This window comes from Pseudomonas sp. 1176_21, from assembly GCF_052850635.1.
Genome location: NZ_VXCV01000003.1, coordinates 401,173 through 457,093, shown reverse-complemented (window position 1 = coordinate 457,093; position 55,921 = coordinate 401,173). Strand labels below are relative to the sequence as shown.

General features: G+C 64.8%; 54 protein-coding genes (2 of these 54 running past the window's edge). 26 read left to right on the top strand and 28 right to left on the bottom strand.

Annotated features, from left to right (window positions below; translation table 11 throughout):
* From FW760_RS10230 to FW760_RS10215, 4 genes are all read right to left on the bottom strand, one after another.
* Positions 1-1,177 carry the 5' portion of a hypothetical protein gene (locus FW760_RS10230; protein ID WP_434547945.1) on the bottom strand. Its footprint begins 20 nt before the window's first position, so 1,177 of the gene's 1,197 nt are visible here — the first part of the coding sequence; its start codon is at positions 1,175-1,177; its stop codon lies off the left edge, out of view.
* A 9-nt stretch (positions 1,178-1,186) separates the two neighbouring features.
* On the bottom strand, positions 1,187-2,083 hold the full coding sequence (locus tag FW760_RS10225; RefSeq protein ID WP_054914714.1) for a nitrilase family protein: 897 nt from the start codon (positions 2,081-2,083) through the stop codon (positions 1,187-1,189).
* 127 nt (positions 2,084-2,210) lie between these two features.
* Positions 2,211-4,160, bottom strand: coding sequence for a flavin monoamine oxidase family protein (locus FW760_RS10220; RefSeq protein ID WP_116052142.1), 1,950 nt, complete (start codon positions 4,158-4,160; stop codon positions 2,211-2,213).
* 81 nt (positions 4,161-4,241) lie between these two features.
* Positions 4,242-5,435 carry a hypothetical protein gene (locus FW760_RS10215; RefSeq protein ID WP_147303841.1) on the bottom strand — a complete coding sequence of 398 codons (1,194 nt, stop codon included), beginning with the start codon at positions 5,433-5,435 and terminating at the stop codon, positions 4,242-4,244.
* Positions 5,436-5,551: 116 nt separating this feature from the next.
* Here FW760_RS10215 and FW760_RS10210 point away from each other — a divergent pair, with 116 nt between their 5' ends.
* Positions 5,552-6,454, top strand: coding sequence for a formate/nitrite transporter family protein (locus tag FW760_RS10210; RefSeq protein WP_043862589.1), 903 nt, complete (start codon positions 5,552-5,554; stop codon positions 6,452-6,454).
* Here FW760_RS10210 and FW760_RS10205 read toward each other — a convergent pair.
* A complete protein-coding gene (locus tag FW760_RS10205) occupies positions 6,451-7,518 on the bottom strand; it encodes an MBL fold metallo-hydrolase (protein WP_116052144.1) in 1,068 nt (355 codons plus the stop codon). The two genes, FW760_RS10210 and FW760_RS10205, sit on opposite strands and share 4 nt — an antisense overlap.
* A 154-nt stretch (positions 7,519-7,672) precedes the next feature.
* On the opposite strand from FW760_RS10205, the gene FW760_RS10200 reads away from it, so the two are divergent.
* Entirely contained in the window at positions 7,673-8,749 is a 1,077-nt protein-coding gene (locus tag FW760_RS10200) for a diguanylate cyclase (RefSeq protein WP_116052145.1), read from the top strand.
* A 71-nt stretch (positions 8,750-8,820) separates the two neighbouring features.
* Here FW760_RS10200 and FW760_RS10195 read toward each other — a convergent pair whose 3' ends face one another.
* Entirely contained in the window at positions 8,821-9,144 is a 324-nt protein-coding gene (locus FW760_RS10195) for a DUF2025 family protein (RefSeq protein WP_043862592.1), read from the bottom strand.
* 192 nt (positions 9,145-9,336) lie between these two features.
* Here FW760_RS10195 and FW760_RS10190 point away from each other — a divergent pair, with 192 nt between their 5' ends.
* Complete coding sequence (locus FW760_RS10190; protein ID WP_043862593.1) at positions 9,337-10,551, top strand: GAF domain-containing sensor histidine kinase; 1,215 nt, start codon at positions 9,337-9,339, stop codon at positions 10,549-10,551.
* Here FW760_RS10190 and FW760_RS10185 read toward each other — a convergent pair.
* Positions 10,490-11,407, bottom strand: a complete 918-nt coding sequence (locus FW760_RS10185) for a LysR family transcriptional regulator (RefSeq protein ID WP_116052146.1) — start codon at positions 11,405-11,407, stop codon at positions 10,490-10,492. The two genes, FW760_RS10190 and FW760_RS10185, sit on opposite strands and share 62 nt — an antisense overlap.
* Before the next feature lie 115 nt (positions 11,408-11,522).
* Between FW760_RS10185 and FW760_RS10180 the strand changes: the two genes are divergently transcribed.
* Positions 11,523-12,281 carry an SDR family NAD(P)-dependent oxidoreductase gene (locus FW760_RS10180; protein ID WP_078480543.1) on the top strand — a complete coding sequence of 253 codons (759 nt, stop codon included), beginning with the start codon at positions 11,523-11,525 and terminating at the stop codon, positions 12,279-12,281.
* Between the two features lie 4 nt (positions 12,282-12,285).
* Here the strand turns inward: FW760_RS10180 and FW760_RS10175 are convergent, their stop codons facing one another.
* The 7 genes from FW760_RS10175 to FW760_RS10145 all read right to left on the bottom strand — a co-directional run bounded on the left by FW760_RS10175 (position 12,286) and on the right by FW760_RS10145 (position 16,862).
* Complete coding sequence (locus tag FW760_RS10175; RefSeq protein ID WP_116052147.1) at positions 12,286-12,705, bottom strand: DMP19 family protein; 420 nt, start codon at positions 12,703-12,705, stop codon at positions 12,286-12,288.
* 53 nt (positions 12,706-12,758) lie between these two features.
* Entirely contained in the window at positions 12,759-13,616 is an 858-nt protein-coding gene (locus FW760_RS10170; protein ID WP_054914719.1) for an efflux RND transporter periplasmic adaptor subunit, read from the bottom strand.
* Between the two features lie 11 nt (positions 13,617-13,627).
* Positions 13,628-13,834, bottom strand: coding sequence for a DUF1656 domain-containing protein (locus tag FW760_RS10165; RefSeq protein ID WP_043862598.1), 207 nt, complete (start codon positions 13,832-13,834; stop codon positions 13,628-13,630).
* Entirely contained in the window at positions 13,821-15,809 is a 1,989-nt protein-coding gene (locus tag FW760_RS10160) for an FUSC family protein (RefSeq protein ID WP_043862599.1), read from the bottom strand. Before FW760_RS10160 ends, FW760_RS10165 begins: the two co-directional genes overlap by 14 nt.
* 241 nt (positions 15,810-16,050) lie before the next feature.
* The gene (gene ccoM / locus FW760_RS10155; protein ID WP_043862641.1) at positions 16,051-16,167 is read right to left on the bottom strand and encodes a cytochrome c oxidase subunit CcoM; all 117 of its coding nucleotides are present in this window, start codon (positions 16,165-16,167) and stop codon (positions 16,051-16,053) included.
* Between the two features lie 133 nt (positions 16,168-16,300).
* Positions 16,301-16,462, bottom strand: coding sequence for a hypothetical protein (locus FW760_RS10150; protein WP_088513942.1), 162 nt, complete (start codon positions 16,460-16,462; stop codon positions 16,301-16,303).
* A gap of 70 nt (positions 16,463-16,532) precedes the next feature.
* On the bottom strand, positions 16,533-16,862 hold the full coding sequence (locus FW760_RS10145; protein ID WP_043862600.1) for a hypothetical protein: 330 nt from the start codon (positions 16,860-16,862) through the stop codon (positions 16,533-16,535).
* Positions 16,863-17,013: 151 nt separating this feature from the next.
* Between FW760_RS10145 and FW760_RS10140 the strand changes: the two genes are divergently transcribed.
* Positions 17,014-17,628: a decarboxylase gene (locus FW760_RS10140; protein WP_116052148.1), complete on the top strand. Its 615-nt coding sequence runs from the start codon at positions 17,014-17,016 to the stop codon at positions 17,626-17,628.
* A gap of 6 nt (positions 17,629-17,634) precedes the next feature.
* On the opposite strand, the gene FW760_RS10135 is transcribed toward FW760_RS10140, so the two are convergent.
* On the bottom strand, positions 17,635-18,333 hold the full coding sequence (locus FW760_RS10135; protein ID WP_278930083.1) for a M949_RS01915 family surface polysaccharide biosynthesis protein: 699 nt from the start codon (positions 18,331-18,333) through the stop codon (positions 17,635-17,637).
* A gap of 116 nt (positions 18,334-18,449) precedes the next feature.
* Here FW760_RS10135 and rapA point away from each other — a divergent pair, with 116 nt between their 5' ends.
* Complete coding sequence (gene rapA, locus FW760_RS10130) at positions 18,450-21,296, top strand: RNA polymerase-associated protein RapA (RefSeq protein ID WP_054914722.1); 2,847 nt, start codon at positions 18,450-18,452, stop codon at positions 21,294-21,296.
* Between the two features lie 215 nt (positions 21,297-21,511).
* Positions 21,512-23,764: a putative bifunctional diguanylate cyclase/phosphodiesterase gene (locus tag FW760_RS10125; RefSeq protein WP_116052149.1), complete on the top strand. Its 2,253-nt coding sequence runs from the start codon at positions 21,512-21,514 to the stop codon at positions 23,762-23,764.
* Here the strand turns inward: FW760_RS10125 and FW760_RS10120 are convergent.
* Positions 23,664-24,551: an NAD(P)-dependent oxidoreductase gene (locus tag FW760_RS10120; RefSeq protein WP_043862605.1), complete on the bottom strand. Its 888-nt coding sequence runs from the start codon at positions 24,549-24,551 to the stop codon at positions 23,664-23,666. The genes FW760_RS10125 and FW760_RS10120 overlap by 101 nt on opposite strands.
* A 198-nt stretch (positions 24,552-24,749) precedes the next feature.
* Here FW760_RS10120 and FW760_RS10115 point away from each other — a divergent pair, with 198 nt between their 5' ends.
* Positions 24,750-26,936 (top strand): hypothetical protein, encoded by a 2,187-nt coding sequence (locus FW760_RS10115; RefSeq protein ID WP_054914724.1) that lies wholly within the window; start codon positions 24,750-24,752, stop codon positions 26,934-26,936.
* 203 nt (positions 26,937-27,139) lie between these two features.
* On the opposite strand, the gene FW760_RS10110 is transcribed toward FW760_RS10115, so the two are convergent.
* The gene (locus tag FW760_RS10110) at positions 27,140-27,445 is read right to left on the bottom strand and encodes a DUF2288 domain-containing protein (RefSeq protein ID WP_116052151.1); all 306 of its coding nucleotides are present in this window, start codon (positions 27,443-27,445) and stop codon (positions 27,140-27,142) included.
* Between the two features lie 355 nt (positions 27,446-27,800).
* Here FW760_RS10110 and FW760_RS10105 point away from each other — a divergent pair, with 355 nt between their 5' ends.
* The 5 genes from FW760_RS10105 to FW760_RS10085 all read left to right on the top strand — a co-directional run bounded on the left by FW760_RS10105 (position 27,801) and on the right by FW760_RS10085 (position 32,785).
* Entirely contained in the window at positions 27,801-28,919 is a 1,119-nt protein-coding gene (locus FW760_RS10105) for a branched-chain amino acid ABC transporter substrate-binding protein (protein ID WP_043862608.1), read from the top strand.
* A gap of 223 nt (positions 28,920-29,142) precedes the next feature.
* Positions 29,143-30,066: a high-affinity branched-chain amino acid ABC transporter permease LivH gene (gene livH, locus FW760_RS10100; protein ID WP_043862609.1), complete on the top strand. Its 924-nt coding sequence runs from the start codon at positions 29,143-29,145 to the stop codon at positions 30,064-30,066.
* Entirely contained in the window at positions 30,063-31,319 is a 1,257-nt protein-coding gene (locus tag FW760_RS10095) for a high-affinity branched-chain amino acid ABC transporter permease LivM (RefSeq protein WP_043862610.1), read from the top strand. Before livH ends, FW760_RS10095 begins: the two co-directional genes overlap by 4 nt.
* On the top strand, positions 31,316-32,083 hold the full coding sequence (gene livG / locus FW760_RS10090; RefSeq protein WP_054914726.1) for a high-affinity branched-chain amino acid ABC transporter ATP-binding protein LivG: 768 nt from the start codon (positions 31,316-31,318) through the stop codon (positions 32,081-32,083). The genes FW760_RS10095 and livG overlap by 4 nt, the downstream gene beginning before the upstream one ends.
* Positions 32,084-32,785, top strand: a complete 702-nt coding sequence (locus FW760_RS10085) for an ABC transporter ATP-binding protein (RefSeq protein WP_043862612.1) — start codon at positions 32,084-32,086, stop codon at positions 32,783-32,785.
* 33 nt (positions 32,786-32,818) lie between these two features.
* Here the strand turns inward: FW760_RS10085 and FW760_RS10080 are convergent, their stop codons facing one another.
* A complete protein-coding gene (locus FW760_RS10080; RefSeq protein WP_043862613.1) occupies positions 32,819-33,769 on the bottom strand; it encodes a LysR family transcriptional regulator in 951 nt (316 codons plus the stop codon).
* 103 nt (positions 33,770-33,872) lie between these two features.
* On the opposite strand from FW760_RS10080, the gene FW760_RS10075 reads away from it, so the two are divergent.
* From FW760_RS10075 to nhaA, 4 genes are all read left to right on the top strand, one after another.
* Positions 33,873-34,472, top strand: a complete 600-nt coding sequence (locus tag FW760_RS10075; RefSeq protein ID WP_043862614.1) for a short chain dehydrogenase — start codon at positions 33,873-33,875, stop codon at positions 34,470-34,472.
* 70 nt (positions 34,473-34,542) lie between these two features.
* Positions 34,543-35,217 (top strand): COG3650 family protein, encoded by a 675-nt coding sequence (locus tag FW760_RS10070; RefSeq protein WP_043862615.1) that lies wholly within the window; start codon positions 34,543-34,545, stop codon positions 35,215-35,217.
* A 105-nt stretch (positions 35,218-35,322) separates the two neighbouring features.
* On the top strand, positions 35,323-36,942 hold the full coding sequence (locus FW760_RS10065; protein WP_116052152.1) for an NAD(P)/FAD-dependent oxidoreductase: 1,620 nt from the start codon (positions 35,323-35,325) through the stop codon (positions 36,940-36,942).
* 169 nt (positions 36,943-37,111) lie between these two features.
* Positions 37,112-38,293, top strand: coding sequence for a Na+/H+ antiporter NhaA (gene nhaA, locus FW760_RS10060; RefSeq protein WP_078480555.1), 1,182 nt, complete (start codon positions 37,112-37,114; stop codon positions 38,291-38,293).
* Between the two features lie 91 nt (positions 38,294-38,384).
* Here the strand turns inward: nhaA and FW760_RS10055 are convergent, their stop codons facing one another.
* Entirely contained in the window at positions 38,385-38,849 is a 465-nt protein-coding gene (locus FW760_RS10055; protein ID WP_043862618.1) for a glycine zipper 2TM domain-containing protein, read from the bottom strand.
* A 147-nt stretch (positions 38,850-38,996) separates the two neighbouring features.
* Here FW760_RS10055 and FW760_RS10050 point away from each other — a divergent pair, with 147 nt between their 5' ends.
* Positions 38,997-39,233 (top strand): hypothetical protein, encoded by a 237-nt coding sequence (locus FW760_RS10050; RefSeq protein WP_043862619.1) that lies wholly within the window; start codon positions 38,997-38,999, stop codon positions 39,231-39,233.
* On the opposite strand, the gene pdxH is transcribed toward FW760_RS10050, so the two are convergent.
* The 5 genes from pdxH to dinG form a co-directional block, all read right to left on the bottom strand.
* Positions 39,230-39,877 carry a pyridoxamine 5'-phosphate oxidase gene (gene pdxH / locus FW760_RS10045; RefSeq protein ID WP_116052153.1) on the bottom strand — a complete coding sequence of 216 codons (648 nt, stop codon included), beginning with the start codon at positions 39,875-39,877 and terminating at the stop codon, positions 39,230-39,232. The genes FW760_RS10050 and pdxH overlap by 4 nt on opposite strands.
* Positions 39,878-39,895: 18 nt before the next feature.
* The gene (locus FW760_RS10040; protein ID WP_446443769.1) at positions 39,896-40,873 is read right to left on the bottom strand and encodes an OmpA family protein; all 978 of its coding nucleotides are present in this window, start codon (positions 40,871-40,873) and stop codon (positions 39,896-39,898) included.
* A 98-nt stretch (positions 40,874-40,971) separates the two neighbouring features.
* Positions 40,972-42,117 (bottom strand): serine hydrolase domain-containing protein, encoded by a 1,146-nt coding sequence (locus tag FW760_RS10035; RefSeq protein WP_446443768.1) that lies wholly within the window; start codon positions 42,115-42,117, stop codon positions 40,972-40,974.
* 108 nt (positions 42,118-42,225) lie between these two features.
* Positions 42,226-44,412, bottom strand: coding sequence for a beta-galactosidase (locus FW760_RS10030; RefSeq protein ID WP_446443767.1), 2,187 nt, complete (start codon positions 44,410-44,412; stop codon positions 42,226-42,228).
* Positions 44,413-44,493: 81 nt separating this feature from the next.
* The gene (gene dinG, locus FW760_RS10025; protein WP_043862624.1) at positions 44,494-46,638 is read right to left on the bottom strand and encodes an ATP-dependent DNA helicase DinG; all 2,145 of its coding nucleotides are present in this window, start codon (positions 46,636-46,638) and stop codon (positions 44,494-44,496) included.
* A 97-nt stretch (positions 46,639-46,735) separates the two neighbouring features.
* Between dinG and FW760_RS10020 the strand changes: the two genes are divergently transcribed.
* The gene (locus tag FW760_RS10020) at positions 46,736-47,200 is read left to right on the top strand and encodes a CopD family protein (protein WP_043862625.1); all 465 of its coding nucleotides are present in this window, start codon (positions 46,736-46,738) and stop codon (positions 47,198-47,200) included.
* 87 nt (positions 47,201-47,287) lie between these two features.
* Here FW760_RS10020 and FW760_RS10015 read toward each other — a convergent pair whose 3' ends face one another.
* The 4 genes from FW760_RS10015 to FW760_RS10000 form a co-directional block, all read right to left on the bottom strand.
* Positions 47,288-48,046 (bottom strand): hypothetical protein, encoded by a 759-nt coding sequence (locus tag FW760_RS10015; RefSeq protein ID WP_043862626.1) that lies wholly within the window; start codon positions 48,044-48,046, stop codon positions 47,288-47,290.
* Positions 48,039-48,314, bottom strand: coding sequence for a DUF1145 domain-containing protein (locus tag FW760_RS10010; RefSeq protein WP_116052156.1), 276 nt, complete (start codon positions 48,312-48,314; stop codon positions 48,039-48,041). The genes FW760_RS10015 and FW760_RS10010 overlap by 8 nt, the downstream gene beginning before the upstream one ends.
* A 111-nt stretch (positions 48,315-48,425) precedes the next feature.
* On the bottom strand, positions 48,426-49,139 hold the full coding sequence (locus tag FW760_RS10005; RefSeq protein ID WP_054914734.1) for an OmpA family protein: 714 nt from the start codon (positions 49,137-49,139) through the stop codon (positions 48,426-48,428).
* A 90-nt stretch (positions 49,140-49,229) separates the two neighbouring features.
* Entirely contained in the window at positions 49,230-49,922 is a 693-nt protein-coding gene (locus tag FW760_RS10000) for an OmpA family protein (RefSeq protein ID WP_043862629.1), read from the bottom strand.
* 159 nt (positions 49,923-50,081) lie between these two features.
* On the opposite strand from FW760_RS10000, the gene FW760_RS09995 reads away from it, so the two are divergent.
* The 7 genes from FW760_RS09995 to FW760_RS09965 form a co-directional block, all read left to right on the top strand.
* Positions 50,082-50,576, top strand: a complete 495-nt coding sequence (locus FW760_RS09995; RefSeq protein ID WP_043862630.1) for a DUF6231 family protein — start codon at positions 50,082-50,084, stop codon at positions 50,574-50,576.
* A 4-nt stretch (positions 50,577-50,580) separates the two neighbouring features.
* Entirely contained in the window at positions 50,581-51,057 is a 477-nt protein-coding gene (locus FW760_RS09990) for a YchJ family protein (protein ID WP_043862631.1), read from the top strand.
* Between the two features lie 2 nt (positions 51,058-51,059).
* On the top strand, positions 51,060-51,539 hold the full coding sequence (locus FW760_RS09985) for an LEA type 2 family protein (protein ID WP_043862632.1): 480 nt from the start codon (positions 51,060-51,062) through the stop codon (positions 51,537-51,539).
* Between the two features lie 6 nt (positions 51,540-51,545).
* A complete protein-coding gene (locus FW760_RS09980) occupies positions 51,546-51,752 on the top strand; it encodes an SEC-C metal-binding domain-containing protein (protein ID WP_078480560.1) in 207 nt (68 codons plus the stop codon).
* Positions 51,753-51,850: 98 nt separating this feature from the next.
* Positions 51,851-52,492, top strand: a complete 642-nt coding sequence (locus FW760_RS09975; protein ID WP_043862633.1) for a glutathione binding-like protein — start codon at positions 51,851-51,853, stop codon at positions 52,490-52,492.
* Between the two features lie 116 nt (positions 52,493-52,608).
* Positions 52,609-55,047 carry a penicillin acylase family protein gene (locus FW760_RS09970; protein ID WP_446443766.1) on the top strand — a complete coding sequence of 813 codons (2,439 nt, stop codon included), beginning with the start codon at positions 52,609-52,611 and terminating at the stop codon, positions 55,045-55,047.
* Between the two features lie 176 nt (positions 55,048-55,223).
* Positions 55,224-55,921: the beginning of a c-type cytochrome gene (locus FW760_RS09965; RefSeq protein ID WP_446443765.1), read on the top strand. 1,330 nt of this gene lie beyond the right edge of the window; only the first 698 of its 2,028 coding nucleotides appear in the window; its start codon is at positions 55,224-55,226; its stop codon lies off the right edge, out of view.

Below are 55,921 nucleotides of genomic sequence, written 5' to 3'. Positions count from 1 at the left end.
ACCCCACAAATGGCAGGATCATCAGCGTGCAGGCAGCCATCGACAGCACATTGCCAATGTACCCATGCAGATGGCTGGGCAGGCGCTGGCTGATTGCGACCGCCAATGGCGGTGCCATCACCGCGCCCAGGCCGGCGCTGAGCACCACCACCTCCCACGTGCCACCCAATGTCAGCACCGCCGCCGGCACCACGGACACGATCGGGATGTAGGTCGGGTACCACCCCCTCTGCATCCATTGCCTGCGCCACAACAGCACGCCGATCAGCGACGCCAGCGCCTGCCCGCCCACCATCTCCAGCACCAGCTGGGAGCCGTAGGCCGGCCCGGCCGGCGACAGCAGGTAGGCCGCCAGCACGCCGAGCAACAAGCCCAGGCTGGCCAGCTCATTGCCGAAGAACGGCGCCTCGCTGAAGTCGGCCAGCACCCGTCGCAGCGTCCAGCCAACGCCGTGGTGCGGTGTCGCTCTCTCGACGACCGGTGCCGGTGGCGGCGCATCGACAGGCGGCGTCGAGCGCACCAGGCCTGCAAACCGCCGGCACAGCATGAACGCCAGCACACTCGCCACGGCCATGCCGCCAACATTGCCGATCACCACCGGCAAGCCCAGTGGGTAGCACAGGTAATTGACCAGCAGCAGGCTTGCTGGCGTCACCAGCAGTGCCCCCAGCAACGCGCCATTGATCGCGACCTTCCAGCCGCCGCCGAACAGCAGCACCATCGCCGCCGGCAGCGAGACGAACGCGACGAAGGTGGGTTGCCAGGTGCTGGCGTTGAGCGTCCAGCCCCACAGCACATGGCTGAACACCAGCCCCAGCAGCGAACTGGTCACCAGCCAGGGCCACAACCCGGTGCCATAGCAGATCGCAAAGCCCTGCCATGCCCGGCCCGTGCGGTGCGCCCAATGGGCCAGCGCGGCGCCCAGCAGCAACCCGATCGCCGGCAGCTCATGCTTGTAGAACGCTACCTCGCTGATATCGCCGACGATCCAGCGCAACCGCGCCAGCGGCTCGTGCAGGTTGGCGACCATGTGCGCGTAGTCGGGCCATACCCCGACCCAGGATGCCGCACGCCCGCTGATGACCTCGATGAACACCCCGGTGCCCAGCGACACGCACACGCACATCAGCAGCAAAGGCAGAAAGCCCGCCTCCACCTTGTCGATTGACTTGTCCATGGCGACTCCTCAGCGCGGCAGCGCTGGATGCTGGTCATAACCCAGCATCGCGCCATAGCAATCGGTGCGACGGTCCCGTGGCAGGTCATTCAGGCTGTTCCAGACCGGCGCGCTGCGTGCAGTGCTGAGGTCGACATCGGCATACAGGATGCACTCGTCCTCGGCGCCCCCCACCTTGCCCAACGGCCAGCCATTGGTGCCCGCGATCAGCGAACACCCCAGAAAACGCCCGCCACGCTCGCTGCCGATGCGGTTGGCGGCGGCAATGTAGACATTGTTGACGTGGGCCGCAGTGATGGTGAGGTACGAGGCCATGCACCTGCCGCTGGCATCGAACAGCGGGGGCGGTGTCCACACCCAGTTGTTCAGGCTGCAGATGATGTCTGCACCCTGCAACGCAAGCAGGCGTGGCACCTCGGGAAACCATACGTCCCAGCAGATCATCAGGCCGATCCGGCCGATCGGGGTTTCAAACACCGGAAAGCCCAGATCACCGGGGCTGAACCAGAGCTTTTCCTGGTTCCACAGGTGTGCCTTGCGGTAATGCCCCAGCAGGCCGTCGGGGCCGAACAGCACCGCGCTGTCATACAGCTTGAGGCCATCGCGCTCGGCAAATCCTGCCACCAGGTACACCTGATGCTCCCGGGCGAAGGCGCGCCAGGTCTTGATGCTGGGACCTTCATCGAGGGTTTCGGCATGCGCATAGGCTTCTGCTCGGGTCTCGAAGGTGTAGCCGGTGTTGGCAAGCTCGGGCAGCACGATCAGGTTGGCGCCGTCATGCACCGCCTCTTCGGCGAGCTGCAGACCTTTGCACAAGTTGTTGTCGCACTGGTCCAGCCCGACCTGAGGGTCGAACTGGATCACGGCAATACGCACGGGGCTGACCGGGACAGAGGGTGCAGGCATGGGAGTGTCCTTTTTGTTGTTCGAGTTGTCGTTTGGAGGCTTTCCAGTGGACAAAACAACCCTCAAGAGGGACAAGTCGGCCCCTTCCGACAATGCTGCAAGGCCGCTCTGCGCCTGTAGGAAAGGCCTACCGGGACGCCTGGGGCTGAATGCGATAGTGCGGATAGACCGCCATGCTGAAACCGCCGTTGAACAGCGCCCCGGTGTCGTTGCACAGGTTGATCACGGCATCGATCGCGGTACGCAGGCAGGGCTCGGTCCAGCCTGCATCCACCGAGAACGACTCGCCTGCCAGGTACAACCCGCTGTGACGGGCATGCTCACGGCTGTATCGCATCAGGCTCAACGCATCGTAGTAGGTGCCGGCCCGGTAGAGCCTGGCGCAGCCCAGAGCATTGCGGTCGGTGACCCAACGCTGCACCCGCGCATTGCGGGTATCGACATACGGCGATAGCGGTGCCTGCACATTGCTGCACCGCAACAGGATCCGGTCCAGCTCCTGCACGCACTTTTCCACCAGTTGCTCATCGCTGAACGCGGCCAGCTTGGTCGCGTCGTCCTCCCAGGTGTAGCTGAGCAGGATGCAGTCGCTGGCATAGCGGTCGTTGTAGCGATAGGCATAAACATCGTGGATAAAGCTGTCAGTAACGAGAATTTGCGGGATGGCCTGATTACGTTGCAAAAAACTTTTCTGCAATGGCGCATACACCTTGCAGCTGGTTTCCCAGTGCGCCGTCTTGTATGCATCGATGATCTGCTGAGGCAGCATTGCCGCAGTGAAGCCTTCAAGACGCACCGATGTCTCGATCAGCCAGGAAGGCAAGGTGACGATCACTGCGTCGAAGTCCTCGCTCTGCAACGTGCTCGATTGTAGGTCGCTGGCATGCCACTGGTACTGCACGCGAATCTGCTGGTTCGCCAGCTTGCGCAGGCCAGTAACCGGGCTGTCGGTAAGCAGCCCGTTGGGCAGGGCACTGAGGTGCTGGTAGGGAGATGCACCGGTTGGCGCCACCGGCATGAACAACAGGCATTCATCCAGAGCGGCCAGCCCCAGGTAGGTAGGTGACGCGAACGGCAGACCTCTGCTGTCGTATACAGGCTGATTGGCAACCAGCGGCGCGTCCAGCGGGTTACCCTGCTCGTCCACGCGGCCATGCACCAGCTGCAGGTGGCTGCTGAAGCCGAAGATCGCCGTTCGCAGCGGATAAAGGCTGCAGACATCATAGAAAGCCCCCCAGCTGCCGTCGCCGATACCGATGGCATAGAACAACGCGGACTCTGCCGCGCTCATGCCCAGACCGCCGAAGTCGCCGGGCGTTTCGGGGTTCCACACATCAATTGCCGGCAACCTGACCAGGTCCCGAAACGACATTGCCTGATAGCGTTCAACAATGGCGGCCCACAGGTCTTCCCACTGCTCGCCGCCATAGGCTTGCGCCACGGTTTCGGTCATCCGGTCGGCAAACACCCGCCACTTTTCATGTACCTGTTGCAAGGTGGCCGTAGGTGGCGGTGTCCGGCCGTCAGCGTTGTCCCAGATCAACAGCGTCGGCTCGCCCTCGCCGTCCAGCAGGCCTTCACGCAGGTAGATGCCTGTCGAGCGTACGGCAGGCGTACCCGGGTTGGGAAAATCGGACAAGCGCAGATCGAACTGACTGGCGTAGTACGCCATCAACGAGCGCCCCTCTTTCGGCGCTTCGCCACTGCGATTGAACAACGGCATGCGCATGGCGCCCATTTCGAACGGCGTCGAAGGCTCCCTGTCGCCTGGGCCAGGGTCGACGATGGTCATGTGCCGACCGCCGATCCGTTGCGACTTTTCGATCAGGGTGATGTGCTGGAAGCCGCAACGCAGCAGCTCGCGGGCGGCAGTCAAACCGGTAACGCCGGCACCGATGATGCAAATGCGGTGCTCGGCGCGACGGGCTTGGGCGATACCACCGACCTGCTCGAGCAACCTGCGGTAGTCGAAACACAGATCGGGCGGGTTGGGGAACCGCGCCGACCAGCCTTCGGCATTACCCGCCAAGGGGGTCGCAACATCAGCGGGATGGTTGTAGGTGGAACCGATAGTCATGGGCTGCTCTCTGCTTGAAGTGGCGGAGCAGAGAGCTTGAAGTCGCTGCCGGCTGCAGCGGTGCTACATAGTTGAACGCCCTCACTCCGGCAGTTCGAGCGCCACTCCACCTGCATGCTGCCTCACTATCCGATACGGCAGCACCGCCCAGCCCACCCCACGACAATGGCGCTGCACGCTGTCGAACACCGGGTCGAACTGGATGCCTTCGGGGGTAAAGCGCCATGTGGGCATCTGCCACACCTGCGCCTGTGCGTAATCGCAGCCGTCCTCGCCCACCTCGCCCAACATGTGCTGCGGATAAAGCTGCTTGAGCTGCTCCAGCAACCACGGCGCAAAGGTGCGCGAGCGGTAGTCCACATAGGCACCGAAACTCACGGTGGCGAACTGCTCGGGGTTGGGGCCAGGCTGGTACTCGTAGTGAAACGGCTTGCCCTCGCCCACCCACAGCACATCGTCCAGGGTCAGCTCCTTGCCCGACTCCACCGCCAGGTTGAGCGGCGCATCGGTGGGCAGCATCGGCGTGCCGTCGCAGCTGTAGTCCTGCACGATGCTGACACTGAGCAGCGCATTGCTCATGAACCGCGGCGTCACCGTCTGCCGGTAGTACCCGCCAGGGCGCCCCAGCAGCATGCACTGGTGGTAGGCCACCACATCACTGGACAGGCGCGCGCGCAGCAACTGGTTGAGGCGTGTGAGCTGCTGCGCAGGGTAACCGTCCTCGATCACGAACAGGCTTATCCCCGAGGACGGCTCGCTCAGCCAGCGCAGCGGGTAGCCTTGAAAGTGTTCAAGCTCGCCCGGCTTCAACGGCAGTTGCATCAGCCTCAGGTATTCATAGGGTGAGTCGGTGTACTGGCGGGCCAGGAACGGATCGGCACCCGACGGTACCTGCGGCAGTCGTGCCGGCAGCAGCGTGATCGGCAGGCGTTTGCCCTGGGGGCTTTGCCACTCACCTTGCAGGCCGCCCTGGGCAGCCGGCCACAGCGCGAGTGTTGGCAGCGAGTCGATGCCTGCCTCCGGGGCCGGCTCATGCCCCTCCACCAGTTGAATCCGCGTGCCCTGGATGCTGCCGGTGAGCTGCAGGTCGTGGTGATGCTTCACGTAGAAGTAACGCCCGCTGACATCCTCGGGCACGGCGCGGTCGAGCTCCAGCACGATCGACTGGGTACCCAGGGTACCGGTGAACACGTCGCTGCCCAAGCCCGCCTGGGCGGGCATGGCTGCGGTCAAGGCCTGCGCGGCCAGCAGTGCGACGCAACATCCATGTTTCATGGGAAAAACGTCCGCTATTCAAGAGGGGTGAATTATGCCGACAAAGCCTGCGGCACTAGGCAACTAATTGAACGGCGGCGGATCTTTACTCAGAGCCCCCCACGGAAACCTCCCCCATGAACGAGCAGAAAAGCGGCAAGACCCCGGGCCTGTCAGCGGACGAAGAGCAGGAGGTCAGCCACAACCAGCCGCCACGTGCCGCTGTGCTCCACGAGATCATCCGCGCCCAGGGCGACAAGGAACTGCAGCGCACCATCGCGGCGCTGTGGTGGTCGGCACTGGCGGCCGGCTTGAGCATGGGCCTGTCGCTGATGGCGATGGGGCTGTTCTATTCCCGCCTGCCCGAGGGCGACAGCAGCCAGGTGATCGCCAGCCTGGGCTATTCGGCGGGCTTTCTGGCGGTGATTCTCGCGCGCCAGCAACTGTTTACCGAAAATACCCTGACCGCCGTGCTGCCGGTGATGACCAAACCCACGTTCAACAATGTGGGGCGCCTGTTGCGCCTGTGGGGCGTGGTGCTGTTCGGCAATCTGGTGGGCACCGTGCTGGTGTCATACGTGATGCTGCACCTGCCGATCTTCGACACCAAGACCGATCTCGCCTTTCTTGAAGTGGGGCGCAAGGTCATGGAAAACGAGGTGGGCCAGATGTTTGCCAAGGGCATCATCTCGGGCTGGATGATCGCGACCATGGTGTGGATGATCCCGTCGATGGAGAACGCCAAGATCTGGATCATCCTGCTGATCACCTATCTCATGGCGCTGGGTGACTTCACCCATATCGTGGTTGGCTCGGTCGAGGTGTCGTACCTGGTGTGGGCCGGGGAAGTGAGCTGGCAGCAGTTCTGGCTGCACTTTGCCGCGCCGACCCTGGCGGGCAACATCGTGGGCGGCAGCTTCATCTTCGCGCTGATCAGCCATGCGCAGATTCGCAGCGACGCCGGCCTGCCCGATGAAACCCTGAGCAAGGGCCGCGAGCGCCCCTTGCCCGGCCGGCGCGACCCTAGCGACGCACCTTAGCGCTGCCCGGAGGCCAACACGCCCGCCTGGGCCTGCTGTTGCTCCAGTGGAAGCCACCACGCGGTACCCCGCTGCGGTTGCACCAGGCTGACCCGCTCCCCCATCTGCGGGGTGCTCAGCGCTACCCGCGCGTTGGCCGCCAGGGCCATGATGCGGTCGAAGGGTTCATGCCAGGCGTGGGTGGACAGGTCGAAGGTGCCGTTGTGGATCGGCAGCAACCAGCGCCCGCGCAGGTCCAGGTGCGCCTGCAGGCTCTGCTCGGGCTGCATGTGCACATTGGGCCAGTTGACGTTGTAGGCGCCGGTTTCCATCAGGGTCACGTCGAATGGCCCATAGCGTTCGCCGATCTGCCTGAAGCCCTCGAAATAGCCCGTATCGCCGCTGAAGAACAGGCGCAGGTCCTCATCGAGCACCACCCATGACGCCCACAGGGTGCGGTTGCTGTCGAACAGCCCGCGCCCGGAGAAGTGCTGCGCCGGGGTGGCGACGAACTGGATGCCCGCAACCTCCGTGGCCTGCCACCAGTCGAGCTGGCGCACCTTGGCCGCAGGCACGCCCCAACCGACCAGGGTGTCGCCCACCCCAAGCGGGGCAAGGAACACCTCGGTGCGCTCGGCCAGGGCCAGCACCGCCCGTTCATCCAGATGGTCGTAATGGTCGTGGGACAGTATCACCGCCGTGATCGGCGGCAGTTGCTCCAGCGCCAGCGGCGGCTGGTGAAAGCGCTGCGGGCCGGCCCACTGCACCGGCGAGGCGCGCTCGGCGAACACCGGGTCGGTGATGAAGAAACGATCGCGCAGCTTGAGCAGCACCGTTGAATGGCCCAGGCGCCACAGGCTGCGGTCCGGCGCGGCCAGCACCTGGGCCTGGCTCAGGGGGTGCACCGGTATCGGCAGGGTTGGCCGGGTGTCGGCCGGCTTGCTCAGAAACAGGAACTTGAAACCGATGCGCAGTTTTTTCAGCACCCCGTCGCGGGGCAACTGGGCCTGGTTGCGGTACCGCCCATCCTGCTGCAGCGACGGCTGCGCGGGGGTTTCGGTGGCTTGTGCTGTAAGGGAAGCCATGAATGCAAATACTCCGACTAACCGTTTCAGGTGCATGCCCATTGCCCGTACCAACTGTGAAATGGCCTGCAAGGCCATTCTTGAAAAGCCCGGCTTTGTTCAACAATATTCACGCAAATTATGCGATGAACGGCGTCAGGCAGATCGGCAAATCATGACTCAAATCAGCAACGGCAAGGGACTATCATTTGTCAGAAGAATTTACCTGCCGCGTATCATCGGCTCAGGTATCGGCCTGTTCAGCGTGCTCTCCGGCGTGCTGCCCCTGCAGCTGCCGTACTGGGTCGTAGCGCTGCTGGTGTTCAACGGGCTGGGCTGGCCGCACCTGGCCTACCAGCTCGGCCTGCGCTCGCAAGCCCCCTATCGCGCCGAACAGCGCAACCTGATGGTCGACTCGCTGATGGGCGGCTTCTGGGCCGGCACCGTGCAGTTCAACCCGCTGATCAGCGTCACCATCCTGGCCATGATGGGCATGAACAACGTCGCCGCCGGTGGTCAGCGCCTGTTTGTGCAAGGGCTGCTGGCCATGGGGCTGGGCATGGTGGCGGCGGTGGCGCTGTTCGGGCCGAGCCTGCAACTGGACGTCAGCACCCTGCAGGTGTACGCCTGCCTGCCGATGCTGACCCTCTATCCGCTGGCGCTGGGCTGGGTGTGCTACCGCCTGGCAATCAAGCTGGCCGAGCACAAGCGCAGCCTCAGTGCGCTGAGCCGCACCGACAGCCTCACCGGCCTGTTCAACCACGGCTCATGGAAAGACCTGCTGCAACTGCGCTTTCAGCTGTGCCAGCAGGCCCCGGCCCAGGCCGTGATCGCGATCATCGACATCGACCACTTCAAGACCATCAACGATGTGTATGGCCATGTGGTGGGTGACTGCGTGCTGCGCCAGCTGAGCGTCGAGCTCAAGCGCAACCTGCGCGAGGACGACGTGCCGGGGCGCTACGGCGGGGATGAATTCGGCGTGATCCTGCCCGGGTGCAGCCTGGAGCATGCCAGCCAGGTCATGGAGCGCCTGCGCCAGCGGGTCAACGAGTACCGCAACGAGCAGCTCCCGCAATTGCGCATCAGCCTGAGCATCGGCCTGGCCAGCTTCCAGCCAGGCTTCGCAGACTCCATGGTGTGGCTGAACGAGGCGGACAAGGCGCTGTATGCGGCCAAGCAGAGTGGCCGCAACAAGGTCAATGTGGCCCGCAGCGAGGTGGTGCCGCTGCGCCTGGCCTACCCGGACTGAAATGCAGGCACCACGTTCCGGTGCCTTCGTCGGCATGGCCGGCTCCTGCAGCTAGGGCTTGCGGCCCTGTGTCACGCCCGCAAGCGGCGCTGGGCCGCGATCTCCGGCAGGTCGTTGCGACGCAGGTACACCCGCAACGGCTCGGTGATGTTCAACCGCTCGTCGACATTCTGCGCCAGCAGCACCTCGATCAGTTCGCGGCGCAAGGTCATCACCTCGCCGCCGCTCGCCTGCCACACGAATTCATGGCTGGGGATGATGCTGTCGTCGGCCACGTCCATGCCGAACGAGTCTTCGCTGAAGCGCACGATATGCCGGCCCAGCTTGTGGTTGAAGCCTACGAAGCCCTTGAGCTGGTCGGCCGCGGCGCAGATATCCTGGGAAGTGATGTGCATGTCAAACCTCACTGAAGCATCGTCGAAGATGCGGGGTGAATGGAATTGGCACGCGGGGCGGGTCGTCTGCGGCCCTCTCTGACGGAGAAGCTCGACAGGCAGAGGTTACTAAAAACCCGCCTGCGCCTGACACCCTTTTTTTCGCTAAACTGCCAGACATCCTCACCTTGCCGCCAGCCACGTGGACGTTCCATGAGTACTGCCATCACCGCCGACCTTGCCACGATTGCGCGGATCAACGCCGTGCCGGCCATCCTCCAGGTGATCTGCGAAACCACCGGCATGCGCTTTGCGGCCGTGGCCCGTGTCACCGAGAACAACTGGACCGCCTGCGCCGTGCTCGACAACCTGGGCTTTGGCCTGGGAGTGGGCGGCGAGCTGGACGTGGCCACCACGCTATGCCACGAGATTCGCGGCAGCCACCAGACCATCGTGATCGACAAGGCCAGCGAGGACGCCCGCTACTGCCACCACCCCACCCCGCGCCTGTACCGCTTCGAAAGCTATATCTCGGTGCCGGTGTTCCGTACCAACGGCAGCTTTTTCGGCACCATCTGCGCGCTCGATCCGGCCCCGGCCGCCCTCACCGGCAGTGCCATCCAGCCGATGATGGAGTCCTTCGCGCGGCTGTTGACGATCCAGATCGAGAGCGAGGAAGCCGCCCAGCAGACCGAGGCGGCGCTGAAGAAGGAGCTGGCCATCGCCGAGCTGCGCGAACAGTTCATCGCGGTGCTCGGCCACGACCTGCGCAACCCGCTGTTCGCCATCACCGCCGGCGCCGAGCTGCTGGTCAAGCGCCTGGGCGATGCACGCTCGCGAACCATCGCCGAGCACATCCTCGCCTCCGGACGCCGTGCCACCGAACTGGTGCGCGATGTGCTGGACTTCGCCCGCGGGCGCCTGGGCAACGGCATCATGGTGAACATCCAGCCCTGCCCCGACCTGGACACCGCCCTGCGTCAGGTGGCCTCCGAGCTGCAACGGGTCTACCCGCAGCGGGTGATACGCCTGCATATCGATGACCTCAGCGGCATGTGCTGCGACCGCGAGCGGATCACCCAGCTGCTCTCCAACCTGCTGGCCAACGCCCTGAACCATGGCGACGCCAACAGCCCGGTAGATGTATCGGCGCGTATCGAGCAGCAGGTGTTCACCCTGGGCGTGCACAACCAGGGCGCGCCGATTGCCCCGGCGGTGATGGCGCAACTGTTCCAGCCGTTTTCGCGCCCGCTCGACGGCACCCCGCAAAGCGGCCTGGGGCTGGGCCTGTACATCGCCAACCAGATTGCCCTGGCCCATGGCGGGCGCATGGAAGTGGTGTCCAGCCGCGAGGCCGGCACGCTGTTCAGCCTGCGTCTGCCACTGGATCGAGTTGCCCCGCCAGAACCTGCTCCAGCCACCCCATGAACGCCGCCACCCGCAACGGCAGGTGTACCTGCCGAGCGAACAGCAATGACACCGGCATCGGCTCGGGCACCTGCTGGTCCAGCACGCTGACCAGTTGCCCGCTCTCCAGGTACTCGCGCACACCGGCAAAGGGCGCCTGGATGATGCCCAACCCGGCCAGGCAGGCGCTTTCGTAGGCATCGGTATTGTTCACCGTGACTGCACCGCCCATGGCCTGATACCGCGTCGTGGCGCCCTGTCGGTACTCGAACCCCGGGCAGCGCGCCCCCAGGTTCTGTACGTAGTGGATCAACTGGTGGTCGCGCAGGGCCTCCAGCCGTGTCGGCACCCCCATGCGCTGCAGGTAGGCAGGGCTGGCGCAGTTGACCATGCGCAGGCTGCCCAGGGGCCGGGCGACCAGCGCAAGGTCGCTGAGCGCACCAATGCGCAGCACGCAGTCGAAGCCCTCGCGCACCAGGTCGACCTGGCGATCGGTGCAACTGATCTCCAGCGCCAGCCCCGGGTGCTGCTGCATGAACGCCGGCAAGGCCGGCAGAATGATGCGCCGTGCCATCAGCGTCGGCAGGTCGATGCGCAGGCGACCGTGCAACTGGGCCGGGTCTGGCCGAAACAGCCCTTCGAGCTCGTCCATTCGCGACAGCAGGTCTTTGCTACGCTCGTACAGTTGCAGGCCATCCTGGGTGGCCTGTACACGCCGCGTGGTGCGGTTGAGCAGGCGCGTGCCCAGGTGCCTCTCAAGCAGGCGCACCTGTTCCGAGACGGTAGAACGCGGCAGCCCCAGGCTCTCACCGGCCAGGGTGAAGCTCGACAGTTCGGCAACCCGCACAAAGGTGCGCAACAGCTCCAGCGTGTTCATCCAGCCCCCTTCATTGTTCGACCCTGCCGAACAGTATTTCCGAATCCAGCGGATTTATCAGTACCGGAGCGACCAATAGACTGTGCTCGACTTCAGCCACCCCGAGGAACCGACCATGACCCGCAAGATCGCACTGATTACCGGCGCCAGCCGTGGCCTGGGCAGGAATACCGCGTTGCACCTGGCAGCCCAGGGCATCGACATCATTGGCACCTACCACAGCAAGGCCGACGAGGCCCACGCGCTGGTGGCCGAGCTTGAGCAAAAAGGCGTGCGCGCCACCATGTTGCAACTGGACGTGAGCAACAGCGCCAGCTTCGAGGCGTTCGCCGCCACCCTCGATGACACCTTGCAGCGTACCTTCGGCCGTCGGCAGTTCGACTTTCTGGTGAACAACGCCGGCATCGGCATCAACGCAAGCTTCAGCGAAACCACCGAAGCGCAGTTCGATACCCTGCTCAACATCCAGCTCAAGGGCCCGTTCTTTCTCACCCAGCGGCTGCTGCCGCTGCTTGCCGACCAGGGCCGCATCGTCAACATCTCCACCGGGCTGACCCGCTTCGCCCTGCCCGGCTTTGCCGCCTACGCGGCGATGAAGGGGGCGATGGAGGTGCTGACCCGCTACCAGGCCAAGGAGCTCGGTGCGCGTGGCATTCGCGTGAACATCCTGGCCCCCGGTGCCATCGAGACCGACTTTGGTGGCGGTGTGGTACGCGACAATGACCAGGTGAACGGCTTTATCGCCAGCAACACCGCCCTGGGCCGCGTCGGCCTGCCGGATGATATCGGCGCGGCGGTGGCTGTGCTGCTCGGCGACGGTGGCAGCTGGATCAACGGCCAGCGGGTGGAGGTGTCGGGCGGGATGTTCCTCTGAAACCTCAGAGGTGCCTGTACAGCTCGGTGAGGCGGTCCAGTGCGGCCTGCACGAAGTCCTCGGGCAGGTTCTGGATCAATCGCGACGGGGCCTCGAACAGGTCCTCGCCGTGCGCTGCCTCAAGCGCCTCGAGCACCTCCATGCGCGCGTCACGACGCTCGGGGTAGTGCGGGCCGAACAGCGCCAGGGCATCACCGAACGCCTTGGCAGTGACCGGCATGTGCAGGGCATGCAGGCCGCGCAAGGCGATCAGGGCCTGGTCGCCGGCACTGTTCCAGAAATACTGGTCCAGCCGCCCGTTCATGGTTTCGGCCTCCAGCCACCACAGCGCGATGGCTTCCTGCTCCTGCGCCAGCAAGGTGTCGAAACCGTGACCCCAGCGTGCTTCGAGTTGCGCCCAGGTGGGGCTGTTGGTGATGCTCATGTACGTTCCCTCGCCCACGTGCCGAATCGATGGGCGCGATTATAGGCGCCGCCTCAGTCCTCGCGCACCTGCACGCTGGCGGTCATGCCTGCACTGAGGTTGACCCCCGCCGGCACCTCGTCGAGCCGGATGCGCACCGGAATGCGCTGGGCCAGGCGCACCCAGTTGAAGGTCGGCTCCACTTCGGCCAGCAACTGGCTGTCGGGGGTGGCGTTGCGATCGGTGATGCCGCGGCTGATGCTCTGCACATGGCCCTGCATCGGCTCGCCGGCGCTCATCAGCCACACCTTGACCGGCGCACCGACCTTGATGCGCGGCAGCTTGGTTTCTTCGAAATAGGCCTGCACATAGAAGGTCGAGTCGTCCACCAGCGCCATCACCGGCTGCCCGGCATTCACATAATTGCCCTCGGCCAGGCGCAGGTTGGTGATGTGCCCGTCCCGCGGTGCCTTGACCTGGCTGCGCGCCAGGTTGAGCGCGGCCACCTTGACCTCGGCCAGGGCCTGGCGCAGCTCGCCACGGGCCACGGCGGCGTTGATCTGGGCGTTTTCGCGCAGCTCGGCGCTGATCGCCTGCGGGCCCAGTGCAGCGCGGCGCGAGGCCTCGTGTTCGCGCAGGCGCAGTTGCTGCTGGCGGGTCTCGGCCACGGCATTGGCTTTATCCAGCGCGGCCTCGAAGCGGTCCTTGTCGATGGACATCAGCAAGTCCCCCGCCTTGACCTCCTGGTTGTCGTGCACCTTGAGCTCGCGCACCCAGCCCGACACATCCGGGGCGACGATCACCACGTCGGCGCGGATCTTCGCGTCGCGGGTCCAGGGGGTGAGCATGTAGTAGCGCCACAGTTCGAGGCCGGCGAACACCGCCACCACCACCAGGCACAGGGTTACGGCAACACGCACATAGGTACGCATGGTCAAACTCCTTACAGGGGCCCCAGTACGCGGGTGACCAGGGCCAGAATACAAACGAACAGTGCAGTGTCGAACAGGGCTTCATGCCACACCCAGCGCCCCAGCGGGGTCAGACGCAGCAGCAGCCGCACCGCGAAGGTCAGCAGCAGCGCCAGCACCGCATAGATCAGAAACGGGCTGAGCAGTACCCCGCCCATTGCCCACTCACGCAACCCCATGGAGTTCCTCCTGTCGCCGGCACCACTTGGCCCAGCTGTGTCGAAGTTGCAGTACCGCGCCCACGGCAAGACGCAGCGGGTCGCTGTCGGGGCGTTGCTGCAACGCCGCGATGAAGGCTTCGCTGGCAGCATCCAGGCGCTGCCCGCGCCCGGCACCCGGGCCCTGTGCCAGCACGTTTTCCAACTGCTGGAAATACGCGCGCTGCGCCGCGTCCGGTGGCACCTGGGCCACCGCCAGGCACATGCGCAGGTGCAGCAGTTCGTCGCCGATGTCCAGCCCGTGCAGGCCATCGTCCCAGTGGCCGCGCTCCTGCTCGGGCAGCGCGGTGTAATGGCGCGCCAGCTGCAGCAGGCGGTCGGCCATGCGCCCGCCAAACCAGGTTTCGGCGCCGCGCAGGTCGCGCCGGGTCAGGCGTACCAGGTCGTTCTGGGTGGCGGCGCGCAGGCGCCGGCCGTGCCATGCGGGGTTGCGCAACACCAGCAGCTTGAACGCCAGCACCGCTGCGCCCACCCCCAGCAGCATGGCCTGGGCACTGTTGAGAAAGTTGGCCACATCGAACGTCATGGTATTGAGCGGTGCCACCAGCACGATGAAGTGCAGGCAGTACGAAGTGGCTGTGGCGCCGATTTTCGGGTTGGCCATGCCCAGCGCGCCCAGGAACAGCGGCACCCCCATGCCCATGCACAGCAAGGCAAAACCGCTCCACTGCGGCAGCAGGATCTGCCCGACGAAGAACGCCACGGGCACCGCCAGCAGGATGCCGCGCAAAAAACTCATGCCGATCTGCGCGCCGTTCTCGCGACTGGCGAACAGGCTGCACACCACGCAGGTGAGCACCAGGCCGCCGGGCGCCGCCGACCAGGCGGTGGCCAGCCAGAAGCTGGCCATGGCCAGGAACGCCAGCGCACTGCGCGAGCCGAACAGCAGTGCCAGCGGCACGTCGCGGTGCACCGCCAGGCTGTCGGGCAGGTCGGCCGGTGCCTTGCCCTCCTCCACCGCGCGCAGGGCCAGGGTCGCCGCCATGGCGTTATCCAGCAGCAGGGTCAGACGCGCCAGGCAGTAATGCTGCGCGGGGCTGTTGTGCTCGTCATGGGCGGCATCCCAAACGCGCTGGCGCAGCACCAGCAGTGCAGCCTGATCGGGCTCGGCCAGGGCGGCCTGCACCTCGCTCAGCCACGGGGCCATGTGCTGCGCCTGTTCGTCGTCGAGCTGGCGCCACTGACGGCGTACAGAACGGGCGATGCGCAACAGGATCAGCAGCTTCTGGCTGAGCCCGCGAATAGCCCGGGCACGCTGGCGACCCAGGCTGCCTTCGAACCAGGCGTGTTCGCGCTGGGCATCCACCGCGACGATGCGCCCCAGAATCTCCAGAAGGCCCTTGCGCCCCTGCTCCTCGCCGGTCAGGGTCGCACTGGCCGCCTGCAGGCCGCTTTGCCAGGCCTGGCGAGCCTGCCCGCTGAGCTGCTGCTCGACCCGCATCGGCCAGAGCAAGGCGCTGACCAAGGTGGCGCAGATGATGCCCAGGCTGATCTCGGTGCAGCGTGCCACCGCCTGGTCGAACACCAGCAGCGGGTGATTGATGGCCGGCAAGGCGATGATCGCCACGGTGTAGCCGGCCAGCACGAAGGAATACGCCCAGGCGCTGCGCAGCAGGGTCGAGCAGGCCGTGCACAGCGCCAACCACAGGGCCAGCGCCAGCAGAAAAAGCCACGGCGTCTGGGCGAACAGGCCCATGAACACCACTGACATGATCGTGCCGACCAGCGTGCCGAACAGCCGTGCCAGGCCCTTCTGCAGCACCATGCCCGACAGCGGCTGGGCCACGATGAAAGCCGTCATCAACGCCCAGGCCGGTTGCTCCAGCCCCCAACGCAACGCCAGCCACAGCGCCAACCCGCCGCCAAGCAGGGTTTTCACGGCAAATTGCACAGCGAGTCGGTTGGGCGCCAGCAGGGCCTGCAGAGTGATGGGCACGGATCGAACCTTGGGAAGCGATGAAGTAAAGATAGACACAGATACGCGGGAAAGGTCAGATGCGAATTATTAGCTAGCTAACTACTTATAGTCCAGAATTTTTCTCCCTTCCTTCGCCGGCAAGGCCGTGCCTACAGGGCCCATCCCGGCAGGCCCCGGTACTGCCACCCCAAATTCCAGGCAAAAAAATGGGCAACCGAAGTTGCCCTAAATGCCTTGCGTGCTCGTGTATCGGAAAGGATCAGCCCTGCTTGCGCTTGTTCGAGTCCTTCCAGATGAAAATACCCAGGCCTGCGAAAAACAGCAGCATCAGGCCGACTGTCACAACGCCAGCGATAACCACATTATCGAAGAACATATCGGCCTCCATTCGCCTGCACCTGTCTGATGGGGTAACAGTAGCGAATGGGGCGGGAGAGGAAATTGACCGAGGTCAATGGCGCCCATCAACGGACGCGCGAGGCGGGTGCAGGGTTGACCTGCATCAAGAATCAGCGCTTCTTCGGCTTGCCCTTGGGCTTTTTCTTGCCCTTGCCCAGGGGCATTGCCTGCTCGAACGCCTGACGCACTTCGTTCAGGCGCTTTTCCTTGAGGTCGTGCACGCGACGGGCGCGCTCGGCGCCGAAATCGATCAGGTTGTCGTCTTGGCTCATGTTCAGGCTCGTGGAACGGACTGCGGAAGTCGCCATGATGAGGGCTCGCGCCCGCACTGAACAGCCCCGCTCAGACTTCGATGTCCACCAGCAGGCCCTGGCGCGGCTGTTCGCCCATCAGCGGCGCCACCGGCACGGTGTTGTCGGCGTTGACCTCGTCGCCCGGCAGGGCCTGGTACAGCTCTTCGTCCGGGGCCTTGCGGCGTTTGCCCTGGCGGCGGCGCTGCTCGTCACGCAGCAGTACCCCCGACTCCTGCGGGTCGCGCTTCTTGAAATCGATATTGCTGTCGGTGGCGCTGGGCTGGGCCGGCACCACTGGGGCGATGGTCGGCGGCTGCTTGACCGGGTCGTGTTGCGTGGTGACCGGGGCGGCACTGAGGGGAATGATGGGCGGCAGCATGGTTGTTGTTCTCCTGTCGCCAATGTGTCGGCTGCCAAACGGCAGCCTTGAGCGCCGATGGCAAAAGTGTGGCACCCGTCACAGCCAGGGGTGTGCCTGAGTATAGTACGCTGCGCTTCCCGTTTTTCGCCCTATAAGGCAGGAGCCTACGATGCGCATCCCCTATCGCCTCCTGGCGAGTATCGGCCTGGCCACGGCCGGCCTTGCGGCCATGGCCGACCCGGCTCCGGCGCTGTTCGGTGGCTGGCGCAACCTCGCCACGGCGGCCGATGCCGGGTATGTCGAGGAGAACATGGCATTCGCCATGCTGCCGGCAGTGGTTGCCCGCGGCACGCGCATGGCCGTGCTGGACGAGCAGCGCAAGCAGACCGTGTGTTGCCTGGAGGTGGTCAGCGTGCCGCTTGAAGACAGCCTGCTGCGCCACCGTTTCGACCTGCCGGGCGTCTGGGTGAGCGACCTGCGCAATGACTGGAACATCGACCACCGGCCCTACCTGCCCGAGGTGTTCGCCCTGCAACGACGCGACGCCCTGGTCGACTATCACTTCGATGAAAATGGCTACGGCCACCTGGGGGGCCTGCTCGTCCCGGCCGATGCGCGAATCACACCCCAGGGCACGCTGCACACCGGTGGCCAGACGTTCACCGTCGACATCGATACCCAGCCGATGGCCAACGACAACGGCTCGATGAGCCGCTACACCCTGACCGACACACGCAACCCGCAGCACCGCTATACGGTGGAAGTCCCCGTCGCCACCTACTGACGTGCCCTACTGATCGGGGTCGTCATCGTCCGGTTCGGGCGCCGCGTCGCTCCACGGGCGCTTGAGCACGCTGTTCCAGACCTTCTCCAGGTGTTCGCGCAGCACCGGCGGTGCGTCCTTGAGGGTGGGGCCGTCTTCGCGTTCACCACCAAAGGCATCCTCGCCTTCCGGGGCGATCAGCGACTGGCCATTGATCACGTAGCTGGCGGCCCCTTCGCGCAGTTCCACATGCAGGTCCTGCGGGTCGACACCGCCACCGCAAAAGGAATGGCTGGCAACGGTCAGTTCGGCCACACCATCGTTGTTCAGGTCGCTGGCGCCGCTGACGTCGGTATAGAAGCCCACGTCCAGGTCCAGCCCCGGGCAGGTGGTTTCATTCTCGATGGTCCAGCGCGCCTTGTAGGTTTGGGCGTCGTGGCTGCGGCCATACAGGGTGGCGGTGAGCACCACCCGGTCGACCTCCTGCTGGGTTTCCTCGTCGCTGACCTGGTCGTCCAGGCGGCTGAGTACCAGCACCGCCTCGCCGTCGCGGTCGCGAAAGTGCACGTTCTGCACCGGCACCTGCACGCCCAGCGCCGCCAGCGCCGGGGGCTCCAGTGGTGGCAGCAGTTCGAAACCCTGCTGGTCGCAGGCGCCGAGCGAGGCCAGGCTGGCCAGTACGATGCAGTGGCGTAACGGGAGGGACAGCAGAGGGTGTCGGAGCATGGGTCGAGGCCTGTGGTGGCAAAGACGGCTTTCGTCGATGAAATCGCCAGACGCTTTGGTCTGTGCAGCCCTATCCGTTAAGATAGTCGCCTTTTGAATGGCGGGAGTCAGGCAGTATGGCGCAGCAGTATCAACCGGGGCAACGCTGGATCAGCGACAGCGAAGCCGAGCTGGGTCTAGGGACCGTTCTGGCACAGGACGGCCGCTTGTTGACCGTGCTCTACCCGGCCACTGGCGACACCCGCCAGTACTCCCTGCGCAATGCGCCCCTGACCCGCGTGCGTTTCTCGCCGGGCGACCAGATCACCCACTTCGAAGGCTGGAAGCTGACCGTGCGCGAAGTCGAGGTCATCGACGGCCTGATGGTCTACCACGGCCTCGATGCCCAGAACCAGGCTTGCACCCTGCCTGAAACCCAGCTGTCGAACTTCATCCAGTTCCGCCTGGCCAGCGACCGCCTGTTCGCCGGGCAGATCGACCCGCTGGCGTGGTTCTCGCTGCGCTACAACACCCTGGAACACACCAGCCGCCAGTTGCAGTCGTCGCTGTGGGGCCTGGGCGGCACCCGTGCCCAGCCGATCGCCCACCAGTTGCACATTGCCCGCGAAGTGGCCGACCGTATCGCCCCGCGCGTACTGCTGGCCGACGAAGTGGGCCTGGGCAAGACCATCGAAGCCGGCCTGGTGATCCATCGCCAGCTGCTCACGGGTCGCGCCAGCCGCGTGCTGATCCTGGTGCCGGAGAACCTGCAGCACCAGTGGCTGGTGGAAATGCGCCGCCGTTTCAACCTGCAGGTGGCTCTGTTCGACGCCGAGCGCTTCATCGAAAGCGATGCCAGCAACCCGTTCGAGGATGCGCAACTGGCGCTGGTGGCGCTGGAGTGGCTGACCGAGGATGAAAAGGCCCAGGACGCGCTGTTCGCCGCCGGCTGGGACCTGCTGGTGGTCGACGAGGCGCACCACCTGGTGTGGCACGAAGACCAGGTCAGCCCGGAGTACGCGCTGGTCGAGCAACTGGCCGAGGTCATCCCCGGCGTACTGCTGCTGACCGCCACCCCCGAGCAACTGGGCCAGGACAGCCACTTCGCACGCCTGCGCCTGCTCGACCCCAACCGTTTCCACGACCTGGCCGCGTTCCGCGCCGAGAGCGACAACTATCGCCCGGTGGCCGAGGCGGTGCAGGAGCTGCTCGATGAAGGCCGCCTGTCGCCCAAGGCCCACGCCACCATCCAGGGCTTCCTGGGTGCCGAAGGCGAGGCGCTGCTGGCCGCAGTCAACGATGGCGACACCCAGGCCAGCGCACGCCTGATCCGCGAGCTGCTGGACCGCCACGGCACCGGCCGCGTGCTGTTTCGCAACACCCGTGCCGCGGTGCAGGGCTTCCCGCAGCGCCAGCTGCACGCCTACCCGCTGCCGTGCCCCGACGAGTACATGGAACTGCCGGTGGGCGAGCATGCCGACCTGTACCCGGAAGTCAGCTTCCAGGCCCAGGGCGACAGCGACGAAGAGAGCCGCTGGTGGCGCTTCGACCCACGGGTCGAATGGCTGATCGACACCCTCAAGATGCTCAAGCGGGTCAAGGTGCTGGTGATCTGCGCCCACGCCGAAACCGCGATGGACCTGGAAGACGCCCTGCGCGTGCGCTCGGGCATTCCGGCCACGGTGTTCCATGAGGGCATGAGCATCCTGGAGCGCGACCGCGCCGCCGCCTACTTTGCCGACGAAGAGTTCGGCGCGCAGGTGCTGATCTGCTCGGAAATCGGCAGCGAAGGCCGCAACTTCCAGTTCGCCCACCACCTGGTGCTGTTCGACCTGCCGGCCCACCCCGACCTGCTGGAACAGCGCATCGGCCGCCTGGACCGTATCGGCCAGAAGCACACCATCGAGCTGCATGTGCCGCACCTGCAGAACAGCCCGCAGGAGCGCCTGTTCCAGTGGTACCACCAGGCACTCAATGCCTTCCTCAATACCTGCCCTACCGGCAACGCCCTGCAGCACCAGTTCGGCCCGCGCCTGCTGCCGCTGCTGGAAAGCGGCGACGACGGCGAGTGGGAAGCGCTGGTCAACGAAGCCTGCGCCGAGCGCCAGCGCCTGGAGTCGGAGCTGCACAGCGGCCGCGACCGCCTGCTGGAGCTCAACTCCGGTGGTGCCGGCGAAGGCCAGGCGCTGGTGGAGGCGATCCTCGAGCAGGACGACCAGTTCGCGCTGCCGATCTACATGGAAACCCTGTTCGACGCCTTCGGTATCGACAGCGAGGACCACTCGGAAAACGCCCTGATCCTCAAGCCGAGCGAGAAGATGCTCGACGCCAGCTTCCCGCTGGGCGACGACGAAGGCGTGACCATCACCTACGACCGCAACCAGGCGCTGTCGCGCGAGGACATGCAGTTCATCACCTGGGAACACCCCATGGTGCAGGGCGGCATGGACCTGGTGCTCAGCGGCTCGATGGGCAATACCGCGGTGGCGCTGATCAAGAACAAGGCGCTCAAGCCGGGCACCGTGCTGCTCGAACTGCTGTACGTCAGCGAAGTGGTCGCCCCGCGCGCCCTGCAACTGGGCCGCTACCTGCCGCCGGCAGCGCTGCGCTGCCTGCTCGACACCAACGGCAACGACCTGGCGGCGCGGGTGTCGTTCGAGACCCTCAACGACCAGCTCGAAAGCGTGCCCAAGGCCAGCGCCAACAAGTTCATCCAGGCCCAGCGCGATGTCCTGACCCCGCGCATCAATGCCGGCGAGGCCAAGATCATGCCGCGCCACGCCGAGCGTGTGGCCGAGGCGCAGCGCCGCCTGGCAGCCGAAACCGATGAAGAACTGGCGCGCCTGACCGCGTTGCAGGCGGTCAACCCGACCGTGCGCGACACCGAAATCCAGGCCTTGCGTGCGCAACGCGAGCAGGGCCTGGCCATGCTGGAGAAGGCCGCACTGCGCCTTGAGGCAATTCGGGTACTGGTCGCCGGCTGACCCACTGGCCGGCTCCTGCATGATCGATGCAGGAGCCGGCCTTGCCGGCCAAGGGCGCGACCCGGTTTTAGAACCAAACGCTATCGCCCCAATCTCCAATCCATACAAGTCAATCTGCCATTAATCCCGATGGGTTAATGCTCTCTTCCTATACTCAGCCAAAACCGTCTCCACTCCGCTGGAGGCCGCGTGCACACCGGACCAAGAGGCATGCTATGGAGTGGCAGGGGCTGCATGTACTCGCCGAACTTCCCGCAACCGGACAATTGCTCCTCGATTGCCGGCACAACCCTTACCTGGTGGCACTTGCCTACCTGGTCGCCTGCGCGGGTAGTTTCGCCACCTTCGACATCATCGAACGCGTGGGCAATGCCGAGCACAGCGCCGCCCAACGTCAATGGCGCCTGCTCGGCACCTTCTGCCTGGCCTGCAGCGTGTGGGGCATGCACTTCATCGGCATGCTCGCCTTCCAGGCCCCCCTCGAGGTGCACTACGACCTGGCCCTGACGGCCGTATCGCTGCTGCTGATGCTGCTCGCCGCCTGGAGTGCGATGAACCTGCTCGGCACACCCCAGCCGCGCCTGCACCAGCATGTGCTGGCGGCCATCGCCATCGGCCTGGGCATCGGCGCCATGCATTACACCGGCATGGCAGCCATGCGCTCCAACGCCTCGCAGTTCTACCGCGCCGACCTGCTGGCAAGTTCGGTGGTGGTCGCCTTCGGCGTCAGCCTGCTGGCGTTGCTGCTGACCCGCTACCGCCCAGCCCAGAGCAACTGGCCCAGGTACGTCGCCAGCCTGGTGATGGCCACCGGCATCATCGCCACCCATTTCACCGGCATGTGGGCCTTGACCCTAGTGCTGCCCGTGGACGCGCCGCTGCAGTTGCCGATCACCGACAACAGCCTGCACCTGAGCCTGGCCATCGCCTTCGTCGCCCTGCTGATCAGTGCCAGTTGCATCAGCGCCGCCCTGTCGGACAAGAAGCTGCAGAGCAAGGAGCACGACCTGCGCCGGGTCAACATGCTGCTCAGCCAGCTGGACCAGGCACGCGTCTCGCTGCAACAGGCGGCGCACTACGATGCACTGACCAACCTGGTCAACCGTCGCGGTTTCAACCAGCTGTTCGCCGAGCGCCTGGCCGAACAGGCGGCCAGCGGCGGCATGCTGGCGGTGATGTTCCTGGACATCGACCACTTCAAGCGCATCAACGACAGCCTGGGCCATGACGCGGGGGACCAGTTGCTGCAGGTGATCGCCGCGCAGATCAAGAGCGCCACCCGCAGCCACGACGTGGTGGCCCGCTTCGGCGGCGACGAGTTCTGCATTCTGATCGGCCTGCACAACCGCGACGAGGCCCGCCACCTGGCGCAGCGCATCATGCACAAGGTCAAGGAACCGATCGACCTGAGCGGCCGGCGCATGGTGATGACCACCAGCATCGGCATCAGCGTGTTCCCCGACGACGGCGAAAGCTGCGACGAGCTGCTCAAGCACGCGGACCTGGCCCTGTACCAGTCCAAGGGCTGCGGGCGCAACAACCTGAACTTCTTCAGCAGCAACCTGAAAACCCGCGCCACCCTGGAGCTGCAACTGGAGGAGGAGCTGCGCGTGGCCCTGCTCGAAGAACGCGGGCTGCGCATCCACTACCAGCCGATCTTCGACCTGGCCAGCGGCCAGGTGGCCAAGCTCGAAGCGCTGATCCGCTGGCAGCACCCGCAGCACGGCCTGCTCAGCCCCGACCGCTTCATCGGCATTGCCGAAGCGAACGGCCTGATCGGCGAGCTCGACCTGTGGGTGTTGCGCCGCGCCTGCCAGGACCTGGCGCAGTTGAGCCGCCATGGCTTCGACCAACTCAAGGTCACCGTCAACTGCTCGGCGCTGACCCTGGGCCGCGAAGAACTCGTCAGCGAAGTGGAAGATGCGCTGTTCAGCGCGGGGCTGCCGGCCTGGCGCCTGGAAATGGAGGTGACCGAAAACGCGCTGATGGGCAACATCCACAACACCATCGCCCTGCTCAAGCGTATCCGGGCCAAGGGCGTTTCACTCTCGATCGACGACTTCGGCACCGGCTACTCATCGCTGGCCTACCTCAAGCGCCTGCCGCTGGACACGCTGAAGATCGACCGCTCGTTCATCCAGGACATCCCCCACTCCGAGCAGGACATGGACATCGTGCAGGCCATCATCATCATGGCCCACACCCTGCACCTGAAGGTGGTGACCGAGGGAGTGGAAACCGTCGAGCAGTACCAGTTCCTGCGCCAGCAGGGCTGCGACTTTCTGCAGGGCTACCTGTTCAGCCGCCCGGTACCGATGGGCGAGCTGCACGCGGTGCTCGGCAGCCTCAACCAGTGCAGCGACCTGCCTATGGCTTGCGGCGAAACAGCTCGACCAGGGTTGCGGGATCCTTTTCCAGGTAACCCTGGCTGCCGTGCAAGCGCATCAGCTGCGCCGCCAGGCCGCTGATCGGGGTGGCCGAGCCCTGCTCGCGGGAAAACTTGACCGCCGTATCCAGGTCCTTGAGCAAGGTGCGCACGTGCCACTTAACCGGCTCGTAACGCTGCTCGGCCATTTGCGGGGCCAGGATCTGCAGCGGCCTGGAATCGGCGAAACCGCCCGCCAGGGCTTCGGCGATCAGGCTGGCATCCACCCCTGACTGTTCGGCCAGGGCCACCACCTCGGCAATCACCAGTGCGTTGCAGGCCACGATCATCTGGTTGCAGGCCTTGGTCACCTGCCCTGCCCCCACCGCCCCCATGTGCGTGACCCGCTGCCCCAGCACCTGGAGCACCGGGCGCACCCGCTCAAGATCGGCCGCCTCGCCGCCGACCATGATCGCCAGGCTGCCGGCCTCGGCGCCCGGGGTGCCGCCCGACACCGGTGCATCCAGCCAGTGCATGCCGCAGGCCTGCCTCAGCTGTGCGGCCATTTGCCGCGTGGCGCCGGGCTCCAGGCTGGAAAAATCCACCAGCAGCTGCCCGGCCGCGCCGCCTGCGGCGATACCGTCGTCACCGAACACCACCTCGTGCACCACCTGGGTGTCGGCCAGGCACAGCATCACCACGTCCGCCGCCGCGCAGAGCTCTGCCGGGCTGTTCGCCTGGCTCGCCCCGGCGGCCACCAGTGGCGCGCACTTGTCCGATGAACGGTTCCACACGGTCAACGGAAAACCGGCCGCCAGCAGGCGCCGACACATGGGCAATCCCATCAGACCGATACCGGCGAACCCCAGCGAAGGTAGTGCAATGCTCATGACAGCTCCTGGCAAATTAAAGAAGTTGGCGATGCGGACGATTCAGTTCTCAGACGTGACAGGAAAACCCTTAGAGGGTTATAGGGCAGGACCCTATCGCTCACGCCAAAGGCGCACTGATACAGTCGCGAAACTTATCCCGTGATGGCTCGATGATATCGACTTTTACCAGCCGTCCACCCAGGCAAATGGCGCAAAATGACCTCAAAGAATACTTCTGCCACCGCGGTTTCCGAGCTGATGTCATCCTCCACCGCGCTCACCGCCCCGGCGCCTCGAGAATACTACAGCCCGCGCGCGGCTACGCCGCAGCAGTACCTGTATTACACCGAGACCGATATCCAGCGCATCCTGGACAACCTCGACGGCCTGCGCGACCTGGTGTTCCCGCCCAGTGTGCATGTCGAAGATGACACCCAGTTGCGCCTGGACCAGCAGTTCCCTTCGGTGTGCCTGATCGGCCTGGGTCGTTGCGGTTCGAACATTGCCCTGGATGTGGCGGAGCTGGTGTACAACGCCCGCACCTTCTACCTCAACGAATTCAACAACGAAGACCGCCACGCCGGCGAGCAGCCCTACAGCCCGGGCCGCTGGATCCGCAACAACCTGCGCCTGGTGCAGAACAAGGGCGCCAAGCCGGTGTTCCTGGTGGAACCGCTGGTGATGCTGGGCGACCTGGACAAGGACATCGCCGGGCGCATCCGTTTTTCGCGCAAGGGCGAGAAGAGCGGCTTTCTGCGCGACTACAGCAAGATGAAGATCATGGACCTGTCCGAGGTGCATGCGGGCGGCGCCGGCAACGCGCCGATCCTGGGCCAGTACCTGGCCAAGATCATCCTCAACAAGGAAACCCAGCGCTTCTCCAGTGCCGACTGGAAGCTGATCCACTCGTACCTGATCGACTCGTGCGGCATCAAGGCCAACCAGTCGCGCCTGTACTTCTACATCTTCAGCGCCGGTGGCGGTACCGGCTCGGGCATGGCATCGGAGTTCGGCCTGGCCCAGCAGTTCTCGTACATGAACAAGACGTTCGACACCAAGCCGGCCGACGAGAACGACACCAAGAGCGGGCACTCCTTCGTCTTCGAGCCGATCTTCACCAGCGGCATCTGCGTGCTGCCGAACATCTCCGACCACCGCAGCGAGATGTCCGAGGCACTGCACATCAACGCCGGCCGCCTGCTGTGCAAGTACCTGTCGGAGGAATGGGACTTCTCGTACAACTTCGACAACGAGGACAGCAGCGAAGCCAGCGTGATGGGGCGTATCCGTCCGTGGAACGCGATGATGCTGATCTCCAACGACATCATGCGCTATGCCGAGGAGAACGATGACGGCAACATCCAGGACATTGACGTCAATGCCATGGAGAAGCACGCCAACCAGTACATCTCGCAGCAGATCTTCAACATCCTCACCGCCCAGGCGGTGACCACCGACTACGACCAGAACTACTTCCGGCGCGCCGGCATCGACATCGGCGAGACCATCCGCCTGGATGCCAACGACCTGTTCATGAGCCTGGCCGGCCCGGTGGCCATCGCCTACGCCGAATCGGTAGTGCCCGAGCAGCCGACGCCAGGCAACGACAAGTTCAAGGTGTTCGAGAAAGAGAAGCCGCAGCTCAACATCGACGACCTGTTCTTCCGCTCCATCGACCTGCCGCACTTCAACAAGGTGACCCAGGCGATCGAGGGCATCAGCCTGCTGCCGATCGAGTCCAAGCGCTATCGCGCGGCCCTGGAGCAGTACAAGACCTCCGGCTACGACGCCGCGGCGCTGCATGACCTGCACTTCTTCAAGAACTGCTCGTCGGTGGTGTCGATCGTGTCCCTGCCCAAGGACTACAAGCTCTCGTACATGGACCTGAACCGGCTCAAGACCCACCTCAACAGCCTGTTCCCCAACACCACGCTCAAGCGCTACGCGCTGGTGATCGGCGCCTCGGCCAACCTGTCGCTGACCACCCTGATCGCCAAGAGCCCGTGCCTGTCGGACGACTTCCTGACCCTGATCGTGGCGTTCATCAAGCGCTGTTTCGCGCGCACCCCGTACCGTTTCGACGACACGCTGGACAACGCCATCCTCGACTTCATCACCCGTGAGGAATTCGACGAGGACCGTATCGACGACCTGCTCAACGAGTTCGAGAACCCGGCCAAGATCCTCGATACCAACTGGTACGCGATCAAGCCGATGTACGAGAAGAAGTACCGCGAGCTGATCAACGACAAGAGCAAGTTCGTGTCGATCAACGATATCCGCCTGTCACGCGAGTGCGTGAAGAAGGCGGTGAAGTACCTGCGCGAGATCTACCGTCACCGCATCGGCAAGACGCGGGTGATTTCGCTCAACAGCCATACGGGCAAGACAGACTACGAGTAATCTGCGCGGCGGCTTTGCGGCCATCGCGGGTCAAGCCCGCTCCCACAAGGTCTCCACCAACCTGTGGGAGCGGGCTTGACCCGCGATGAGGCAAGAACTGTTACCGCGTTTTTTGAACCCCTGCCCCACTGTTACCAACAACCACCCCGCCTGAACGCCCTCGCGCACCAAAATCTTCCGGCTGTTCGTTTTTGCGCACCAGATCAGGGCGCGGGCTTTTTCTGAATCACGATAAACGGCGAAACCACCACTGCCCAGATCGACGCAATCGTGTGCGAAAGGTCTAGCGCCTGCTCGGCAGTCACCGGCACGACCGTGCCATCATTTCGCCATTTTTCCACGGTTTCACTGCGGTTTTCGGCCATTGCCGACGCCACCTCGATCAGGTCCAGCGACGGGTCGACCCAAATCAGGTCACCCTTGGCCCAAAAACGCTCCAGTGCTTTCCACTCGATGATTGCAGTCTCGCCGAGCAATTTGGCATAGAGGGTGCTTGGTTGATCTGTCATGGGTTCCTACCAGAAATAATTCGACCACTGAAAGGTCGCTATTTTTGCAGAAAAACCCAGTTTCAAATAAGTAATTGATCGACAAGGCCATGAAGATCACGCCCCGCCGCAGCATGCTGGCAAATTGGCGGCGCCTTTATGTAACTTTCTGTCGATTAGGCGACACCCCCGGATTTTGCCCCGAAAAGCCCGCTTTTCAATCGATCAAGCGGCGCTCTACACTGTACCGGTACAGTTGCCAGGGCACTTTGCGGGGGAACACGGGAAAGGCGGGACGGCGTGGCCGTCACGGTATCCCGGTCCGTAGCCCTGGGCACCAGGACTATAAAAATTACAACAGAATGAGTGGAGCACTATGAGTAAGCAGATTTCCAAGCTGTTCGCCGCAATGGTTCTGGCCGGGGTTGCCAGCCATGCAGTTGCCGCCGATACCATCAAGATCGGCATCGCCGGCCCGAAGACCGGTCCGGTTACTCAATACGGTGACATGCAGTTCATCGGTGCAAAACAGGCCATCAAGGACATCAACGCCAAGGGCGGCGTTGACGGCAAGATGCTCGAAGCCAAGGAATACGACGACGCCTGCGACCCTAAACAGGCCGTGGCAGTCGCCAACAAAGTGGTCAACGATGGCGTCAAGTTCGTGGTCGGCCACCTGTGCTCCAGCTCCACTCAACCAGCGTCCGACATCTATGAAGATGAAGGCGTGATCATGATCACCCCGGCTGCCACCAGCCCGGAAATCACCTCCCGCGGCTACAAGCTGATCTTCCGTACCATCGGCCTGGACAGCGCCCAGGGCCCGGCCGCCGGCAACTACATCGCCGACCACGTCAAGCCCAAGGTGGTTGCGGTACTGCACGACAAGCAGCAGTACGGTGAAGGCATCGCCACCGCGGTCAAGCAGACCCTGGAAGGCAAAGGCACCAAGGTTGCCGTGTTCGAAGGCCTGAACGCCGGCGACAAGGACTTCTCCTCGATCATCCAGAAGCTCAAGCAAGCCAACGTCGACTTCGTGTACTACGGCGGCTACCACCCAGAGCTGGGCCTGATCCTGCGCCAGGCTCAGGAAAAAGGCCTGAAGGCCAAGTTCATGGGCCCAGAGGGCGTGGGCAACGACTCGATCTCGCAGATCGCCCAGGGCGCTTCCGAAGGCCTGCTGGTAACCCTGCCCAAGTCGTTCGACGCCGACCCTGCGAACAAGGCCATCGTCGACGCCATCAAGGCTGACGGCAAGGACCCGAGCGGTCCGTTCGTGTTCCCGGCCTACTCGGCGGTGGAGCTGATCGCCGAAGGCATCAAGGCGGCCAAGAGCGAAGACACCGACAAGGTCGCACAGGCCCTGCACACCGGCACCTTCAAGACCCCTACCGGCGACTTGTCCTATGACAAGAACGGCGACCTGAAGGACTTCAAGTTCGTCGTCTACGAATGGCATTTCGGCAAACCTAAAACCGAAGTTTCCCCTCAGTAATCCCGTCACTCCATGACTACAAGCCCACTGTGCGAGCAGTGGGCTTTGTTTTACGAGGTTCATGGGCCTGATTCCCGCGATCCGGGAGCAGGTTCACCTGAAAATCTTAAAACCGTCACCAGCGGTTCGCTGGCAGTGCCCGTGCGAAGTGGCCTCAGACCACAAGCCGGGACGGGCGCAAGCCCACCAGTGAAATGCGTATCGGGTTTTTAGGAGCGCTGTAATGCCTGAGATCTATCACTTCTTCCAACAGCTGGTTAATGGCCTGACCATTGGCAGCACCTATGCCTTGATAGCCATTGGCTACACAATGGTTTACGGCATCATTGGAATGATCAACTTCGCCCACGGCGAGGTGTACATGATCGGTTCCTACGTGGCCTTCATCGCCCTTGCCGGGCTGGCCATGATGGGCATCGACTCACTGCCGATACTGATGACCGCCGCGTTCATCGCGACCATCGTGGTCACCAGCGCCTATGGCTACAGCATCGAACGGGTCGCCTACCGCCCCTTGCGCAACAGCAACCGGCTGATCCCGCTGATCTCTGCCATCGGCATGTCGATATTCCTGCAGAACACTGTCTTGCTTGCCCAGGATTCCAAGGACAAGTCGATCCCCAACCTGATTCCGGGGAGCATCTCCTTCGGGCCGGGCGGCGCCGAGGAAGTCCTGATTTCCTACATGCAGATCCTGGTCTTCGTCGTCACCCTGGTGGCCATGACCGGGCTGACCCTGTTCATCTCGCGTTCACGCCTGGGCCGCGCCTGTCGCGCCTGTGCCGAAGACATCAAGATGGCCAACCTGCTGGGTATCAACACCAACAACATCATCGCCCTGACCTTCGTGATCGGTGCGGCCCTGGCGGCCGTGGCAGCGGTACTGCTGAGCATGCAGTACGGCGTGATCAACCCCAACGCCGGCTTCCTGGTGGGCCTGAAGGCCTTTACTGCGGCGGTGCTGGGCGGCATCGGCAGCATTCCGGGCGCCATGCTCGGCGGGCTGGTGCTGGGCGTGGCCGAGGCCTTTGGCGCCGATATCTTCGGTGACCAGTACAAGGACGTGGTGGCATTCGGTCTTCTGGTTCTGGTGTTGTTGTTCCGTCCGACCGGCATCCTGGGCCGTCCGGAGGTCGAGAAAGTATGAGCAGAAATCTCAAATCGGCGTTTTTCAGCGCCTTGCTGGTCTGGGCCGTGGCATTCCCGGTACTGGGCCTGAAACTCAGCATCGTCGGTATCAGCCTGCAGGTGCATGGCCAGGGGCCCCTGGCCCTTAGCGTGATTGTGGTGTGCTCGGTGCTGATGTTCCTGCGCGTGCTGTTCGACAAGCAATGGAGCGCGATGATGCGGTCCGCCCCCCGGGGTGCACTGATATCGCCCAAGGTCAGCAACTTCCTGACCCTGCCGCGCACCCAGCGCTACATCATCCTGGGCCTGATCGCGGTTGCCCTGGTGTGGCCGTTCTTCGGTTCGCGCGGTGCGGTCGACATCGCCACGCTCATCCTGATCTACGTGATGCTGGGCCTTGGCCTGAACATCGTGGTCGGCCTGGCGGGCCTGCTCGACCTGGGCTACGTGGGCTTCTACGCCGTGGGCGCCTACAGCTATGCGCTGCTGTCGCACTACTTCGGCCTGAGCTTCTGGGTGTGCCTGCCCATCGCGGGGATGATGGCGGCCACGTTCGGCTTCCTGCTGGGCTTCCCGGTGCTGCGCCTGCGCGGTGACTACCTGGCCATCGTGACCCTGGGTTTCGGCGAAATCATCCGGCTGTTCCTGCGTAACCTGACCGACCTCACCGGCGGCCCGAACGGCATCAGCAACATTCCCAAGCCGTCGTTCTTCGGCCTGAGCTTCGAGCGCAGGGCGGCTGAAGGCATGCAGACCTTCCACGAGTTCTTCGGGGTGGAATACAACTCGATCAACAAGGTGATCTTCCTGTACCTGGTGGCATTGCTGCTGGCCCTGCTGGCGCTGTTCGTGATCAACCGCCTGCTGCGCATGCCGATCGGGCGCGCCTGGGAAGCGCTGCGCGAAGACGAGATCGCCTGCCGTGCGCTGGGCCTGAACCCGACCATCATCAAGCTCTCGGCCTTCACCCTCGGTGCCTGCTTCGCCGGTTTTGCCGGCAGCTTCTTCGCCGCGCGCCAGGGCCTGGTGACGCCGGAGTCGTTCACCTTCATCGAGTCGGCGATCATCCTCGCCATTGTCGTGCTCGGCGGCATGGGCTCTCAGCTGGGCGTGATCCTCGCGGCCATCGTGATGATCCTGTTGCCCGAACTGATGCGCGACTTCAGTGAATACCGGATGCTGATGTTCGGTGCCCTGATGGTATTGATGATGATCTGGCGTCCGCAGGGCCTGCTGCCTATGCAACGTCCACACATGGAGCTGCGTCGATGAGCCGCGAAATTCTGCAAGTGAGCGGCCTGAGCATGCGCTTCGGCGGCCTGTTGGCGGTCAACGGCGTGGCCCTGTCCGTCAAGGAAAAACAAGTGGTGGCACTGATCGGCCCCAACGGCGCCGGCAAGACCACCGTGTTCAACTGCCTGACCGGCTTCTACAAGCCCAGTGGCGGCAGCATCCTGCTCGACGGCCAGCCCATCCAGGGCCTGGCCGGCCACGAGATCGCCCGCAAGGGCGTGGTGCGTACCTTCCAGAACGTGCGCCTGTTCAAGGAAATGACCGCGCTGGAAAACCTGCTGATCGCCCAGCACCGTCACCTGAACACCAACTTCTTCGCCGGCCTGTTCAAGACGCCGGGCTTTCGTCGCAGCGAGCACGAGGCGATGGAGTACGCGCAGTACTGGCTGGAAAAGGTCGACCTGGTCGAGTTCGCCAACCGTAACGCCGGCACCCTGGCCTATGGTCAGCAACGCCGGCTGGAAATCGCCCGCTGCATGATGACCCGCCCGCGGATCCTCATGCTCGACGAGCCGGCGGCAGGCCTGAACCCGAAAGAGACCGAAGACCTCAAGGCGCTGATCGGCACCTTGCGTGAGGAACACGGGGTGACCGTGCTGCTGATCGAGCACGACATGAAGCTGGTCATGAGCATTTCCGACCATATCGTGGTGATCAACCAGGGCACGCCGCTGGCCGATGGCACCCCGCAACAGATCCGGGACAACCCCGAAGTGATCAAAGCCTACCTGGGGGAAGCGTAAATGCTGCAGTTCGAAAACGTTTCCACCTTCTACGGCAAGATCCAGGCGCTGCACAGCGTCAACGTGGAGATTCGCCAGGGCGAGATCGTCACCCTGATCGGCGCCAACGGCGCGGGCAAGTCGACCCTGCTGATGACCCTGTGCGGGTCGCCCCAGGCCCACAGCGGCAGCATCCGCTACATGGGCGAGGAGCTGGTGGGGCAAAGTTCGGCGCAGATAATGCGCAAGAGCATTGCCGTGGTGCCCGAGGGTCGGCGCGTGTTCGCACGCCTGACCGTGGAGGAGAACCTGGCCATGGGCGGGTTCTTCACCGACAAGGGCGACTACCAAGAGCAGATGGACAAGGTGCTGCACCTGTTCCCGCGGCTCAAGGAGCGCTTCAGCCAGCGTGGCGGCACCATGTCCGGGGGCGAGCAGCAGATGCTCGCCATCGGCCGTGCGCTGATGAGCAAGCCCAAGCTGTTGCTGCTCGACGAACCCTCACTGGGGCTGGCGCCGATCATCATCCAGCAGATCTTCGACATCATCGAACAGCTGCGCAAGGATGGTGTAACGGTGTTCCTGGTGGAGCAGAACGCCAACCAGGCCCTGAAGATCGCCGACCGTGCCTATGTGCTGGAGAACGGCCGGGTGGTGATGCAGGGCACCGGTGAAGCGCTGCTGACCGACCCGAAAGTACGCGACGCGTACCTGGGGGGCTGAACCAGACGGCCCCTTCGCCGGCAACGCCGGCTCCTACAGTGCAGGAGCCGGCGTTGTCGGTGAAGGGGCCGGTACCGGCAACGCACCCAGCGCCTGGCTGCCACGCTTGAACCAGCGCACCAGGTAATCGGCCACCACCTGCACGCGTTTGGGCATCCCGCCCTGATACGGGTGCACCAGGAACAACGGCGTACTGCGTGTCTGGTAATCGCGCAGCAACCAGCACAAGCGCCCGTCCGCCAGCTCGGCATGCAACATGTAGGACGGCAGCCGCGCCACCCCCGCCCCCACCAGCACCGCCTTCTTCAACAGGCTGTAGTGATTGCTGGCAAAATTCCCCGCCACCTGCACCCGCAGCAATTCATGCTGCTGGTGGTACAGCCATTCCTCGCGTCCGCTGTAATGACTGTTGAGCAGGCAGCGATGCTCGGCCAGCGCCTGCGGCGTGGTCGGCGTGCCGTGGCGCTCCAGGTACGCCGGGCTGGCGCAGGTCAGCTCCTGCATGGCCAGCAGCGGCCGCGCCACCAGGCGCTCGTCATTGCCCGGGATCTGTCGGATGGCCAGGTCGAAGCCGTCGCGCAGAAGGTCGCGGTAGGCATTGTCCAGTTCCAGTTCGATCTGCAACTGCGGGTACTGGTTGCCCAGCTCCAGCAGCAGGCCTTCGAAGAAGGTTTCACCCAGCGACACCGGCACCGTCACCCGCACCGGGCCCGACAGGTCATCCTTGAGCCGCGACAGCGCCTGGCGCGCCTGGGTCACCTGGCGCACCAGCGCCTGGGCCTGGGGCAGCAGCGCTGCGCCCGCGGCGGTCAGGCTCAGGCGCCGCGTGGTGCGGTGCAGCAGCTTGACCGAATGGCTGCTCTCCAGCTGGCTGATGCGCTTGGACAACTGCCCCTTGCTCCAGCCCAGCTGCTCCGCGGCCAGGGTAAAACTGCCCGCATCCATCAACACCGCAAAGGCCGCCAGATCGTCCAGCTCGCTCATGGATTGTTTCCGCATGAAAACCAAAGGTTGCCTATTAGCAGGCTTATTCACGCAAAAATCCACCCTAGACTGAAACCTCACCCCACACACGAGGAACAGCCCCATGAAAATCATTCTGATCGGCGCCGGCGGTACCATCGGTTCGGCCGTGGCCCGTGAACTGGAACAGCGCCACGAGGTGATCCGGGTCGGTCGCAACAGCGGCGACCTGCAGGCCGATATCAGCGACAGTGCCTCGATTCGCCGCCTGTTCGAGCAGACCGGGCGCTTCGATGCCCTGGTGTGCGCCGCCGGCAACGTGGTGTTCGCGCCCCTGGACGAACTGGACGAACAGGGGTTTGCCCTGGGCCTGAACGACAAGCTGATGGGCCAGGTCAACCTGCTGCTGATCGGTCGCGAGTTCATCAATGACGGCGGCTCGTTCACCTTCACCACCGGCGTCACCAGCCACGACCCGATCCGTACCGGCACCTCGGCCAGCCTGGTCAACGGTGCCATCGACGCCTTCGTGCGCGCCGCCGCCATCGAGCTGCCACGCGGGCTGCGGGTCAACGCCATCAGTCCGACCGTGCTGCTCGAGGCCATGCCCGACTATGCCCCCTACTTTCGCGGCTTCAAGCCGGTACCGGCGGCCGACGTGGCGCTGGCCTACGCCAAGAGCGTGGAGGGGCTGCAGACCGGGCAGACCTATCACGTGGGCTAGGGCCTTGTGATTGCGCCCCAGGCTGCGTAACGTGACGGCACTTTTCTGGACCCGATGCTGGAGCCCCCCGATGCGTGCCGCCCCTTCGCTGCTGTTAGCCGCCCTGCTGCCCCTGTTCGCCGGTTGCCAGATGCTGGCAGACAAACCCGAGACGGTGTCCACCGTCGGCATGACTCGCCTGCAGGGCGAGCTGTCCGCCGCTGGCGGCCAGTTACTGTTCAAGCCGTGCGAGGAGAGCCGCCGCTTCGTGGTCCGCGACACCGGCAACACCGGCCTGCTGCAGGAAGCTTCGGCACTGGCGGCAACCCCCGGCACCCTGTTCGCCGACGTGCGCGGCAAGCTGGCCGGCAGCCAGCAGGCCGGCAACGATGGCCAGCTCGACGTGCAACAGCTGTACCGCGTCGAGCACTCCTCCAGCGCCTGCAGCGACCCGAACTTCAAGCGCCTGATCCTGCGCGCCAGCGGCCATGAGCCAGACTGGAACATCAAGGCCAGCGGCCAGGGCATGGTGCTCGACCGCCCAGGCCAGCCCTCGTTGGCGGTGCCGTACCTGGAAGAACAGATGCCCGACGGGCGCCTGTCACTGAGCACCGAAGCCAATGGCCAGCGCATCGACCTGTGGGTCGCCCCGCAGCGCTGCGTGGACATCGCCACCGGCGCGGTCAGCCACCTGAGCGCCGAACTGCGCATCGATGGCCAGACCCTGCGTGGCTGCGGCTACTACGGCGGCTCGCGCAACGACTGACCGGCCGCACGCGTTTAAGCTGCCTTAAGCGCCTGCGAACAGCTTATACTTGGCGGTTTGTGCAAAGCCGCCGGCCCTTTGATGGCCGGGATACTGGACCCTGTCATGCTACGAATCACTGAACTGAAGTTGCCGCTGGATCACCCGGACGAAGCCCTGCGCGAAGCCATCGTGCAGCGCCTGGGGATCAGCGACGACCAGCTGCTGGACTTCACGCTGTTCAAGCGCAGCTACGATGCGCGCAAGAAGAACACCGAACTGCTGTTCATCTACACCATCGACCTGACAGCCAGCAACGAAGCTGAGCTGCTGCAGAAGTTCGCCGACGATCACAACATCACCCCGGCTCCGGACGTCAGCTACAAGCCCGTCGGCCAGGCGCCGGCCGAGCTTGCCGAACGCCCGATCGTGGTCGGCTTCGGCCCGTGCGGGATCTTCGCCGGCCTGCTGCTGGCACAGATGGGCTTCAAGCCGATCATCCTCGAACGCGGCAAGGAGGTGCGCCAACGCACCAAGGACACCTGGGGCCTGTGGCGCAAGAGCGTGCTCAACCCCGAGTCCAACGTGCAGTTTGGCGAAGGCGGTGCCGGCACCTTCTCCGACGGCAAGCTGTACAGCCAGATCAAGGACCCGAAGCATCACGGCCGCAAGGTGCTGCACGAGTTCGTCAAGGCCGGTGCGCCGGACGAGATCCTGTACGTCAACAAGCCGCACATCGGTACCTTCCGCCTGACCGGCATGGTCGAGAACATGCGCCAGCAGATCGAAGCCATGGGCGGCGAGGTGCGTTTCGAGCAGAAGGTCACCGACCTGATCAGCGAGGGCGAGCAACTGACCGGCGTGGTACTCGAAAGTGGCGAACAGCTGCATTCGCGCCACGTGATCCTGGCCCTGGGGCACAGCGCCCGCGACACCTTCCGCATGCTGCATGCGCGGGGCGTGTTCATGGAAGCCAAGCCGTTCTCCATCGGCTTTCGCATCGAGCACCCGCAGACCCTGATCGACAAGGCCCGCCTGGGCAAGTATGCCGGACACCCGAAACTCGGCGCGGCCGACTACAAGCTGGTGTACCACGCTAAGAACGGACGTTCGGTATACAGCTTCTGCATGTGCCCGGGCGGCACGGTGGTAGCTGCCACCAGCGAACCGGGCCGCGTGGTGACCAACGGCATGAGCCAGTACTCGCGCAACGAGCGCAATGCCAACTCTGGCATCGTGGTCGGCATCACCCCCGAGCAGGACTACCCGGGCGGCCCGCTGGCCGGCATCGAACTGCAGGAACGTCTGGAGAGCCTGGCCTATGAGCTGGGTGGCAGCAACTACCAGGCACCGGCGCAACTGGTGGGCGACTTTGTCGCCGGCAAGCCATCCACCGCCCTGGGCGGCGTGGAACCCTCGTACAAGCCGGGCGTGAGCCTGGGCGACCTGGCGCTGAGCCTGCCGGCCTTCGCCATCGAGGCGATCCGTGAGGCACTGCCGGCGTTCGACCGCCAGATCAAGGGTTACAACCTGCCCGATGCGGTGTTGACCGGCATCGAGACGCGTACCTCCTCGCCGCTGCGCATCACCCGTGATGCCAGCCTGCAGAGCCTGAACCTGAAGGGGCTGTTCCCCGCCGGTGAGGGGGCTGGGTATGCAGGCGGGATTCTGTCGGCGGGCGTGGACGGAATTCGTGTGGCCGAGGCGGTGGCGCGCAGCATGCTGGGGCTGGACCTGGAAGCGTGAGGTAGGGCTTGCGGGCCGTTTCGCCGGCAAGATCGGCCCCTGCAGGGGTTGGCCTTGCTGGCGGAAAAGCCGCAATAGCATATAACAAAAAAGAATATAGTTTTTGTTCTAAAGCATATCCCCACAGGGTAGGGTGTTCCTCTTCGAATTTCAGGATGGAGGAGCACCCTTGCCTCTACGCAGCACATTCACGCGTTTCTTCCAGCTCGAATCAGCCAGCGGCCTGCTGCTGATTGCCGCGGCTGCCCTTGCGCTGATCATCAACAACTCCCCCCTCTCCTACCTCTACAACGGCCTGCTCGACGTGCCCGTGGTGGCCCAGGTGGGCGCGCTGCAAATCGCCAAGCCCCTGCTGCTGTGGATCAACGACGGCCTGATGGCACTGTTCTTTCTGCTCATCGGCCTGGAGGTCAAGCGCGAGATCATCGACGGCCACCTGTCCAGGCCCTCGCAAATCGTGCTGCCCGGCGCAGCCGCCATCGGCGGCATGGTGGTGCCGGCACTGATCTACTACTTCCTCAACAAGGACAACCCCGCCGCCGTGGCCGGCTGGGCGATCCCCACCGCCACCGATATCGCCTTCGCCCTCGGCGTGCTGGCCCTGCTCGGCAAGCGTGTACCGGTGTCGCTCAAGCTGTTCCTGATGACCCTGGCGATCATCGACGACCTGGGCGCGATCATCGTCATCGCCCTGTTCTACTCCGGCGCCCTGTCCAGCCTGTCGCTGATGCTGGCCGCCGCCTGCCTGGTAGCGCTGGTGGCGATGAACCGGATGGGGGTGGTCAAGCTGGGGCCGTACATGGTGATCGGGTTGATCCTGTGGGTGTGCGTACTCAAGAGCGGCGTGCATGCCACGCTGGCCGGTGTCACCCTGGCGCTGACCATCCCGCTGCGCACTCGCAACGCCGAGCCGTCGCCCCTGCTGGCGCTGGAGCACGCCCTTCACCCCTGGGTGGCGTTCGGTATCCTGCCTCTGTTCGCCTTCGCCAATGCCGGCGTGTCGCTGGCCGGCGTCACCGCCGAGAGCTTTACCCACCATGTGCCGATGGGCATCGCGGTCGGCCTGCTGCTGGGCAAGACCGTCGGGGTGTTCGGCCTGACGTGGCTGGCGATCAAGCTGGGCCTGGCCGCCCTGCCCAGTGGCGCCAACTGGGGCCAGGTGCTGGGGGTGGCGATCCTGTGCGGCATCGGCTTCACCATGAGCCTGTTCGTCGGCTCGCTGGCCTTCGTGCCGGGCAGCAGCGAGTACGCCGGCATGGACCGCATGGGCATTCTCACCGGTTCCATCCTGGCAGCGGTGATCGGCTACGCGGTAACCGCCATGGCTAGCCGCAAGGCCGTCGGCAGTTGATGCCGAACCGGCAATGAAAAACCCCGACCGGCGGTGCCGAGTCGGGGTTTTGTTTGCACGCCCTCATAGCCAGAGGGCTGCAGGACAAGGTTCAGTGAGAAACCCGGCTGGTGCCATCCACGGTCATGATGCGAACGCGCTCGCCCACCCGGAAGATTTCGTTCTGCTGAACCTGCTGGACATAGGCGCGCATGCTGCCATCGTCTTCACGCACGGTGATTTCCACACCCTGGGTGCGGGTCAGGCCTTCCTCGGCTGCAGAACCTGCCAGGCCGCCGGCTACCGCACCGATGACTGCCGCGACGATACTGCCACGACCGCCGCCTACCGCGCTGCCGGCCACGCCACCCACGATGGCACCGGCGCCGCCGCCGATCGGGGTCTTGGTGCCTTCGATCTTGACCGGACGCAGCGACTCGATGGTACCCATGCGCACTTGCTGCACGCGACGGGCTTCATCGCGGGAATAGGAATCGCCGGTCAGGTTGGAGGTACAGCCGCCAAGCAGCAGCGACATCGTGGTGAACGACGCCACCAACAAAACTGATTTACGCATAGGATCATCTCCAGAAGACAGGTAGTCATTAGACTCCGCGCGTTGACCACTGTCACGACACACGGTGTATAAAATTGCTTCCATTCAGCGTCGGTACAGGCACTTGATCCCCGCCATGACCCCAACACTCAACAGGCAAGGATAGACATGGATTACTTCATCATCGCCGTAACCACCCTGGCGGGTCTGTATTTTCACGGGTGGCTGTATGTACGCATCAAGCGCTGGATGGACCGCGACCTGGCCCTGTCGCTGGCCGGGGACGACGAGCACAAACGCGTCTTCATGCTACAACGTCTGGACAGCGCCAGGGCGCAAAAGGTCAAACGCAAGGAATTGGCGGCCTGGCTGGAACGCGCGGCCGCCGAATACCGCGCCGGTTAAGGGGCCAGGCGCTCGCGCAGCCACAGCCCCTGTTTGAGCCGGTAGTTGAGACGATCATGCAGGCGGCTCGGGCGGCCCTGCCAGAACTCGATGCGTTCCGGCAGCAGGCGGTAGCCACCCCAGTGCTCGGGGCAGTGCGGCTGGCTATCGCTGAAGCGCTGCTCGGTGGCCCTGACCAGATCCTGCAACTCTTCACGGTTGGCGATCACCCGGCTCTGCGGCGATGCCCAGGCGCCCAGGCGGCTACCCAGCGGGCGTACCTGGTAATACGCATCGGATTCCTGCGCCGTGACCTTCACCACCTTGCCTTCGATGCGCACCTGGCGTTCCAGGGTGGGCCAGAAGAAGGTCATGGCGGCGAACGGGTTGGCGCGCAGGTGATGGCCCTTGGCACTTTCGTAGTTGGTGAAGAAGGTGAAGCCCTGCTCATCCAGCCCCTTGAGCAGCAGGATACGGCAATGCGGACGCCCCTCGCCGTCCACCGTTGCCAACGTCATGGCGTTGGCTTCGACGGGCGGCTGCTCGGTCTTGACGGCATCCTCGAACCATTGGTGAAACAACGCGAACGGCTCTGCCGGCGCCTGGGTTTCGGTCAGGCCGTCGCGAGTGTAGTCGCGGCGCATATCGGCCAGGGTCTGGGTCATGCTGCGTTTCCTTGACGATCAGTTGGTCTTCGCAGGGCTGGTGCTGCTGGCAACGACTTTCTTCGCGGCCGGGGCAGCTTTCTTGGCGGCCGGCTTGGCAGCGGCTGCAGCCGGCTTCTTCTTGGCCACCGGCTTGGCGGCCGGGGCTTTTTTCGCAGTGGCTTTCGCCGCTGGTTTGGTGGCGGGCTTGGCAGCGGCCTTGACCGGTGCCTTGACGTCCTGCACGGCAACCAGTTCGGCCGGGCTAGGGGTCGGCTGCTGGTACTTGGCCACCAGCGCCAGCATGGTGTTCTGTGGCGTCAACAGCAGCTCGACGCGGCGGTTCAAGGCGCGGCCCTGCACACTGTCGTTGGCGGCGCGCGGCGCCACCGACCCCATGCCACGCAGCATCAGGCGATCACGCTGAAGGCCGCTGAGGCGGAAAATCGCCGATACCGACTGGGCGCGCTCCTGGCTCAGCTTCTGGTTGGCAGCAGCTGCGCCGCTGCTGTCGGCATGGCCGAGTACCAGCACGGCGGTCTTGGAGTCGGTCTCGATCACCTTGGCCACGCGCGTGATCGGGCCGAGGGTGGCCGGCAACAGCATGGCGGGGCGGTCAGGGTTGTACGAAGAGTCGACCGGCACGGTCACCACCAGCACGTCTTCGCGGCGCTCGAGCTCGAACTTGCTGTCCTTGATCGCTTCGCGCAGCTTGGGCTCGTAGTCGTCGAGCCAGGCCTGGGTGGCCTTGACGTCGATCTTGGGTACCGTCTGGGCCTGGCTCTGGGCCTTGTCGCTGTTTCCGAACGGCCACCACCAGCGGCTGCTGCTTTCAGACTTGGCATCAGCCTGGGCAACCTTCTCGGTGACCACATCCTTCACGTCCTTTTCGGCCACCTTGTCGGAGCCGAAGGGCCACCAGCCATGGCCGCCATCGGCCGAGCCGTTCTGAGGGTGCTGTGCGCAACCGGTCACGGCCAGGCACAGGGCGAGAGCTAAGGTTTTATGTGAAGACATCAGCGATACACCATGAAAATGAAAGAAATTTGACCCGACAGCGCAGGCTGTTGGAATCCAGAATAGACAATGGGTTCCGGTTGCAGGGACTTACCCGATCAAAGGCAGCCGGCCAGCACCCGAACCAGTTTCTGTGCCCGCGGGTCCATCAGGACATACGGGCCCAGGGTATTGGTGACAAAGCCAAAGGCCACGTCGTGCTCCGGATCGGCAAAACCGACCGAGCCGCCGGCCCCCGGGTGCCCGAAAGCCTTGGCGCCCAGCCCGAACGTGGCGTTGGGCACCTGTGGCTGATCAAGCATGCAGCCCAGGCCGAAGCGGGTCTGGGTCAGCAGGGTCTTGTCCTGGCCCAGGCTGTGTTCGCGGGTCAGTTCGTCGAGCAGTTCCGATTCCAGCAGGCTGCCGTCAAGCAGCCCGGCATAGAACCCGGCCAGGCTGCGTGCGTTGCCGTGGCCGTTGGCCGCCGGTTGCTGCATGCGTCGCCACTCAGGCTTGTTGGTACTGGTCAGGATGGCTGGCGGGTTGGTGAAGGCGCGGGTGGACAACGCCTCGGGCTCACGCATGGTCACCTGCAGCAGCCGCTTGGCTGCCTCGTCACCCGGGTTGCCTTTGCCCCGGGCGATGTGCGCGACACGGTAGAACTCTTCATCGTCCAGTCCCACATGGAAATCCAGCCCCAGGGGCCTGGCGGTGCGCGCCACGATCGACTCGCCCGGGCCGCGGCCGTCGGCGCGGCGAATCAGCTCGCCCAGCAGCCAGCCGTAGGTGATCGCGGCGTAGCCGTGGGCGGTGCCGGGGGTCCACCAGGGGGCTTCGGCGGCCAGGGTGTCGACCATGGTCTGCCAGTCGTACAGGGCTTCGGCGGGCAGCAACTGGCGGATCGCCGGCAGGCCGGCCTGGTGGCACAGCAGTTGGCGCAGGGTTACCGAGCTCTTGCCGGCCTGGGCAAATTCTGGCCAGTAGCGAGCGACCGGTGCATCCAGCGCCAGCTTGCCTTCGGCCACCAGTTGCAGGGCGGTGACGGCGGTGAAGGTTTTTGTGCAGGAGAACAGGTTGGCGATGGTATCGCTGTGCCAGGCTTGCTGGCCGTCCTTGTCGGCGGTGCCGGCCCACAGGTCGAGGACCGTTTCGCCACCGACCTGGATGCACAGTGCGGCGCCGCGTTCCTGGGGATCATCGAAAAGTGCTGCGAAGGCTTCGCGTACCGCCTCGAACTGGAGTTCGTAATGACCTTGAATCTGCACCCGTAATTACCCCGCCGTACTGCGCCACAAAATGGCTGGCATTGTTCCAGCACTGGAGGTTTTTGGGAACACCGCAAAGCCAGGCGGTCCCCTTGCGCTCTCAGGCGCTTACCGTGCCGGCATCACCAGCGGCTTGTTCAGTTGCTCCACCACCCCAAGATTGCTCTTGCGCACACTCTCCACAAACCCCTGAAACGGCACGTCGGTAATCCCCACCAAGCCGAAATGCCCATTCTCGCCATCGAGCAAACGCCCGCTGGCCGGCTGATCCAGGTACTGGAACCAGTGCACTCCCACAATCGAAGGCTCCTTCAAGGCCGCCTTGACGAAGTTCGCATAGGCCGGCCCACGGTCCTCCTCACGCGCCACTTCCATCGGCCCCGGCCCGAACGGCCCACGATCACGCGAGCCAAACTGGAACTCCGACACCAGCACCGGCTTGTCCAGCGCATTGAGCTGGGCAAAGTCGTAGCCATCCTGCGGCGTGGGTGCATACACATTGAAGCTCACCACATCACAGTACTTGGCACACGCCGCCACCGCTTCAGGCGTACTGACCGCAAACCGCCCACCCAGCAGCAGGTGATTGGGCGCATGCCATTTCAGCGAGTCGGAGATGGTCTTGAAGTAGGTCTCGGCAAACACCCGCTGGAAATACTTGAAGTCGGCCTCGATTTCCGGGTGCGCGGGGTCGGGCAGCGGCGGCTCGAAACCCGGGTCCTCCATCAGTTCCCACGTCGTCAGTTCGATGCCCCACGCCTTGGACAGGCCTTCCTGGTTGCGGTACTTGTCGCGCAGCTGCTTGAGAAAGGCACGCTTGGCCGGCGAGTCGGTGGTCAGGCGCAAGGTGCCGTAGGCCAGCGCATAACGCTGCTTCGGTTCATTACCCGGCACCGCCCAGGCCAGCTCGTTGTCGGCGAAATAGCCAATCAGCCACGGATCGTCGCGATGGTCGCGCGCGGCAATCGCCACAGCACGTTCGGTGGCCATGGCAAAGCGCGGGTCGAACGGGTCGGGCATCGCACCCCACCAGTCCACCCCCGTGCTGATGCTGGTGTAGTCGCCGCCGATGGACAACGGCAGGGTGTAGGCCAGGCGTTCGCTCTGCAGGCCGTTGTCGCTCCAGTTGCCCAGGGTGTTGAAACCCCAGGCCTGCAGGCGATCCAGGCTCTGGCCCTGCCAGCGCGCCTGGTCGAACGTCGGCGTGGCGTGGCCACGGCCCAGGTTGGCGGCGTAGAAGTCGAACCAGCGCCCCTTGCCAAAACCGCGCCCCTGGGAAGAACCGTTGCCGTCCAGGTTGTCGCCCTGGCCGTAGTACTGCGCCAGCGGGGTCTGCGCCTCGGGCAAGGCGGTGAACATCGACTCGCGCCCTTCCACGTAGGTGCGACCGCCATCGGCCGCCACGGCATTGACCCCCAGCGAGTAGAACGGATGCCCCAGCGGCGTGACCAGAAACCAGCGACCCTCACGCTTTTCGGTGCGAAAGAACCCCTTGGCCTCGAATGCCTCAGCGCCAAGCAGGCCGCCGAACGTGTCCAGCTTGAGCTTGCTGCGCTCGTCCAGCCAGCCCTTGAGCTGCTGCTGCTCGCGCTGGGCAGCCGCCTTGAGCTGGTCGTCACTGCTGATCTTTTCGGGCCAGCGACCACGGGTGGACTGCCCATAACCGTCGATGAGGCCGGTATAGGCGGCCTTTTGCAGCACGTCGTCGTCCTGCACGCCAAAGCGCTCGATCAGCAGGCTCTGCGCCACCTTGGGCCTGGGCATCGACAGCGTGACCGATACCACCTGCTTGAGGTCGGCCTTGCCCTCGCTGCTGGTCAGCAGCACCCGCTGGCCCTTATGACGGAACGGCATCGGCGGGCCGACACGCATGCCCTGGGTCAGCGGCGAGCTGGCGGTCAGCGGTACCATCACGGTCTGTGCCGGGCCGGCCGGCAGGTCGATGCGGCTGGTGAGGGTACTGCCGTCGCTGCTGAGCACCGTCACGTCGACGCTCAGCGCCCAGTCCATGGCGCTCTGCATGCGCAAGGTCAGCGCGGTAGCGCCCGTCCAGTCCCACACCCCGGTCTGCGGGCTAAGGCGCAGGCTCGGGCGCTCCACGGGGTTGAACACCACGCGCCGCAATACCTCGCCCTCGGCTGTCTGCTCCGCGTTGTACTGCGGCAGGCTGGCATCTTCGGTCACCACATTGACCACCGCGGCCGGGCGAACGAAGTTGAACAGCGTCTGTTGCCCGGCCAGCAGCGGCGAGCTGAACAACAGTGCAATCACGGCAGGCAGGGTACGGCGCAACATAGGGCTGGAGTTCTCCTTGATGGCCCTTGCGGGCCTTGATCTGTGCAATAGACAACGGGGCACTGCAAAGCGCTGTGCCGCTCAGGAAATTTCCCGGCGAAACGGCGGCAGCGCATTGAGGATAGCCTTGCCGTAGCGCTGGGTGACCACGCGCCGGTCAAGCAGGGTGATGGTGCCGCGGTCCTGTTCGGTACGCAGCAGGCGCCCGCAGGCCTGGATCAGGCGCAGCGAGGCATCCGGCACGGCGATCTCCATGAACGGGTTGCCGCCACGGGCCTCGATCCACTCGGCCAGGGCCGCCTCGACCGGGTCGTCCGGCACCGCGAAGGGAATCTTGGCGATGACCACGTGCTCGCAATACGCACCCGGCAGGTCGACCCCTTCGGCAAAGCTGGCCAGGCCGAACAGCACGCTGGAGTCACCGCCGTCGACGCGCGCCTTGTGCTTGTTGAGGGTTTCCTGCTTGGACAGGTTGCCCTGGATGAACACCTGCTTGCGCCAGTCGCGGTCCAGGCCGTCGAACACGTCCTGCATCTGCTTGCGCGACGAGAACAGCACCAGCGAGCCACGCGAGCCTTCCACCAGCTCGGGCAGGTCGCGGATGATCGCGGCGGTATGCGCCGGAGCATCGCGCGGGTCGGCGCGCAGGTCCGGCACGCGCAGCACGCCCGCATCCACGTGGTGGAACGGGCTGGGCACCACCGCCGTGACGGCCAGCTTGGGCAGCCCGGCGCGCATGCGAAAGCGATCGAACTTGCCCAGCGCGGTCAGGGTGGCCGAGGTCACCAGGGCGCCATGGGCGACGTTCCACAGGTTGCGGCGCAGCATCTCGGCCGCCAGGATCGGGCTGGCGTTGACCTCGATATCGAACAGCGCACCGCTTTCGGCCAGGGTCAGCCAGCGCGCCATCGGCGGGCTGTCTTCCGGGTCTTCGGCGGTAAAGGCGGTCCACAGCTCCCAGTTGCCCTGGGCACGGGTCTGCAGGCTGCCGAACAACGGGTACCACTCCTCGGCCTGGTGGCTGGGGATGCCGATGCTGACTTCGGCGTCCATACCTTCCTTGAGCAGGTCGGTGAGTCGGGTGAACAGGTCGGTCAGGCGCGAAAAGCCCTTTTTCAGTTCGATGCCCATCTCGCGCATGTGCTCGGGCACCACGCCGCCGACGAAGCGATAGCGCGGGCGTTCGCGACCTTCCATGTCTTCGCCCGGGCGAAACTCCGCCACCTGCTCGCAGGCGCTGAACATGAACTGCTGCTGGGCCTTGATCTCGCGGGCCAGTTCCGGCACCTGCTCGATGTACTTGCCCAGGTCGCCCGGCAACGGGTTCTGCGCCAGCAGCTTGGCCAGGTTCTTGGCGGTCTGCTCGAGCCAGTCGGCGGTCGAGCGCAGGCGGGTGTAATGGGCGAAATGGCCGATGGCCTTGTCGGGCAGGTGATGGCCTTCATCGAACACATAGATGGTGTCGCGCGGGTCGGGCAGCACGGCGCCGCCGCCCAGGGCCAGGTCGGCCAGCACCATGTCGTGGTTGGTGACGATCACGTCGACCTTGCCCATGCCCTCGCGGGCCTTGTAGAAGGTGCACTGCCCGAAGTTGGGGCAGTGGCGGCCGGTGCACTGGCTGTGGTCGGTGGTCAGGCGCGACCAGTCCTGGTCTTCCAGGGCCTGTGGCCAGCTGTCGCGGTCGCCGTCCCATTTGTTGCCGGCCAGCTTCTCGATCATGCTGGTGAACAGCTTCTGACTGGCCTCGTCCACCTCGATGCGAAAGCCCTCCTCCTCGAACAGCTGCGCGGTGGCGGTCTGGGCGTGGCCTTCCTGCAGCAGCAGGTCGAGCTTGGACAGGCACAGGTAGCGACCACGCCCCTTGGCCAGGGCGAAGCTGAAGTTCAGGCCGCTGTTGCGCATCAGGTCCGGCAGGTCCTTGAACACGATCTGTTCCTGCAGGGCCACGGTGGCGGTGGCGATCACCAGGCGCTTGCCAGCAGCCTTGGCCGCGGGAATCGAGGCCAGGCTGTAGGCCACCGTCTTGCCGGTACCGGTGCCGGCCTCGACCGCGACCACGGCGGGCTCGCCGCTGCGGCGGCCTTCGTCGTCCACGGCGATGTCGCCCAGCACCTTGGCCACTTCGGCGATCATCAGACGCTGGCCGTAGCGGGGCTTGAGGCTCTTGGCTTCGAGAAAACGCGAATAGGCGCCCTGAATCTGGGATTTGAGTTCGTTGCTGATCATGGTGTCGGGGCGCCCGGAGGGCTGGATAAATTTTCAGTGTTTCGAATGGGTCGCTATCATACCCCGCTATTGCCCCTTGCGCCGAATGGAGTTCCCGATGACCGCCTTTGCCATCCCCTACAGCCTGCATTTGCTGGCCGCCCTGATCTGGGTGGGCGGCATGTTCTTCGCCTGGCTGATCCTGCGCCCGGCCATGGTGGCCGCGCTTGACGGCCCTTCACGGCTGACGCTGTGGGTAGAAGTGTTTCAACGTTTTTTCGTGTGGGTCTGGGTGGCGGTCGCGGTGCTGGCGATCACCGGCGTTGGCATGATGCACATGCGCTTCTCGGGGTTCGAGACTGCGCCACGTTATGTGCAGGTGATGATTGGCGCAGGGATTGCGATGTTTGCGCTGTTTCTGAGAATCCAGGCGCTGCTGCTGCCAGAGTTGCGCAAGGCGGTGAAGGCGCAGGACTGGCCCGCCGGGGCCGCAGTGCTCGGGCGCATTCGGCGCCTGGTGGGGATCAATCTGCTGCTGGGTATTGCGGTGGTGCTGGTGGCATCGAGCCGGCTGCTGGTGTGAGGTGACCGCTTCGCCAGCAAGGCGGGCTCCTGCAAAGGCCACGTTTGCCTGCAGGAGCCGACCTGGCCGGCGAAGCGGCCCTGAAGATCAGAGGCGCTGAAGAATCAGCTCCCCGTCAGCCCCGGCCGCCCCCGGTTGCCCGGGCTGCCCGGGTCTTCCCGTCGCCCCTGCATCGGTGCGGTACACCAGGCAACCCTTGCTGGCCCCGCCTGCGCCCGGCTTGCCCGGCGCACCTGCCAGCCCCGGCGCACCGCCGTCGAGCCTGACCTTGATCTGCTCGGCCGGGAAGCTGGCCGGCAGTGCCAGGCGCACCCGGCCTCCGGGCGCCCCGTCATGGCCATCGCCACCGTTGTCGCCATTGGCGCCACGGCTGGCCTGGCCCCAGGTGCAACCACCCGCCTTGCCGTTGCCACCATCGAGCCCCACATACCCCGGTGCCCCCGCGCCGCCACGGGCGTCGATGGCCAGTTCTGAAGCCTCCAGCGCCTGAATGCGCAAGCTCAGGTCACGTCCGGGCCTGGCGACCCGCTCATAGGTACCCGGCGCACCGTGGGCAGCAATCTCACTGCCCTGGCCCAACTGCGCCTGGGCCACTTCCATGCTCAGCGCATGCTCGGCCGGCACGATGGCAATGCGCGCCTGGTTGCCCAGGTGCAGCTCATCCACCTTCAATTCCACCAGGCTCGCCGGCAGCACCAGGGTGGCCGAATCCGCCACCTCCAGGCGCTGCAGGTGCACCACGCTGGCCTTGTTCGGCAGGCGCAGCACCGAGTGCGCCGCCACGCTGATCGCATCGGCCAGGGCCAACGGGCTGAACAGTGCTGCCAACAACACGACCTTACGCATGACCAGCCTCCTGGCGCGGGGCCGGTATCGATTGGATATGAAAGATGCCGACCAGCAGAATCTGCAAACGGTCGAACCAGCGATGGCTGCGCTCACGCAACCGTCCGTTGAACATCAGCACCTCGAGCACGTGCAGCACCAGCAGCACGGCCCCCGCGAGGTTGATCAGCTGGTGGAACGGCTTGTCTGCCGGCATCAGCAGATTCACCAGTACCACCCACCAGAACACTACCGTCAGGGCCTTGCCCAGCCCCCACAACGCCTTCATACCCGCGCCCCTTGTTGTTGCGTTTTCTTGTTTGGCGGCCCGCTTACGCGACACAGGCACTGCACGCCACATTACCGGCTGGCACCCTCCGGATGCCAGCCCCGCTGTCGATCAATTGAGGTGCAATTCGACCCGGCGATTCTGCGCGCGGCCCGCATCGGTTTCGTTGTCGGCAATCGGCTCGCGCTCGCCACGCCCCTGGCTGGTGATTTTCTGCGGTGCCAGGCCCTGGCTGATCAGGTATTCGGCCACGCTGCTGGCACGCCGCTCGGACAACGCCTGGTTGTAGGCATCGCTGCCACGGCTGTCGGTGTGTCCGATCACCTTGATGCTGGCCACGCTCGGGTCATTGAGCTTGCCGGTCAGGGTACGCAACTGCTGCTGGGCGGCCGGGGTGAGTTCGGCCGAGTCGTAGGCGAACATCACGCTGCCCTGGTCGTTGAGGGTGATCACCTCGGGCTCAGGCGCCGGGGCCTTCTCGCTCGGCGGGTATTGGGGCAACGGGCAACCGTTGTGACTCACCGGGGTGTTGGGCGGGGTATCGGGGCACCGGTCGCGGCGGTCGAACACGCCATCGCCGTCCTCGTCACCGTCCTGGGCAAAGCAGATCAGGCCACCGGCGATGGCACCCAGCGCCGCGCCGCCACCGGCCCAGGCAGAGCTTTCGATGGCGCCCAGGCCGCCACCCACGGCGCCGCCCAGCAGGCTGCATAGGGGCCAGGTTCGTTGGTTCAACGGGGCGCTGCCATCGCTGTGGGTGGCGCAACCGGACAGCAGGCTGGCGACCACGAGCACGGGCAGCGCAGCCTTGGTGATTACATTCATGGGGAATGCTCCTGTGTCACCGGCCAGTACCGGTCACACAGGAGTAAAGACGCGCCCGCGACACTTCACAAGCCGCGGGGCGCAAGGGCTTCAGCGATCGATGCGAATTTCCACGCGGCGGTTCATCGCGCGTCCGTCGGCGGTGTTGTTGTCTGCCACCGGCTGGGTTTCACCGGCACCCTGCACCGAAACGAAACTGCTGCGCGCAATGCCGCTCTCGACCAGGTAGTCGGTCACCGAATGGGCGCGGCGCTCCGAGAGTTTCTGGTTGTAGGCATCGCTGCCGCGGCTGTCGGTGTGCCCGGTGACGCTCAGGCGTGCGCTCGGGGCTTCGGCCTTGAGGCGCGTGGCGATCTTGTCCAGGCGCAGTTTGTCGGCCGTGGTGAGCCTGGCCGAGTCGAACTCGAACAGCACATCGCGGATCACGATGACCTCTTCCTTGACCACCACGACTTCCTCGACCACCGCGACCGGCTCCGGCGGGCAGCCGTTGGCATCGACCTGAACGCCACGCGGGGTGCCCGGGCACTTGTCACGGCTGTCCGGTACGCCATCACCGTCTTCGTCGCCGTCGCCATGGGCCCAGCAGTAACCGGCCGCCAGACCGCCGCCGAGCAGCGCGCCCCAGCCGGCCCAGCTGGAGCTTTCGATGGCGCCCAGGGCGGCACCGCCAACGCCCCCGACGGCGGCACACTTCGGCCAGTCGGTTTTTTGCAAACCTGCACAACCAGTCAATACGCTGGTTAGCAGAACCAGAGGCAATGCTGTGCGAACTATGCTCATTTTGTCGCGTCTCCTAGGGGGAATCGGTGCAAAACCGATGCTCTGGGAGTAAAGACCGGTGATTCCATCTGCGCCAGCAATAAGCCATGGCGCTTTGCGCGTGCCTCTATGCCTTGCGTCGCGGGCCGGCTAGTCTTGACGCATTACCGAGGAGCTTCGATGACTGACCGTTTTTCTTCGCGCACGCCCCAGCAGGCCCTCGCCGCCCTGCTGGAGCACCATGCCCCGCAACGCCTGTTGCTGGTGGGCACGTCGTTTCCGGCACTGGAGGCCTTCGCCGCCGCGCACCCGCAGGCGCAGATCGCCGTGGCCCGCCCCGGCGCGCTGCCGGCCGAGCTTGCCGCGCAGCGTTTCGACCTGGCGGTGCTGGTGGACTGCCTGGAACACCTGAGCAACCAGCAGGGCCTGCAACTGCTCGGCGGCATTCGCAACCTCAACGCCAGCCGCGTGGCGGTGCTGGTCGACCTTGCGGCCAGCGGCTGGCGCGACACCGACTTCTACGCACTGGCGCTGCAGGACAGCGAGCGTTTTCAACGTGACGAGCAGGTATTGAACCTGTTCACCTATGATCTACGTGACTACAAACAGGTACCCGACTGGCTCAACGCCAAGTTCTGGGCCAACCCGCAAAATTTTGGAAAGTACTGGTGGTGATGCAATGAGTGTCTCGGTTTGCCCGTGCGGCAGCGGTAACCTGCTCGATGCCTGCTGCGGGCATTATCATGCCGGCCACCCGGCGCCCGATGCACAGACGCTGATGCGCTCGCGCTACAGCGCCTATGTGCTGGGGCTGGTGGATTACCTGATCAAGACCACCCTGCCGGTGCAGCAGGCCGGGCTGGATCGCGCCGGCATTGCCGCCTGGAGCGCGCAAAGCACCTGGCTGGGCCTGGAGGTCGAGAGCGCCGAGGTGTTCGGCGGCCAGCCCGATCACGCGTTCGTCACCTTCACAGCGCGCTGGCACGACAACGACGGCGAGCACAGCCACCGCGAGCGCTCGGCCTTCGTGCACAACGGCGGGCACTGGTACTTCATCGACCCCACGGTGGGCCTCAAGGCCGGGCGCAACGACGCCTGCCCATGCGCCAGCGGGCAGAAGTTCAAGAAGTGCTGCGCCAGCTACATGAGCCATTAGTCATGACCACCTGCGCCCGTCGGCTGCTCATCGGCCTGCTGCTGATGAATCTGGCGGGCTGCGCCAGCTGGTGGGGCGGCAGCTACCAGGACCCCGGCGTGCACCTGGTGCGGGTCGAGACAGTAAAGGCGCGGCTGATGCAGCAGGAGTTCATCCTGCACTTTCGCATCGACAATCCCAACGACAGCACCCTGCAGGTGCGCAACCTGCATTACGCGGTGTACCTGGCCGACCTGTTGCTGGTCGAAGGCGACCACGGCCAGTGGTTTCGGGTGGACGCGCACAGTCGGCGCACCATCCAGGTACCGGTGCGTACCAACCTGTGGCGCCAGCTCAAGCCCATCGCCAAGCTGCTCAAGCGCCCCGATCAGGCCATCCCCTATCGCCTGGAGGGAGAGCTGAGCACCGGATTATTCTTTGCCCACGACCTGCACTTGTTGCGCAAGGGTGAGATAATTCCCGCCGATCTCATTCCGGAGTAACCCTCGATGACCCAGCAACCCCACGTTCATGGCCCCGACTGCAATCACGATCATGACCATCACGCGCATGATCATGACCACGGCCATGTGCATGGCCCGCACTGCAACCATGCCCCTCAGGAACCTGCGCGCAATGCCCTGAAGGACGTTGGCCGCAACGACCCTTGCCCATGCGGCAACGGCAAGAAGTTCAAGAAGTGCCACGGGGCCTGATGCCTCCCCTGTGGGAGCGGGCCTGACCCGCTCCCACACACGTTGCGCCTCGACATCAAGCACAGTTCCAGCAGACGACCATCAAACGGAGCGTGACCATGATCGACCTGTATTACTGGACCACCCCCAACGGCCACAAGATCACCCTGTTTCTCGAAGAGACCGGCCTGCCCTACACCCTTCACCCGATCAACATCGGCAAGGGCGAGCAATTTGCCGAAGACTTTCTGAAAATCGCCCCCAACAACCGCATCCCGGCCATCGTCGACCACGACACCGCCGACGGCCAGCCGCTGTCGCTGTTCGAGTCCGGGGCCATCCTGCTCTACCTCGCCGAAAAAACCGGGCAGTTCATCCCCAAGGACCTGCGCGGCCGCCAGGAGGCCCTGCAATGGCTGTTCTGGCAAATGGGCGGCCTGGGCCCGATGGCCGGGCAGAACCACCACTTCAACCGCTTCGCCCCCGAAAAGATCCCCTACGCCATCAAGCGCTACGTGGACGAAACCGCGCGCCTGTACGGGGTACTGAACAAGCGCCTGGCCGACCGACCATTCGTCGCCGGCAACGACTACAGCATCGCCGACATGGCGATCTACCCGTGGATCGTTTCGCACACCTGGCAGCAGCAGAACCTGGACGACTTCCCGGCCCTCAAAGGCTGGTTCCAGCGCATCCAGGCACGCCCCGCCACACAGCGCGCCTACGCCCTGGTCGAGCAGATCAACCCGCCGCCAGCCTGAACCACGACAAGGCCGCGCGGTACTTTGAAAATAAAGCCCGCGCCCCCGCTTGCATGGCGTGATCGCGCTCACTAACGTAGCGCCTTTTAGCGCCATCCCCTGCAGGAGCCTTGCCCATGGCCTCGCCAGCCCTTTCCCCCGTTCTACCCCGGTTCGGCGTCGCCGCGACCCTGCTCGGGCTGCTCAGCCTGGGCGGTTGCCAACTGGGCAACCATCAGGACAGCGTCATCCCCACCAGCGGCGTGCAACCGCTCAAGGGGCTGGCACAGAACGTCTCGGTGCGGCGCAACGCCCTGGGCATGCCGCTGATCGAGAGCAGCAGCTTCCACGATGCGCTGTTCACCCTGGGCTATGTGCACGCCGGCGATCGCATCGGGCAGATGGTCGGCATGCGTCTGCTGGCCCAGGGGCGCCTGGCCGAGATGGCCGGCCCGGATGCGCTGGAGGTCGACCGCTTCATGCGCGCGGTCAACCTGAAAAAGAACGCCAGCGACCTCTACGCCGACGCCTCGCCGCGCCTCAAGCGCTTCTTCGAGGTGTACGCACGCGGGGTCAACGCCTACCTGTTCCGCTACCGCGACCGCCTGCCGGCCCCGTTGGCCCAGAGCGGCTACCGCCCCGAGTACTGGAAGCCTGAAGATTCGGCGCTGATCTTCAGCCTGTACAGCTTCAGCCAGTCGGTGAACCTGCAGGAAGAAATCGCCGCACTGACCCTGGCGCAGAAAGTCGGTGCCGACACACTGCCGTGGCTGCTGCCCAGCTACCCGGACGAACCGCTGGCCATGGCCGAAGCCGACAAGCTCAAGGGTTTGAACCCGGGCAGCCAGCTGCCGGGCCTGGCCACACTGAACAAGGTCAGCGAGCAACTGGCCGCGCTCAACCTGCTGGGCACCCCGGCGTCGAGCAACTGGGCCATCGCCCCGCAGCGCAGCCGCAGCGGCCGCAGCCTGCTGGCCAGCGACAGCCAGGGCGCCTGGGCCTTGAGCCCGGTGCAGGTACGTACCACCAAATACCAGGCCGCCGGCTTCAGCCTGGCCGGCCTGCCGTTCGTGCTGTCCGGCTTCAACGGCAAGCTGGCCTGGAGCAGCAGCGCGGCAATGGGCGACAACCAGGACCTGTACCTGGAAAAACTCAAGCGCGAAGGCAACCGCGTGCTCTATGAAGTCGACGGCCGCTGGCAGCCGGTGCAGGCGCGCAACGAGACCTACTTCGTCAAGGGCCAGCGCCCGCAACGCGAAACCCTGTACGAAACCCGCCACGGCGCCCTGCTGACCGGCACCCAGGGCAGCCTCGGCCTGGCCCTGAAGATGCCCGAACTCAAGGGCGACAAGAGCCTTGATGCGTTCTTCGACCTGTCGCGGGCACAGAGCGTCGAACGTGCCTTCGACGCCAGCCGCGAAATCGGCGCCGCCGCGCTGAATCTGGTGTTCGCCGACGCCGCCAACGTGGGCTGGCAGGTTACCGGCCGCTACCCCAACCGCCGCGAAGGCCAGGGCCTGCTGCCCTCCCCAGGTGCCGACGGGCGCTATGACTGGGATGGCTACGCCGACGCCATGCTCCACCCCTACGACCAGGACCCGCCGCAAGGCTGGCTGGGCAATGCCAACCAGCGCAGCATTCCCAAGGGCTATGGCCTGCAACTGTCCAACAGCTGGTACTACCCCGAGCGTGCCGAACGCCTGGCGCAGCTGGCCGGCAACGGCAAGCACGACAGCCGCAGCCTGATCGCCATGCAGTACGACCAGACCACCCTGTTCGCCGCCAAGCTCAAGGCCATGTTCGAAGCACCCGGCATGGCCCAGCCGCTCAAGCAGGCCATCGACGCCCTGCCCGCCGAGCAGAAGGCCCGCGCCCGCGAGGCCTACACCCGGCTGATGGCGTTCGACGGGCGCCTGAGCCCGCAATCGGCGGATGCCGCGGTGTACGAGCTGTTCCTGCAGCAAAGCGCCCGGCAGATCTTCCTCGATGAACTGGGGCCTGAAACCAGCCCGAGCTGGCAAGCCTTCGTCGCCAATGCGCGGCTGTCGTACTCGGCCCAGGCCGATCACCTGCTGGGCCGCGACGACAGCCCGTTCTGGGATGACCGCAACAGCCCGGGCAAGCAGGACAAGCCGACGATCCTGGCCCGCAGCCTGGCCGCGGCCATCAGCGCCGGCGAAGCGCAGATGGGCACCGACCGCCGGGCCTGGCAATGGGGCAAGCTGCACCAGTACCACTGGCCCGTCAGAGCACCCTATGGCCTGGGCGACACGCTCAAGCGCGGCCCGCTGGCCACCGGCGGCGACCACACCACACTCAACGCCTCGGCCTATGCCTGGGGCCAGGACTTCAACGCCCGCCTGATGCCGTCGATGCGCATGGTGGTCGACTTCGGCCTGGCCGAGCCGCTGCAGGGGGTGAGCAGCAGCGGGCAGTCGGGCAACCCGGCCAGCGCGCATTTCGCCGACGGCCTGGATGCCTGGTTCAAGGGCAGCTACGTGACCTTCCCGATGCAGCCGCAGAACTTCGAACGCGCCTACGGCAGCAAGCGCCTGACCCTGGTGCCCGGCAAGTAACCCCTTCGGCTCGCCGTCGCCCTGGCGGCGAGCCCCCTTCTCGCCCCGCGCTGATCCATATCAAAGTGCCACCCTCGTCCATCGGCTATAACCGGGTTTGTCTGATGACCCTATAAAAACGATTGCGGATACGTGCCTACAGGACCACCTGCGGCCGCATCCAAAGGACGATTGCGATGGCTTCTCTTGTATCGCGTCTGGCCATGCTTGGCTCGACGCTGCTGTTTGCGTACCCCGCCTCTGCCAGTGAGCCGCCCCCGGCAACGGCAGTCGAACGCGGCGCCTACATTGCCCGCCTGGGCGACTGCGTGGCCTGCCACACCGCCAAGGGCGGCGAGTTGATGGCCGGCGGCCTCGAACTGACCACGCCGATGGGCACCATCTACTCCAGCAACATCACCCCCGACAAGGTCACCGGCATCGGCCGCTACACCTTCGAGCAGTTCGACCGCGCCATGCGCGAAGGGGTGAACGCGGCCGGCACCAACCTGTACCCGGCCATGCCCTACCCCTCCTACGCGAAAATGACCGAAGGCGACATGCGCGACCTGTACGCCTACCTGATGGAGGACGTGAAGCCGGTCAACCAGCCCAACCTGGAAGCGGACATGAAGTTTCCGTTCAGCCAGCGCTGGGGCCTGTCGCTGTGGAACCTGGTGTTTCTCGACAAGCAGCCCTTCGTGGCCGACCCGGCCCGCAGCGACGAGCTCAACCGCGGCGCCTACCTGGTACAGGGCCTGGGCCACTGCGGCGCCTGCCATACCCCGCGCGGCGTGGCCTTCCAGGAAAAGGCCATGGACGACGCCGGCAGCGCCGGCCAGCACTTCCTGGCCGGCGAGACCGTGGAGCACTGGCGCGCCCTGAGCCTGCGCAA

Coding starts and splice junctions, on each gene's coding strand:
- FW760_RS10175 (WP_116052147.1), bottom strand. CDS start 12,705: ATGAGCATCACCAACAGCCCCACCTGGGCGCAACTCGAAGCACGCTGG.
- FW760_RS10015 (WP_043862626.1), bottom strand. CDS start 48,046: ATGCGTAAGGTCGTGTTGTTGGCAGCACTGTTCAGCCCGTTGGCCCTG.
- pdxH (WP_116052153.1), bottom strand. CDS start 39,877: ATGACCCAGACCCTGGCCGATATGCGCCGCGACTACACTCGCGACGGC.
- FW760_RS10055 (WP_043862618.1), bottom strand. CDS start 38,849: ATGCGTAAATCAGTTTTGTTGGTGGCGTCGTTCACCACGATGTCGCTG.
- FW760_RS10190 (WP_043862593.1), top strand. CDS start 9,337: ATGAGTACTGCCATCACCGCCGACCTTGCCACGATTGCGCGGATCAAC.
- FW760_RS10005 (WP_054914734.1), bottom strand. CDS start 49,139: ATGAATGTAATCACCAAGGCTGCGCTGCCCGTGCTCGTGGTCGCCAGC.
- FW760_RS10110 (WP_116052151.1), bottom strand. CDS start 27,445: ATGACAGATCAACCAAGCACCCTCTATGCCAAATTGCTCGGCGAGACT.
- FW760_RS10140 (WP_116052148.1), top strand. CDS start 17,014: ATGCGCATCCCCTATCGCCTCCTGGCGAGTATCGGCCTGGCCACGGCC.
- FW760_RS10080 (WP_043862613.1), bottom strand. CDS start 33,769: ATGAGCGAGCTGGACGATCTGGCGGCCTTTGCGGTGTTGATGGATGCG.
- FW760_RS10095 (WP_043862610.1), top strand. CDS start 30,063: ATGAGCAGAAATCTCAAATCGGCGTTTTTCAGCGCCTTGCTGGTCTGG.
- FW760_RS10225 (WP_054914714.1), bottom strand. CDS start 2,083: ATGCCTGCACCCTCTGTCCCGGTCAGCCCCGTGCGTATTGCCGTGATC.
- FW760_RS10200 (WP_116052145.1), top strand. CDS start 7,673: ATGACTCAAATCAGCAACGGCAAGGGACTATCATTTGTCAGAAGAATT.
- FW760_RS10020 (WP_043862625.1), top strand. CDS start 46,736: ATGACCGCCTTTGCCATCCCCTACAGCCTGCATTTGCTGGCCGCCCTG.
- FW760_RS09980 (WP_078480560.1), top strand. CDS start 51,546: ATGACCCAGCAACCCCACGTTCATGGCCCCGACTGCAATCACGATCAT.
- FW760_RS10065 (WP_116052152.1), top strand. CDS start 35,323: ATGCTACGAATCACTGAACTGAAGTTGCCGCTGGATCACCCGGACGAA.
- FW760_RS10145 (WP_043862600.1), bottom strand. CDS start 16,862: ATGCTGCCGCCCATCATTCCCCTCAGTGCCGCCCCGGTCACCACGCAA.
- dinG (WP_043862624.1), bottom strand. CDS start 46,638: ATGATCAGCAACGAACTCAAATCCCAGATTCAGGGCGCCTATTCGCGT.
- FW760_RS10075 (WP_043862614.1), top strand. CDS start 33,873: ATGAAAATCATTCTGATCGGCGCCGGCGGTACCATCGGTTCGGCCGTG.
- FW760_RS10115 (WP_054914724.1), top strand. CDS start 24,750: ATGACCTCAAAGAATACTTCTGCCACCGCGGTTTCCGAGCTGATGTCA.
- FW760_RS10195 (WP_043862592.1), bottom strand. CDS start 9,144: ATGCACATCACTTCCCAGGATATCTGCGCCGCGGCCGACCAGCTCAAG.
- FW760_RS10170 (WP_054914719.1), bottom strand. CDS start 13,616: ATGCGTACCTATGTGCGTGTTGCCGTAACCCTGTGCCTGGTGGTGGTG.
- ccoM (WP_043862641.1), bottom strand. CDS start 16,167: ATGTTCTTCGATAATGTGGTTATCGCTGGCGTTGTGACAGTCGGCCTG.
- FW760_RS10070 (WP_043862615.1), top strand. CDS start 34,543: ATGCGTGCCGCCCCTTCGCTGCTGTTAGCCGCCCTGCTGCCCCTGTTC.
- FW760_RS10205 (WP_116052144.1), bottom strand. CDS start 7,518: ATGGCTTCCCTTACAGCACAAGCCACCGAAACCCCCGCGCAGCCGTCG.
- FW760_RS10010 (WP_116052156.1), bottom strand. CDS start 48,314: ATGAAGGCGTTGTGGGGGCTGGGCAAGGCCCTGACGGTAGTGTTCTGG.
- FW760_RS10220 (WP_116052142.1), bottom strand. CDS start 4,160: ATGACTATCGGTTCCACCTACAACCATCCCGCTGATGTTGCGACCCCC.
- FW760_RS10120 (WP_043862605.1), bottom strand. CDS start 24,551: ATGAGCATTGCACTACCTTCGCTGGGGTTCGCCGGTATCGGTCTGATG.
- FW760_RS10030 (WP_446443767.1), bottom strand. CDS start 44,412: ATGTTGCGCCGTACCCTGCCTGCCGTGATTGCACTGTTGTTCAGCTCG.
- FW760_RS10125 (WP_116052149.1), top strand. CDS start 21,512: ATGGAGTGGCAGGGGCTGCATGTACTCGCCGAACTTCCCGCAACCGGA.
- FW760_RS10215 (WP_147303841.1), bottom strand. CDS start 5,435: ATGAAACATGGATGTTGCGTCGCACTGCTGGCCGCGCAGGCCTTGACC.
- livG (WP_054914726.1), top strand. CDS start 31,316: ATGAGCCGCGAAATTCTGCAAGTGAGCGGCCTGAGCATGCGCTTCGGC.
- FW760_RS10135 (WP_278930083.1), bottom strand. CDS start 18,333: ATGCTCCGACACCCTCTGCTGTCCCTCCCGTTACGCCACTGCATCGTA.
- FW760_RS10185 (WP_116052146.1), bottom strand. CDS start 11,407: ATGAACACGCTGGAGCTGTTGCGCACCTTTGTGCGGGTTGCCGAACTG.
- livH (WP_043862609.1), top strand. CDS start 29,143: ATGCCTGAGATCTATCACTTCTTCCAACAGCTGGTTAATGGCCTGACC.
- rapA (WP_054914722.1), top strand. CDS start 18,450: ATGGCGCAGCAGTATCAACCGGGGCAACGCTGGATCAGCGACAGCGAA.
- FW760_RS09970 (WP_446443766.1), top strand. CDS start 52,609: ATGGCCTCGCCAGCCCTTTCCCCCGTTCTACCCCGGTTCGGCGTCGCC.
- FW760_RS10105 (WP_043862608.1), top strand. CDS start 27,801: ATGAGTAAGCAGATTTCCAAGCTGTTCGCCGCAATGGTTCTGGCCGGG.
- FW760_RS10040 (WP_446443769.1), bottom strand. CDS start 40,873: ATGTCTTCACATAAAACCTTAGCTCTCGCCCTGTGCCTGGCCGTGACC.
- FW760_RS10085 (WP_043862612.1), top strand. CDS start 32,084: ATGCTGCAGTTCGAAAACGTTTCCACCTTCTACGGCAAGATCCAGGCG.
- FW760_RS10210 (WP_043862589.1), top strand. CDS start 5,552: ATGAACGAGCAGAAAAGCGGCAAGACCCCGGGCCTGTCAGCGGACGAA.
- FW760_RS09990 (WP_043862631.1), top strand. CDS start 50,581: ATGAGTGTCTCGGTTTGCCCGTGCGGCAGCGGTAACCTGCTCGATGCC.
- FW760_RS10150 (WP_088513942.1), bottom strand. CDS start 16,462: ATGAGCCAAGACGACAACCTGATCGATTTCGGCGCCGAGCGCGCCCGT.
- FW760_RS10165 (WP_043862598.1), bottom strand. CDS start 13,834: ATGGGGTTGCGTGAGTGGGCAATGGGCGGGGTACTGCTCAGCCCGTTT.
- FW760_RS10180 (WP_078480543.1), top strand. CDS start 11,523: ATGACCCGCAAGATCGCACTGATTACCGGCGCCAGCCGTGGCCTGGGC.
- FW760_RS09985 (WP_043862632.1), top strand. CDS start 51,060: ATGACCACCTGCGCCCGTCGGCTGCTCATCGGCCTGCTGCTGATGAAT.
- FW760_RS09995 (WP_043862630.1), top strand. CDS start 50,082: ATGACTGACCGTTTTTCTTCGCGCACGCCCCAGCAGGCCCTCGCCGCC.
- FW760_RS09975 (WP_043862633.1), top strand. CDS start 51,851: ATGATCGACCTGTATTACTGGACCACCCCCAACGGCCACAAGATCACC.
- FW760_RS10050 (WP_043862619.1), top strand. CDS start 38,997: ATGGATTACTTCATCATCGCCGTAACCACCCTGGCGGGTCTGTATTTT.
- FW760_RS10000 (WP_043862629.1), bottom strand. CDS start 49,922: ATGAGCATAGTTCGCACAGCATTGCCTCTGGTTCTGCTAACCAGCGTA.